The organism is Magnetospira sp. QH-2 (assembly GCF_000968135.1).
Lineage (GTDB): Bacteria > Pseudomonadota > Alphaproteobacteria > Rhodospirillales > Magnetospiraceae > Magnetospira.
Map to the genome: position 1 here is coordinate 2,164,561 of NZ_FO538765.1, position 57,201 is coordinate 2,221,761.

At 59.7% G+C, this 57,201-nt stretch carries 51 protein-coding genes, 2 tRNA genes, 1 pseudogene and 1 CRISPR repeat array (2 of these 55 cut by a window edge); of the genes and pseudogenes, 29 read left to right on the forward strand and 25 right to left on the reverse strand.

The genetic code is table 11. The annotated features are described in order from the left end of the window. From MGMAQ_RS10250 to bktB, 3 genes are all read right to left on the reverse strand, one after another. Positions 1-2,344 carry the 5' portion of a S8 family serine peptidase gene (locus MGMAQ_RS10250; RefSeq protein ID WP_158498830.1) on the reverse strand. 1,148 nt of this gene lie to the left of the window's left edge, so 2,344 of the gene's 3,492 nt are visible here — the first part of the coding sequence; it begins with the start codon at positions 2,342-2,344; the stop codon falls past the left edge of the window. A 636-nt stretch (positions 2,345-2,980) separates the two neighbouring features. Further along, positions 2,981-3,697: an acetoacetyl-CoA reductase gene (gene phbB, locus MGMAQ_RS10255; RefSeq protein ID WP_046021473.1), complete on the reverse strand. Its 717-nt coding sequence runs from the start codon at positions 3,695-3,697 to the stop codon at positions 2,981-2,983. Positions 3,698-3,743: 46 nt separating this feature from the next. Then, the gene (gene bktB, locus MGMAQ_RS10260; protein ID WP_046021474.1) at positions 3,744-4,925 is read right to left on the reverse strand and encodes a beta-ketothiolase BktB; all 1,182 of its coding nucleotides are present in this window, start codon (positions 4,923-4,925) and stop codon (positions 3,744-3,746) included. A 490-nt stretch (positions 4,926-5,415) separates the two neighbouring features. Here bktB and MGMAQ_RS10265 point away from each other — a divergent pair, with 490 nt between their 5' ends. The 11 genes from MGMAQ_RS10265 to cas2 all read left to right on the forward strand — a co-directional run bounded on the left by MGMAQ_RS10265 (position 5,416) and on the right by cas2 (position 17,094). After that, positions 5,416-6,969 (forward strand): acyl-CoA carboxylase subunit beta, encoded by a 1,554-nt coding sequence (locus MGMAQ_RS10265; RefSeq protein ID WP_046021475.1) that lies wholly within the window; start codon positions 5,416-5,418, stop codon positions 6,967-6,969. An 11-nt stretch (positions 6,970-6,980) separates the two neighbouring features. Next, positions 6,981-7,325 carry a hypothetical protein gene (locus MGMAQ_RS10270; RefSeq protein WP_046021476.1) on the forward strand — a complete coding sequence of 115 codons (345 nt, stop codon included), beginning with the start codon at positions 6,981-6,983 and terminating at the stop codon, positions 7,323-7,325. 17 nt (positions 7,326-7,342) lie between these two features. Continuing rightward, positions 7,343-7,738 carry a biotin/lipoyl-containing protein gene (locus MGMAQ_RS10275; protein WP_046021477.1) on the forward strand — a complete coding sequence of 132 codons (396 nt, stop codon included), beginning with the start codon at positions 7,343-7,345 and terminating at the stop codon, positions 7,736-7,738. Between the two features lie 13 nt (positions 7,739-7,751). After that, the gene (locus MGMAQ_RS10280; protein WP_046021478.1) at positions 7,752-8,954 is read left to right on the forward strand and encodes a sodium ion-translocating decarboxylase subunit beta; all 1,203 of its coding nucleotides are present in this window, start codon (positions 7,752-7,754) and stop codon (positions 8,952-8,954) included. A gap of 666 nt (positions 8,955-9,620) precedes the next feature. Beyond that, the gene (locus MGMAQ_RS10285) at positions 9,621-11,795 is read left to right on the forward strand and encodes a CRISPR-associated endonuclease Cas3'' (protein WP_046021479.1); all 2,175 of its coding nucleotides are present in this window, start codon (positions 9,621-9,623) and stop codon (positions 11,793-11,795) included. Between the two features lie 13 nt (positions 11,796-11,808). After that, complete coding sequence (gene cas5c / locus MGMAQ_RS10290) at positions 11,809-12,486, forward strand: type I-C CRISPR-associated protein Cas5c (RefSeq protein ID WP_046021480.1); 678 nt, start codon at positions 11,809-11,811, stop codon at positions 12,484-12,486. After that, positions 12,483-14,213 carry a type I-C CRISPR-associated protein Cas8c/Csd1 gene (gene cas8c / locus MGMAQ_RS10295; RefSeq protein ID WP_046021481.1) on the forward strand — a complete coding sequence of 577 codons (1,731 nt, stop codon included), beginning with the start codon at positions 12,483-12,485 and terminating at the stop codon, positions 14,211-14,213. Before cas5c ends, cas8c begins: the two co-directional genes overlap by 4 nt. Before the next feature lie 3 nt (positions 14,214-14,216). Beyond that, entirely contained in the window at positions 14,217-15,074 is an 858-nt protein-coding gene (gene cas7c, locus MGMAQ_RS10300) for a type I-C CRISPR-associated protein Cas7/Csd2 (RefSeq protein WP_046021482.1), read from the forward strand. 4 nt (positions 15,075-15,078) lie between these two features. Beyond that, positions 15,079-15,711: a CRISPR-associated protein Cas4 gene (cas4, locus tag MGMAQ_RS10305; RefSeq protein WP_046021483.1), complete on the forward strand. Its 633-nt coding sequence runs from the start codon at positions 15,079-15,081 to the stop codon at positions 15,709-15,711. Then, positions 15,708-16,724 (forward strand): type I-C CRISPR-associated endonuclease Cas1c, encoded by a 1,017-nt coding sequence (gene cas1c, locus MGMAQ_RS10310; protein ID WP_046021484.1) that lies wholly within the window; start codon positions 15,708-15,710, stop codon positions 16,722-16,724. Before cas4 ends, cas1c begins: the two co-directional genes overlap by 4 nt. A gap of 79 nt (positions 16,725-16,803) precedes the next feature. Next, the gene (gene cas2 / locus MGMAQ_RS10315) at positions 16,804-17,094 is read left to right on the forward strand and encodes a CRISPR-associated endonuclease Cas2 (RefSeq protein ID WP_046021485.1); all 291 of its coding nucleotides are present in this window, start codon (positions 16,804-16,806) and stop codon (positions 17,092-17,094) included. A 183-nt stretch (positions 17,095-17,277) separates the two neighbouring features. Beyond that, positions 17,278-19,730: direct repeats of the CRISPR family, unit length 31 nt; unit sequence GTCGCCCCCACACGGGGGCGCGGATTGAAAC. 224 nt (positions 19,731-19,954) lie between these two features. Here the strand turns inward: cas2 and MGMAQ_RS10320 are convergent. After that, positions 19,955-20,031: transfer RNA gene (locus tag MGMAQ_RS10320), tRNA-Arg, on the reverse strand. A 131-nt stretch (positions 20,032-20,162) separates the two neighbouring features. On the opposite strand from MGMAQ_RS10320, the gene MGMAQ_RS10325 reads away from it, so the two are divergent. Continuing rightward, complete coding sequence (locus MGMAQ_RS10325; protein ID WP_046021486.1) at positions 20,163-21,272, forward strand: NAD(P)/FAD-dependent oxidoreductase; 1,110 nt, start codon at positions 20,163-20,165, stop codon at positions 21,270-21,272. A gap of 44 nt (positions 21,273-21,316) precedes the next feature. Continuing rightward, positions 21,317-22,426 carry a hypothetical protein gene (locus MGMAQ_RS10330; RefSeq protein ID WP_046021487.1) on the forward strand — a complete coding sequence of 370 codons (1,110 nt, stop codon included), beginning with the start codon at positions 21,317-21,319 and terminating at the stop codon, positions 22,424-22,426. Here the strand turns inward: MGMAQ_RS10330 and MGMAQ_RS10335 are convergent, their stop codons facing one another. From MGMAQ_RS10335 to MGMAQ_RS10370, 8 genes are all read right to left on the reverse strand, one after another. Then, on the reverse strand, positions 22,427-22,663 hold the full coding sequence (locus tag MGMAQ_RS10335; RefSeq protein ID WP_046021488.1) for a hypothetical protein: 237 nt from the start codon (positions 22,661-22,663) through the stop codon (positions 22,427-22,429). A gap of 470 nt (positions 22,664-23,133) precedes the next feature. After that, a complete protein-coding gene (locus tag MGMAQ_RS10340) occupies positions 23,134-23,628 on the reverse strand; it encodes an Hpt domain-containing protein (RefSeq protein WP_046021489.1) in 495 nt (164 codons plus the stop codon). Positions 23,629-23,731: 103 nt separating this feature from the next. Further along, on the reverse strand, positions 23,732-24,244 hold the full coding sequence (locus MGMAQ_RS10345; protein WP_052716303.1) for a response regulator: 513 nt from the start codon (positions 24,242-24,244) through the stop codon (positions 23,732-23,734). 129 nt (positions 24,245-24,373) lie between these two features. Continuing rightward, positions 24,374-25,057, reverse strand: a complete 684-nt coding sequence (locus MGMAQ_RS10350; RefSeq protein ID WP_046021490.1) for an SDR family oxidoreductase — start codon at positions 25,055-25,057, stop codon at positions 24,374-24,376. Between the two features lie 72 nt (positions 25,058-25,129). Continuing rightward, complete coding sequence (locus tag MGMAQ_RS10355; protein ID WP_158498831.1) at positions 25,130-26,926, reverse strand: hybrid sensor histidine kinase/response regulator; 1,797 nt, start codon at positions 26,924-26,926, stop codon at positions 25,130-25,132. A gap of 52 nt (positions 26,927-26,978) precedes the next feature. Further along, a complete protein-coding gene (gene mgtE / locus MGMAQ_RS10360; protein ID WP_046021491.1) occupies positions 26,979-28,376 on the reverse strand; it encodes a magnesium transporter in 1,398 nt (465 codons plus the stop codon). Then, positions 28,373-30,646 (reverse strand): NADP-dependent malic enzyme, encoded by a 2,274-nt coding sequence (locus MGMAQ_RS10365; protein ID WP_046021492.1) that lies wholly within the window; start codon positions 30,644-30,646, stop codon positions 28,373-28,375. Before MGMAQ_RS10365 ends, mgtE begins: the two co-directional genes overlap by 4 nt. A gap of 148 nt (positions 30,647-30,794) precedes the next feature. Further along, positions 30,795-30,881 (reverse strand) — tRNA-Leu (locus tag MGMAQ_RS10370). Positions 30,882-31,006: 125 nt separating this feature from the next. On the opposite strand from MGMAQ_RS10370, the gene MGMAQ_RS10375 reads away from it, so the two are divergent. The 4 genes from MGMAQ_RS10375 to MGMAQ_RS10390 are packed head-to-tail and all read left to right on the forward strand — an operon-like array spanning position 31,007 to position 34,273. Next, positions 31,007-31,795: a hypothetical protein gene (locus MGMAQ_RS10375; protein ID WP_148560920.1), complete on the forward strand. Its 789-nt coding sequence runs from the start codon at positions 31,007-31,009 to the stop codon at positions 31,793-31,795. A gap of 58 nt (positions 31,796-31,853) precedes the next feature. Continuing rightward, positions 31,854-32,711, forward strand: coding sequence for a hypothetical protein (locus MGMAQ_RS10380; protein ID WP_158498832.1), 858 nt, complete (start codon positions 31,854-31,856; stop codon positions 32,709-32,711). Between the two features lie 9 nt (positions 32,712-32,720). After that, positions 32,721-33,380: a lipoyl(octanoyl) transferase LipB gene (lipB, locus tag MGMAQ_RS10385; RefSeq protein WP_256379955.1), complete on the forward strand. Its 660-nt coding sequence runs from the start codon at positions 32,721-32,723 to the stop codon at positions 33,378-33,380. Beyond that, positions 33,377-34,273: a diguanylate cyclase gene (locus tag MGMAQ_RS10390; RefSeq protein WP_046021495.1), complete on the forward strand. Its 897-nt coding sequence runs from the start codon at positions 33,377-33,379 to the stop codon at positions 34,271-34,273. Before lipB ends, MGMAQ_RS10390 begins: the two co-directional genes overlap by 4 nt. A gap of 263 nt (positions 34,274-34,536) precedes the next feature. On the opposite strand, the gene MGMAQ_RS10400 is transcribed toward MGMAQ_RS10390, so the two are convergent. The 3 genes from MGMAQ_RS10400 to fliI all read right to left on the reverse strand — a co-directional run bounded on the left by MGMAQ_RS10400 (position 34,537) and on the right by fliI (position 37,693). Beyond that, positions 34,537-35,568 carry an IS110 family transposase gene (locus tag MGMAQ_RS10400; RefSeq protein ID WP_046020119.1) on the reverse strand — a complete coding sequence of 344 codons (1,032 nt, stop codon included), beginning with the start codon at positions 35,566-35,568 and terminating at the stop codon, positions 34,537-34,539. 278 nt (positions 35,569-35,846) lie between these two features. Further along, the gene (locus tag MGMAQ_RS10405; protein ID WP_046021497.1) at positions 35,847-36,278 is read right to left on the reverse strand and encodes a flagellar FliJ family protein; all 432 of its coding nucleotides are present in this window, start codon (positions 36,276-36,278) and stop codon (positions 35,847-35,849) included. An 11-nt stretch (positions 36,279-36,289) separates the two neighbouring features. Continuing rightward, positions 36,290-37,693 (reverse strand): flagellar protein export ATPase FliI, encoded by a 1,404-nt coding sequence (gene fliI / locus MGMAQ_RS10410; RefSeq protein WP_046021498.1) that lies wholly within the window; start codon positions 37,691-37,693, stop codon positions 36,290-36,292. Between the two features lie 129 nt (positions 37,694-37,822). Between fliI and ctrA the strand changes: the two genes are divergently transcribed. Next, the gene (gene ctrA / locus MGMAQ_RS10415; RefSeq protein WP_046021499.1) at positions 37,823-38,560 is read left to right on the forward strand and encodes a response regulator transcription factor CtrA; all 738 of its coding nucleotides are present in this window, start codon (positions 37,823-37,825) and stop codon (positions 38,558-38,560) included. 204 nt (positions 38,561-38,764) lie between these two features. Here ctrA and MGMAQ_RS10420 read toward each other — a convergent pair. The 5 genes and pseudogenes from MGMAQ_RS10420 to MGMAQ_RS10440 form a co-directional block, all read right to left on the reverse strand. Then, a pseudogene (locus MGMAQ_RS10420) lies at positions 38,765-39,568 on the reverse strand (protein-glutamate O-methyltransferase CheR); the annotation flags it as partial. Then, complete coding sequence (locus MGMAQ_RS10425; RefSeq protein WP_046021500.1) at positions 39,565-40,707, reverse strand: chemotaxis response regulator protein-glutamate methylesterase; 1,143 nt, start codon at positions 40,705-40,707, stop codon at positions 39,565-39,567. The gene MGMAQ_RS10425 and the pseudogene MGMAQ_RS10420, both read right to left, overlap by 4 nt. 94 nt (positions 40,708-40,801) lie before the next feature. Further along, positions 40,802-41,167, reverse strand: a complete 366-nt coding sequence (locus MGMAQ_RS10430; protein WP_046021501.1) for a PleD family two-component system response regulator — start codon at positions 41,165-41,167, stop codon at positions 40,802-40,804. A 123-nt stretch (positions 41,168-41,290) separates the two neighbouring features. Then, positions 41,291-44,068 carry a chemotaxis protein CheW gene (locus MGMAQ_RS10435; RefSeq protein WP_046021502.1) on the reverse strand — a complete coding sequence of 926 codons (2,778 nt, stop codon included), beginning with the start codon at positions 44,066-44,068 and terminating at the stop codon, positions 41,291-41,293. Positions 44,069-44,200: 132 nt separating this feature from the next. Further along, the gene (locus MGMAQ_RS10440) at positions 44,201-45,157 is read right to left on the reverse strand and encodes a sulfotransferase (RefSeq protein ID WP_046021503.1); all 957 of its coding nucleotides are present in this window, start codon (positions 45,155-45,157) and stop codon (positions 44,201-44,203) included. Positions 45,158-45,428: 271 nt separating this feature from the next. Here MGMAQ_RS10440 and MGMAQ_RS10445 point away from each other — a divergent pair, with 271 nt between their 5' ends. Then, complete coding sequence (locus tag MGMAQ_RS10445; RefSeq protein ID WP_256379956.1) at positions 45,429-46,661, forward strand: MFS transporter; 1,233 nt, start codon at positions 45,429-45,431, stop codon at positions 46,659-46,661. A gap of 163 nt (positions 46,662-46,824) precedes the next feature. On the opposite strand, the gene cyaY is transcribed toward MGMAQ_RS10445, so the two are convergent. After that, positions 46,825-47,142 (reverse strand): iron donor protein CyaY, encoded by a 318-nt coding sequence (gene cyaY, locus MGMAQ_RS10450; RefSeq protein WP_046021505.1) that lies wholly within the window; start codon positions 47,140-47,142, stop codon positions 46,825-46,827. A 117-nt stretch (positions 47,143-47,259) separates the two neighbouring features. Here cyaY and rpmE point away from each other — a divergent pair, with 117 nt between their 5' ends. The 4 genes from rpmE (at position 47,260) to MGMAQ_RS10470 (ending at position 49,144) form a co-directional block, all read left to right on the forward strand. After that, positions 47,260-47,484, forward strand: coding sequence for a 50S ribosomal protein L31 (gene rpmE, locus MGMAQ_RS10455; protein ID WP_046021506.1), 225 nt, complete (start codon positions 47,260-47,262; stop codon positions 47,482-47,484). A 249-nt stretch (positions 47,485-47,733) separates the two neighbouring features. Beyond that, complete coding sequence (locus MGMAQ_RS10460; protein WP_046021507.1) at positions 47,734-48,183, forward strand: TerB family tellurite resistance protein; 450 nt, start codon at positions 47,734-47,736, stop codon at positions 48,181-48,183. A gap of 163 nt (positions 48,184-48,346) precedes the next feature. Beyond that, the gene (locus tag MGMAQ_RS10465) at positions 48,347-48,802 is read left to right on the forward strand and encodes an Hsp20 family protein (protein ID WP_046023203.1); all 456 of its coding nucleotides are present in this window, start codon (positions 48,347-48,349) and stop codon (positions 48,800-48,802) included. A gap of 129 nt (positions 48,803-48,931) precedes the next feature. Further along, positions 48,932-49,144 carry a DUF2892 domain-containing protein gene (locus MGMAQ_RS10470; protein ID WP_046021508.1) on the forward strand — a complete coding sequence of 71 codons (213 nt, stop codon included), beginning with the start codon at positions 48,932-48,934 and terminating at the stop codon, positions 49,142-49,144. Positions 49,145-49,267: 123 nt separating this feature from the next. Here MGMAQ_RS10470 and MGMAQ_RS10475 read toward each other — a convergent pair whose 3' ends face one another. After that, the gene (locus MGMAQ_RS10475) at positions 49,268-49,453 is read right to left on the reverse strand and encodes a DUF1192 domain-containing protein (RefSeq protein ID WP_148560922.1); all 186 of its coding nucleotides are present in this window, start codon (positions 49,451-49,453) and stop codon (positions 49,268-49,270) included. A 98-nt stretch (positions 49,454-49,551) separates the two neighbouring features. On the opposite strand from MGMAQ_RS10475, the gene radA reads away from it, so the two are divergent. Genes radA through MGMAQ_RS10495 form a run of 4 tightly spaced genes read left to right on the forward strand, consistent with a single transcriptional unit; the run spans position 49,552 to position 53,881 of the window. Further along, complete coding sequence (gene radA / locus MGMAQ_RS10480; RefSeq protein WP_046021510.1) at positions 49,552-50,916, forward strand: DNA repair protein RadA; 1,365 nt, start codon at positions 49,552-49,554, stop codon at positions 50,914-50,916. 46 nt (positions 50,917-50,962) lie between these two features. Further along, positions 50,963-51,634 carry a CvpA family protein gene (locus tag MGMAQ_RS10485; protein ID WP_046021511.1) on the forward strand — a complete coding sequence of 224 codons (672 nt, stop codon included), beginning with the start codon at positions 50,963-50,965 and terminating at the stop codon, positions 51,632-51,634. A gap of 26 nt (positions 51,635-51,660) precedes the next feature. Beyond that, positions 51,661-53,127, forward strand: coding sequence for an amidophosphoribosyltransferase (purF, locus tag MGMAQ_RS10490; RefSeq protein ID WP_046021512.1), 1,467 nt, complete (start codon positions 51,661-51,663; stop codon positions 53,125-53,127). Between the two features lies 1 nt (position 53,128). Beyond that, entirely contained in the window at positions 53,129-53,881 is a 753-nt protein-coding gene (locus MGMAQ_RS10495; RefSeq protein WP_046021513.1) for an SDR family NAD(P)-dependent oxidoreductase, read from the forward strand. On the opposite strand, the gene MGMAQ_RS19585 is transcribed toward MGMAQ_RS10495, so the two are convergent. Further along, positions 53,864-54,436 (reverse strand): 3'-5' exonuclease, encoded by a 573-nt coding sequence (locus MGMAQ_RS19585; RefSeq protein ID WP_052716305.1) that lies wholly within the window; start codon positions 54,434-54,436, stop codon positions 53,864-53,866. The genes MGMAQ_RS10495 and MGMAQ_RS19585 overlap by 18 nt on opposite strands. Positions 54,437-54,582: 146 nt before the next feature. Between MGMAQ_RS19585 and cobD the strand changes: the two genes are divergently transcribed. Then, the gene (cobD, locus tag MGMAQ_RS10505; RefSeq protein WP_252508619.1) at positions 54,583-55,581 is read left to right on the forward strand and encodes a threonine-phosphate decarboxylase CobD; all 999 of its coding nucleotides are present in this window, start codon (positions 54,583-54,585) and stop codon (positions 55,579-55,581) included. Positions 55,582-55,590: 9 nt separating this feature from the next. Here the strand turns inward: cobD and MGMAQ_RS10510 are convergent, their stop codons facing one another. Together MGMAQ_RS10510 and MGMAQ_RS10515 are read right to left on the reverse strand one after the other, a co-directional pair. Next, on the reverse strand, positions 55,591-56,325 hold the full coding sequence (locus tag MGMAQ_RS10510) for a tetratricopeptide repeat protein (protein ID WP_052716307.1): 735 nt from the start codon (positions 56,323-56,325) through the stop codon (positions 55,591-55,593). Between the two features lie 15 nt (positions 56,326-56,340). Then, the gene (locus MGMAQ_RS10515) at positions 56,341-56,670 is read right to left on the reverse strand and encodes a hypothetical protein (RefSeq protein ID WP_148560923.1); all 330 of its coding nucleotides are present in this window, start codon (positions 56,668-56,670) and stop codon (positions 56,341-56,343) included. Between the two features lie 128 nt (positions 56,671-56,798). Here MGMAQ_RS10515 and MGMAQ_RS10520 point away from each other — a divergent pair, with 128 nt between their 5' ends. Then, on the forward strand, positions 56,799-57,201 hold the 5' portion of the coding sequence (locus MGMAQ_RS10520) for a thioredoxin family protein (protein WP_046021514.1). 155 nt of this gene lie beyond the right edge of the window; only the first 403 of its 558 coding nucleotides appear in the window; the start codon lies at positions 56,799-56,801; the stop codon falls past the right edge of the window.

Here is a 57,201-nt window from a genome sequence, read left to right on the forward strand (position 1 = left end):
GGGAATCCGCACCGGCGTCACCTCGAATATAGTCGCTACCGGAACCGCCAATCAAAACGTCGTCACCACCGTTGCCGTACAGAACGGTTTTTGAAGTCAGTCCACTGCCATCGAAGATATCCGCCCCATCATCACCCTTGGCTCTTTCGATGCTCGAGGCCGCCATGTCGAGGGTAACCCCGGCTCCCACGGCAATAGCCCAATCGGTACCGGCACCGCCATCCACCAAAAGATCGTCCGCGTCGATATACAGCCGGTCGAAACCGTCACCCCCGAGCAGCGTATCGGCACCCGCGTCGCCTTTGAGCACGTCATTGCCGTCCCCGCCGGTTATCGTATCGTCGCCAGCCTTGCCGTACAATTTGTCAACGCCGCTACCGCCGATCAACTGATCACCGCCATCTTTACCGATCAATAGATCATTGCCGGCCAAGCCCTCAATGACATATCCATCAGGATCATCTCCGGCCACCAATCGGTCATTTCCCGCCGTCCCGGTAATGGTCGGTTGAGGATCCTCCGGCGGCGGCGGGGGCGTCAGCACTTCGGTGGCGGAAAAGATTTGCAGATCCTCGCCTTCACCGAAATGGAACCACTCAACACCAGTGACCTGATCCGTTCCGTCGAGACCAACAACCGTGTACAGGCCATCGGTTTCGCTGATGGCATAGTCCCAAATGGTACCGGAGAACACGGCCGCGTCGTCGCTGCCTTGGCCGCCGTCGATCCAATCGTCGCCCGCGCCCCCCACAAGAACGTCGTTGCCACGCATACCGACCAGATCGTTGGCTGAATCATTGCCTAAGAATATATCGTTGCCGTCACCGCCAAACACATTCTCAAATACAGAGCCGCCGTCGATCTGGAAGCTTTGACCCAGCAGGGAATTCACGCTCCCCGCCGCCATATCGATGGTCAAATCGCTGGTGATCGTGGCGAAATTCAGCGTGTCGGTGCCAAGCGTATCGGTCAACAGGCTGCGCGCGCCATCAGCCCCAAAGCCTGCCCACTCGTCGGTGAAGAAATAGGTATCGTCGTTGTCAATCACATCGCCGTGCAGGATGATTTCCCAAGATTGCAGGATACCGTCGTCACCGGCCGCCAAATCATTGACCGACAAGGTCCAATCACCGATGCCGTCCTCGCCCCAGTACTGAACCGAGCCGAAGGTGAACAAAACATCGTCTTGGCTTGCGCTGCCATAACCAGGTTGGTCAACCAGCAGACTTGTGGTCCCATCCGGCGAGGTCAGGGAAACGGAAAGATCACCAATCCAGGTATGATCGATATCCAGGCGAACCTGCACATGATCGAGTTCCAATCCCTGAGCAAAGGTAATGGTATCGGTGACGCCGCTGCCAAGTGTAAATGCCGCGCCGGGCGCCGAACTCATGCTCAGGGTCTGCATATTGGAGACGGTGGACTGCGCGGTCCAAGTTTCCGCAAGGCGCACGGCCGCATGGGCATCCACCATGCCAAAACCGGCACCATCATTCACGGTCAATCCGCCGCCATTCCAGTTGTCGGCGCCGTTGGTCTGATAGGTCGTGGTCCCGCTTTCCCAGGAAGAATAAGCAAGGATTTCCTGAACGTCGCGATACCCCAAATCCGGATTGGCTTCGAGCATCAAAGCAACCACACCGGAAACGGCGGGAGCCGCGAAAGAAGTCCCACTGACAATGGAAAACAAGTTGGGGTCATCGTTGACCAACGCGACGTCCTGGCCAGGCGCCGAGACCAAAACCGATGCGCCGGGCGTGCTGAAATAAGTGACATCGCCATGGGAATCCAGAGCGCCCACGGTGATCGCATAAGGCGAATTCAGATAGCTATGATAGTTGGTATTCTGACCCTCGTCCCCGGCATTGCCGGCGGCGAACACGGTGACCGTACCCAAGCCGTCTCGGCCCAGGGTCGCCGCATCTTCGACGGCCTGGCCATGAGCGTTAAAATAGCTGGATTCGAAATTGTCCCAGAAATAGCCGTTGTAGCCCCAGGAATTGTTGGCGACGTCGACGTTGACCATCTGCTCCAGAACGGTCTGCTCCTGCGCCAAACTGCCATCGGAGCCATAGCCCATGCGGAAACCCGTGATCTGTGCATCGGGAGCCACCCCGACCATGCCAGAACCATCATCATCGGCGGCCACCATACTGGCGACCCAGGTCCCATGGCCATCGTCGGCCTCGGCAATGGCGTCCAAATCCCCACCGCGGGCATCCAAGTCCAAATCCGTACGATAATTGGCTGACAGGTCCGGATGGGTATAAAGAACCCCGTCATCGACGATGCCGACAACGATGCCCTCGCCACTATAGTCTTCCCAGACAGGCGTCACGTTCATATCAACGGAGGCCGAAAAACTTTCAAAACCGGAGATCGTGTTCAGTGCCCCATTAGCCTGGTCCAAATGCCACTGGTAGCCATATCCCGGATCGGTCGGCGGGAGCGCCATTGCCTGAGCCTGAGGCGTAACATCGCCTCCGCCCAAATCCACTTTCCCGTCTGGCTCAACGGAACGCGACGTTTCTACCGAGGGGCGTGCCATCGGAGCCAAAGCGGCATGCGAAGAGTAGTGCGGAGAGTCACTGGATCCAGGGGTGTCCTTCGAACTTTGCGATTCGGACTCGAATTTGCGGAGCACATCCCAAGGCCCCCATTCGCTGTCCAAACTGCGAAACCACATGGAATCAGAAGAAGAAAGGGTGCCGACCAGGCGCACGAGATCTTTAGCCATAATTGCCTCTTCGCATTGTCTTCGTCCTCGCTCCCCAGCACCTATACAGTATCATAGGTAACCGGAAACTTCGAATGGTTCGCCACCCCTATCACAAATTGTTCGGATAGGCGATATTCTCCATTTAGGATTCATAGGGAGCCTGCAGAAGCTCTTTTTTCATGGTCGGGCACCATTTCACAAAAAAAATCGGCGACCGTCCCATAAAGACAGCCGCCGATCCGGTGTGGATATCAGTCCTTATTACATATACTGGCCACCATTGACCGAGACGATCTGCCCGGTGATGAAATGGGCTTCCTCGCTGGCCAGATAGAGCACGGCACTGGCGATGTCTTCCGGATTGCCCAGATGCCCCACCGGGATCTTCTTTGCTTCGCTTTCGAGGATTTCCGCGGGCATGGCCTTGGTCATGTCGGTGAGGATGAAACCCGGGGTGACGCAATTGACGGTCACACCCTTGCGGGCCATTTCCTGGGCCACCGACTTGGTGAAGCCGAACATCCCGGACTTGGCGGCGGCATAATTAGCCTGCCCCATCTGGCCGCGCTCGCCGTTCATGGACGAGATATTGATGATCCGGCCCCAGCCGCGCTCGCGGAGCCCGGCGGCCAGACAGCGGACAGTATTGAACACCGATCCCAAGTTAACGTTGATGACCGCCTGCCAATTGGCCGGATCCATCTTGTGCAGCATGGAATCACGGGTGATCCCGGCGTTATTGACCAGAATATCGATGGGACCGTGAGCGGCTTCGACTTCGGCCATGCAACGGGCCACATCATCATAGTCCGACACATCCATCTTAAAGGTGGGAATGCCGGTACGCTCCGTGAAAGCGGCGTTCTTATCTTCGGCGATATCAACGCCGATCACGGTATAGCCTTTGGCCTTGAATGCTTCAGCGATTGATGCGCCGATCCCCGCGGCGGCTCCGGTAACCAATACGTTTCGTGACATGTGGTTCTCCATCTGTATTTTGTTGTCTTTGAGTATTTCCGTGCCCTTACAGGCGTTCGATGATCATGGCGATGCCTTGGCCGCCGCCGATGCACATGGTGGCGAGCCCATAGCGACCGCCGGTGCGCTGCAATTCATAGATCAGCTTGACGGTAATGATGGCGCCGGTGGCACCGATGGGGTGACCCAAGGCAACAGCGCCGCCGTTTGGATTGGTTTTGGCCGCATCGAAGCCCAGCTTGTTGCCCACGGCACAGGCCTGGGCGGCAAAGGCCTCGTTGGATTCGACCACGTCCATGTCGTCAAGCTTCATGCCGGTCTTGGCCAGGGCTTGCTGAACCGCAGTCACCGGACCAATGCCCATTTCATCGGGCTGCACACCCGAAAAGCCATATCCCACCAGTCGGGCGATCGGTGTTGCGCCGGCCTTGGATGCCGCTTCCTCGCTGGCCACCACCACGGCGGCGGCACCATCGTTGAGGCTCGAGGCATTCCCCGCCGTGACGCTGCCTTCGCGATCAAAAGCGGCGCGCAAGCCAGACAGGGATTCGGCGGTCACATCGCCTCGCGGATGTTCGTCCTTATTGACGATCACCACCTTCTTGCGTTGCTTGACCTCCACATCGACGATTTGGCTATCGAAATGGCCGGCGGCCTGGGCGGCGATGGCCCGGCGATGGCTTTCGGCGGCGAAAGCGTCTTGCTCTTCGCGGCTGACCCCATAGCGGTTGGCGACGTTTTCCGCCGTGATGCCCATATGTCCCGCACCGAACGGATCCGAAAGGGCACCGACCATCATGTCGATCATTTTGCTATCGCCCATTTTGGCGCCCCAGCGATTGGTCTGCAGGGTATAACCCGAGCGGGACATGTTCTCGGCGCCACCGGCCACGGCCATGGTGGCATCCCCCAACATGATCATCTGCGAGGCTGATACGATGGCCTGCATGCCGCTGCCACACAGGCGATTGAGCGTGAGCGCCGGACAGCTTTGCGGCAGACCGCCGTCAATGCAGGCCACGCGGGAGATATACATGTCACGGGGTTCGCTATGGATGACGTTGCCGATCACGCAATGATCGACCAGATCCGCCGACACTCCGGCCCGTTTCACCGACTCGGCAACCACCGTCGAGGCCAGTTTGGTCGCTTCCACATCACGCAATCCACCGCCGAAATCGCCGATGGCCGTTCGCACGCCACTCAAAAAAACTACTGATTGTGTCATAGCCTCTCTCTCCCGATTGATCCTGGGCCGCAGCCCCTTGCCGACAAGCGTCGGCACCGCGCCAACGGTCGTTATTGCAAATGATGGAAATCCCCAAGAATTGCCAGCCGCCGCGATCGCACCGGCTTGCGGTCGATCAAGTGAAAACGCCGCCCCAATGGCGATCATTCAGTCAAAAATATACGAGGTGATGCCCACCGAGTCGTCCAGTCAACAGCCCCCTGGATGTTTCCGAGGAAGATTTTAGGTCAAGTAAACCGCCCACGCAACGGCAGAAGGAGGCAAATACAGGCTGTCATAAGGCCATTCTCGCAGCACATAACAGGCAATTCTCTCCCCGCTGCAATATTCATATATTAGAATATTTTAAAGTAGCAGCAATTTAAGGCTTGTAGATGTCATTTTTATAGATGTGCGTTTGACTGGAATTTATCCTATACTTTCACAGCTGGAGAAAAATATTTGTTTCGGTTCGAGGGGGAATGCACCAATGCCGATCGCCAAAAGGCTGCTTGACGACTTGGAGGCCCACCGCAAGGCATCCAGTCGAGGCGGGGGCCCGGACAAGATCGCCAAGCGACATGACAAGGGGCTGATGACGGCCCGGGAGCGCCTGGACCGCTTGTTTTCCGAAAACACCTTTCAGGAAGTGGGCCTGCATGCTCGCCATCAAGCGGTCAATTTCGGTCTTGCCGACAAGGAGATTCCCGCCGACGGCGTGGTGGTCGGCACCGGCTATGTGGACGGACGCCAAGTCGCCGGGGTGAGCCAGGATTTCACCGCCATGGCGGGCACCCTGGGCATGGCTCATGCCATGAAAATCGTCGAGATCATGAAGTTCGCCCGCAAAAACGGCATCCCCATCGTGGCCTTCAAGGACTCCGGCGGCGCGCGAATCCAGGAAGGCGTCGATTCCCTGTCCGGCTATGGTCATGTATTCTATCAAAATGTGCTGTTGTCCGGCGTGGTGCCGCAGATCGCCGTGATCGCCGGTCCCTGCGCGGGCGGCGCTTCGTATTCCCCGGCATTGATGGACTTCATCATCATGACCCGGGAAAACGCTCATATGTTCATCACCGGGCCGCAGGTCATCAAGGCCGTCACGGGGCGCGAAGTCTCCATGGCCGACGTGGGCGCCGCCGCCGTCCATGCCACGGTCAGCGGCAATGTACATTTCGTGGCCGAAAGCGACGCCCATGCGGTGGATATCACCAAACGTCTGTTGAGCTATCTGCCATCCAATAATACCGAGGATCCGCCCCATCAACCCTACTGCGATCTAGAGCTGGGCGAAGATCTTCTGATCAACGAGTTGATTCCCGAGTCTTCCTCTGAACCAACGGATATTTACGCCATCATCGACCGGCTGGTGGATCAGGACAGCTTCTTGGAGGTCCATGCCGGATGGGCGCGCAATCTGGTGGTCGGCTTTGCCCGGATCAGCGGCATCGTCACCGGTATCGTCGCCAACAATCCCATGGAAAAGGCCGGCGCATTGGACATCGATGCTTCGGACAAGGGCGGACGGTTCATCCGTACCTGCAATATCTTCAATATTCCGCTGGTTACATTGGTCGATGTGCCCGGCTTCCTGCCCGGCATCGAACAGGAACGCGGCGGCATCATCCGTCATGGGGCCAAGTTGCTGTTCGCCTATGCCTCAGGGACCATGCCCAAGATCACCATCATCCTACGCAAGGCCTATGGGGGCTCCTATCTGGCCATGTGCTCGCAAGAGATGGGCGCCGATTTCGTTTACGCTTGGCCGACGGCGGAGATTGCCGTTATGGGCGCCGAGGGCGCGGTCAATCTGTTGTATCGCAACGAACTGAAAGAGGCCGAGAACCCCAGGGCCATGAAAGCCGAACTGGCCTCGGAATACCGGGAGAAATTTGCCTCGCCTTATCTGTCGGCGGCCCGTGGATACATCACCGATGTCATCAATCCGGCGGAGACCCGAGGTGTATTGGCCCTGTCGCTGCGGAAACTGATCAACAAGCGGGAACTGCGACCGCCAAAGAAACACGGCAACATGCCGGTTTAAGGGGAATTGCGTTGGGAGATCTGATTTTTCAGTCCCTGTGGATGTACGGCCTAGCCATCGTCATCTCGATGATCGTGGCGGTGTTGGTCAAGGGCATCGTGGTTTTGCTGTCATCCACCAGCCGGGCTCCGGTTGTTGTATCGGCACCCAAGCCGAAACCGGTGGTCGCCGCCGGCATTCCAGCGGAGCATGTGGCCGCCATTGCCGCCACGGTTTATTCAATGATGGGCAGTCACCGGATCGTCCATATCGGTGATAGTCCCCTCGGCGCCACTTGGTCCGCCGAAGGCAAGATCATGCATCAGACATCGCACAATCTGAACCGGCCCCATCGCAACCACAACACGCCACGTTAAAAGGGAAAGGCCCCGCCATGCTCAAACACTTTCGAATTTCCGTGGACGGTCATCCCTATGACGTCACCGTCGAAGAGGTCAACGACGCCGGTAATCTCTACCCCTCCCCTTCCCTGACTTCCGCAGCGGTAACGGCTCCGCCGCCCGCACCCGAAGCCCCGTCGGCGCCATCGTCTCCTGCGCCGGCGGCGGACGCGGGTCCGGATGACAAGCTCAGCCCGTTGGCCGGCATGATCACGGGGTTGCATGTCAAAGCTGGGGATGCGGTGTCGGAGGGCGACAAGATTTGCACCATTGAGGCCATGAAAATGAATACCGCCGTGACCGCTCACAAGAGCGGTACCATCGCGGCAATTCTGGTCGCCGAAGGTGACGCGGTTGACGCGGGCCAGCCCATCATGACCATTACTTAAGGCTGCCCCCCTCATGGATATTGACCTTCTTTCCGTTTTTCAGGGCCTGGACACACTGCTGTCTTCCGAGCCAACGATCCTGTTCGGGCGGCTGTTTCTCATCGCCTTGGGTCTGACCCTGGTCTATCTGGGACGCAAGGGGGTGTTGGAAGCCCTGCTGATGATTCCCATGGGGCTGGGCATGGCGGTGGTCAATGCTTCGGTCCTTTTCCTGGCCGACGGATCTCAGGGCACCTTGTTTTTGGACCCCTTGGTCGATGATCCCCAGAAATTGATGACGATCTTGCAGATCAACTGGTTGCAGCCGGTCTATACCTTCACCTTTGCCAATGGCCTGATCGCCTGTCTGGTGTTCATGGGCATTGGCGTGCTGTTGGACGTGGGGTTTGTCATGGCCCGGCCCTTCACCTCCATGTTCCTGGCCCTTTGCGCCGAGCTTGGCACGGTGGTGGTCTTGCCGTTGGCGGTCTGGTGGGGACTATCCTTGCCTGACGCCGCGGCCACGGCGACCATCGGCGGTGCTGACGGGCCCATGATCCTGTTTACCGCCCTGATCCTGTCCGAAGATCTTTTCGTCCCCATCACCGTGGTGGCCTATCTGTATCTGGGTCTGACCTATGGGGGCTATCCGCTGCTCATCAAATTGATGGTGCCGCGCCATATTCGCGGGCTGAAAATGCCAGAGGAAAAAGTGCGCGAGATCAAATCTTCGGAAAAGCTGGTCTTTGCCGTGGTCACCTGCGTCCTTCTTTGCTTCTTGTTCCCGGTTGCCGCTCCGCTGTTTTTCTCGCTATTCATTGGCGTGGTGATCCGCGAAAGCGGCCTGACTCATTTTGCCGAGACTTTTGCCGGTCCGATCCTTTATGGCTCGACGTTCTTCCTGGGGCTGTTATTGGGAGTCCTATGCGAGGCCAGTACCATCCTCAATCCGCAAGTGCTGATCCTGCTGGTCCTGGGAATCATCGCGCTGACCGTATCGGGCATTGGCGGCATTCTGGGCGGCTATGTCCTTTACTTCGCCACCGGCAAGAAATTCAATCCGGTGATCGGGATCGCCGGGGTGAGCTGTGTGCCGACCACCGCCAAGGTGGCGCAAAAGACCGTCGCAGCCGTCACCCCCGACGCGGTGGTTCTGCCCCATGCCCTGGGCGCCAGCATTTCCGGCGTCATCACCTCGGCTATTTTCGCCGGGATCCTGATCTCAGTGGTTCGGTAGCCGTGGATGTAAAGCAGTTTTGGCGCAGCTGACTGATTTCGAACCTGTGACCTCTGCCTTCTACCAGGCTGCTGAAAAAGTGTTGTCCGACGGCCCGCCTCGCCCTTCGACAAGCTCAGGGTGAGGCTAACACGTTGAAAATACAAAAGCCCTCATGCTGAGCTTGTCGAAGCATGTGTCGCCACACGCTCAAAATCAGACTTTTTAAGCAGCCTGCTGAAGCCATTCGCGTTTCATAGGACCCATTGTGATGGTCTCCGGTGAGTCGAGCCACCAGGCCGATGGCGGACCTTGCCGCCGACCGTCAGCGTCCAGCGGGCCACCCTGTCCTTTCGCGCCGCATTTTTCCGTTCATCTGGCCTGATCTCAGCCCCACTCTTGCCGATCTTGACGATTTCCCCGGGTCCGTTTTGCAAGGAATTTGGGGACGATAGGACTGTCGAAGCCAATCCTGCCGTTAAAATCGTGTTTATTCTCGCCATAATAAACCCATGTTTGTGCAACGGATTATCTTATTGGCACCATCGTGTCTGGATTCAGGGCTCATCTGGGGAATATCGGTATAAATAACAAATAATGGTCTAATTTCAGAGGGCTAATAATTTAATAATTGCATTTTTAAATGATTACTGGCGATTATGGTTGTTGTAGGGGGGAGTCACTCGCATGACCGATTTTATTGCGCACCGGAACCCGTTGTCCCGAGACACCCACGGCCTATGGGAACACTCGACGGAGACGGGGCGCCTCGCCCAATGCTTCGCCGCCGCATGGGGGGCGGGCGACATCGCCTATCTGGCCGGTCTGTGGCACGACCTGGGGAAATACGCCGCCGAGTTCCAGGAAATGATCGGTGGCGACCCCGACGCCCATCTCGAAGGCCAACCGGCCCCCAGGAAACGGGTCAACCATTCCTCTGCCGGAGCGCTGTGGGCCATGCAACGGGCCTTGGAAGCCAAACAGAGGGGCCTCGGCATGATCCTCGGCTACGTCATCGCCGGACATCATGCTGGCCTTCCAGACTGGGACCCAACAGAGGGCGGCGGCGGGCTGAAAGATCGATTGACCCAAACCTCCCATCTGGAACGGGCGCTGGCGGCAAAGCCGCCGCGAGATCTGCTTGATTTCCCTTTCCCCGAGTTGACCTTGGGCGCGGGGAAAGACCTTAGCCTGTGGATCCGCCTGCTGGCATCGGCCCTGTTCGACGCGGATTTTCTGGATACGGAAGCCTTTTTCAACCGGCAGAAATCGAAAGATCGCCGGGGCTGGGCCGATCTTGCCACCTTGTCGCAGAAACTCGACGACCATCTGGCGACCTTCGAAGGGGTCACGGGCGATGTCAACAAGGTGCGTGGCGAGGTGCAGGCCGCCTGCCGTAAGGCCGCCGACCTACCGCCCGGCCTGTTCAGTCTGACCGTGCCGACCGGCGGCGGCAAGACCCTGTCATCCCTCGCCTTCGCCCTCGATCACGCCCAGCGCCACGGCTTGCGCCGGGTCATCTATGCGGTGCCCTTCACCAGCATTATCGAGCAGACAGCCGATGTGTTTCGCGCGGCGCTGGGCGGCGACGCGGTTCTCGAACATCACAGCGCCCTCGACCCGGATGGCAACACGAGCCGCTCGCGTTTGGCCTCGGAAAACTGGGATGCGCCGCTGATCGTCACCACCACGGTGCAGCTATTCGACTCCCTATTTGCCGCCCGGACATCGAAGGTACGCAAGCTGCACAACATCGCCGGGAGCGTGCTGATTCTCGACGAGGCCCAGGCGCTGCCGCCCGCCGTGCTCCGCCCGGTAACCATCGTTTTAGATCAATTGGTCAAGTTCTATGGGGTAACCGTCGTTCTCTGCACCGCCACCCAGCCCGCCTTGCGTTCGGTCTTCAAGGAGCTGGGAGAGGCGCGGGAGATCGCCCCCGACCCGCCCCGCCTGTTCGAAGCCCTCAAGCGGGTCACCGTCACATGGCTGTCGGACCGGACGCCGTGGGACCAACTGGCCGCCCGCATGGCCACCGAGCCCCGCGCCCTGGCTATCGTCAATACCCGCCGCGAGGCGCGCGCTTTGGTCGATCTGTTACCCGATGGCGCTGTGCATTTGTCCACCTGGCAATGTCCGGCCCATCGGCAGACGTTGCTGGAAACTGTCCGGACGCCCGATGCGCCGGTGCGGGTGGTCTCCACCAGCCTGATTGAGGCCGGAGTGGATATTGATTTTCCGGTGGTGTTCCGTGCCTGGACCGGGCTCGACTCCCTGGCCCAGGCGGCGGGACGCTGCAACCGGGAAGGCAAGCTCGACAAGGGACAGTTCGTGGTCTTCCGGCCCGAGGGTGCCCCGCCACGCGGCCATATTCTGCAAGCCGTCACCGCGCTCGAAACCGTGCGGGGAACATACGGGGAGAATTGCTTCACCCCGCAGGCCTTCCGCGACTATTTCGAGGCCTTGTATTGGGCCAAGGGCGACACTCTCGATAAATATGGAATGGGACGTTTGCTGAATTTGGGCGGAGCCAAACTCCAACCCCACCTCGCCTTCCGCACCGCCGCCCAAGCCTTCCAGATGATCGAGGATGGGCAACAGGCGGTGATCGTGCCGTTCGATGAATGCGCCGAACGGCTGATCGACGAACTGCGCCGCGTCGGCCCGTCACGCGACCTACTGCGCAAACTGCAACGCTACACCGTGCCGCTGACTCGCTGGGATTTCGATGCCCTGTCGAAGTTGGGAGTTACCGAGACCCTGGACGGCCTCCCGGTGCTCACAGACCAATCTCTTTACCACCCCGACCTCGGCCTCGATGTGCCGGGGCTTTCGGAACCGCGATTGAACATCCTCAACATCTAAAGGAGGTATCCCCATGACTGACGGAACGCTCTCCCCGCCCCTGCGCCTCAAGGTATGGGGTGACCGGGCCTGTTTTTCCCGGCCCGAAATGAAGGTTGAACGGGTCTCTTACGACGTGATGACGCCCTCTGCGGCGCGCGGCGTTCTGGAGGCCATTCTCTGGAAGCCGCAGATGCGTTGGGTGGTCGAGCGCATCGACGTGCTCAATCCGATCCGCAAGGACCGGGTGCGACGCAACGAAGTGAGCGGAGTCGCCTCCTACTCCAACGCCAAGTCGGCAGCCAACGGCAGCGGCGTTTCCCTGGGCTTCGATATCGAGAACAACCGCCAACAACGGGCCGCTCTGATTCTGCGCGACGTGGCCTATGTGATCCACGCCCGCCTCGGCCTGACGCCCAAGGCCGGGCCGGACGACAGCCTGACCAAATACGTGGAGATGTTCCGCCGTCGTGCTGCCGCCGGCCAGTGCTTCCACCGGCCCTACCTGGGCAACCGGGAGTTCGCCTGCGAGTTCGATCTGCTAAACGACAGGGCGGAAATCGCACCGATCTCGAAGACCGAATCCCTTGGATGGATGCTGCATGACATCGACTTCACGGGCAAGGAACCGACGCCGACCTTCTTCGAGGCACGGCTGGACAACGGCTCGCTGAACATTCCCGCGCCCGGCGCGGCGGAGGTGTTGCGATGATCCTGCAAAGTCTCGCTCGATACTATGACCGGCTGCTTGCTACCGGTGAGGTCGAACCGCCGGGGTTTCAGAAGAAGGTGATCCCCTGGGTAATCGAGCTTGCCCCCGACGGCGCGCCGGTCGCCCTGCACCATACGGAGCGGACCTTCACCCTCCCGGCGGAGGTCAAGCGGACCGTGGGCATTGCCGCCAACCTCTTGTGGGACAACGCCGAATACGTGCTCGGGCTGACCCGGGCCGGGGCGACGGACAAACAGGCGGCGAAAGTGCCGGAACGCCGGGCCGCCTTCGTCGAGAAGGTCGCCGCCCTGCCGACGGAAGCCTTGGCCGATGCGGGCGTGCGGGCGGTGACGGCCTTTCTCGCCAGGCGGGATAACGCGGTTCTTGAAGCCCTGGCCGGTTGGGAGACCCTGGCAGCGGAAGGGGGCAACGTGTCGTTCCGTCTCCAGGGCGACGACGGCTTGGTCTGCGAACGGCCCATGGTCGCCGCTGCCATCGCTGGGGTTGCCTCGTCAGGTGATTCCGTGCGCTGTCTGGTCACGGGCATGCAGGGTCCTGTCGCGGTGCTGCATCCCTCCATCAAGGGAGTGCGGGGCGCCCAGAGCGTCGGCGCGGCCCTGGTCTCGTTCAACCTGGAAGCTTTCACTTCGCATGGTTGGAAACAGGGAGCCAACGCCCAAGTCTCCGAACAAGCCGCCTTCGCCTATACCGCCGCGCTCAACAAGCTGTTGGCCCGCGACAATAAGGAACGGCACATGGTGGAGGGCGACACCACCTTCGTCTTCTGGGCCCAGGACGACACTGCGATGGAGGAGTCCTTCGGCAGCTTTTTCTCCGGCTACGAGGTGGCCACGGATGACCAGGAGAAGCCGGTCAAGAAGACTCTCGGTGCGGTACGCCGAGGCCTGAACGATGCGAAGGACGACGGGACTCCATTCTATGTGCTGGGCCTCGCCCCCAATGCCGCCCGACTGGCCGTGCGCTATTGGTACGAAGGAACGGTTGGCGAATTGTCCAACCAGATGAAAAAGCACTTCGACGACCTGGCTATTATCGGACTCAAGCAAGGTGAAGAAGACCCGTTGCCCAGCCTGTGGCGCCTCCTCGGTACCATCGCCATTGGAGGTGACCCGAAAAGCCTACCTGACGGCCTGCGCGGCAACCTCGCCGCAGACATCGTCCGCGCCGCTCTCGAAAACACGGCCTATCCCGCCACTTTGCTCGCCCGCGCCGTGGAACGCTGCCGGGCCGAGCAGTCCGTCCCCACCATGCGCGCCGCCCTGATCAAGGCGGTGCTCAATCGCCGCATCCGTCAGTCCGACATCCCAGCAAAGGAGATCACCGTGACTCTCGACCCTGAAAATACGACCACCGGCTACCTCCTTGGACGGCTGTTTGCCGTGTACGAGGGCATTCAACAGGCCGCTAATCCCGGCATCAACACGACCATTCGTGACCGTTTCTTCGGTGCCGCTGGATCGACGCCACGCGCGGCCTTTGTCGAACTGTCCCGCTTGAAAAACGCCCACCTGAAGAAAGTGCGGCGAGCCAACGAAAGGTACTCCCGACGCTATGAAAACCTGATCAACGAAATTATGGGCAAGCTCGACGGAACCGAAGGGTTTCCCGCTCACCTGGAAATCGACGATCAGGGCCGGTTCGTCATCGGCTACCACCACCAGAACCGCGACCTTTACACCAAACATGACACCCACGAGGAGAACTGAGCCATGACCGCCATTGCCAATCGCTACGATTTCGTCTTGCTGTTCGACGTCAAGGACGGCAATCCCAACGGCGACCCGGACGCCGGCAACATGCCGCGCATCGACCCGGAAACCGGCCACGGTCTGGTCACCGATGTGGCCCTCAAGCGCAAGGTGCGCAACTACGTCGGGCTCAAGCACGACAACGCCGCGCCGAACGAGATTTACGTCCGCGAGGGTTCGGTGCTGCAAGAACAGAGGGGCGTGCCCTATGAAGGAAAGAAGCCCGATTCCACCGACAAGGGCGACCACGATGTGGCCCGTGCCTTCATGTGCCAGAATTTCTACGACGTGCGGACCTTCGGGGCCGTCATGTCAACCAAGAAGTTCAACGCCGGACAGGTGCGCGGCCCGGTGCAGATCACCTTTGCCCGCTCGGAAAACCGTATCCTGCCCATGGACCATACCATCACCCGCGTCGCCCGCGAGACCGAGGCTCGCGCCGCCGAAGGGGGAACCACTGAAATGGGCGGCAAGAATACCGTCGCCTATGGTCTATACCAGGCGCATGGTTTCGTCTCGCCGCACCTGGCCGAAGGCGACCGTGGCACTGGCTTTTCCGAGGCCGATCTCACGTTGCTGTGGGAAGCCCTGGAACGCATGTTCGAAGTCGATCGTTCGGCGGCGCGTGGCATGATGGCGACCCAAAAGCTGATCGTGTTTAAGCATGACAGCAAGCTTGGCAACGCCCGCGCCCAGGATCTGTTCGGCCGAGTTTCGGTGCGGCAGAAAGCCGACACGCCGCGCGATATCTCCGACTTCGACATTTCGGTGTCCCAAACCAGCCTACCCTCGGGCGTGGAGGTGATGATCCTCGTGTAGCGCCATGTACGAAGAGGATGACCTGATCCCCCTGTCGGCCCTGCAACATTTCGTGGTCTGCCCGAGGCAGTGCGCCTTGATCCACCTGGAACAGCTCTGGATCGAAAACAGCCGCACCGCCGAGGGCCGGGCGGCTCACGAACGGGTCGACCGGGGCGGAGCGGAGCAGCGCGACGGACAGCACCGGGCATTCGGCATGTCCCTGCGCAGCCTCGCCCTCGGCCTCGTGGGCAAAGCCGACGCGGTGGAGTTCCATCCCGCAGCCAACGGCGAGGCCGTCCCGTTTCCGGTCGAGCATAAGCGCGGTCGCCCGAAAAAAGGCGACGAGGACCGGGTGCAACTCTGTGCCCAAGCTCTGTGCCTGGAAGAGGTGCTCGGGATTCCGGTACCCGCCGGGGCGCTATTCTATGGCGAGAAGCGGCGGCGGCTGGAGGTCTCCTTCGATGCCGCCCTGCGCGCCCGCACGGCAGCGGTCGCAGCATCGGTGCGGGCGATGTTCGAGGCGAACACCACTCCACCGCCTCCGGACGCTGCCCCCTGTCGCAATTGCTCACTCGAACCGGCCTGCCGCCCGGACACGCGCGGTCGGTCTGTCGCCCGCTGGCTGGCCCGCCGTCTGGCCGAGGAGGACACATGAAACATCACCTGAACACACTTTACGTCACCACTGAGGGTACCTATCTGGCCAAGGACGGCGAATGCATCGTCGCCAAGGTTGATAGCGCGGTGCGGGCGCGAATCCCTATTGGCGGCTTGGAAAGTGTCGTCTGTTTGGGCCGGGTTTCACACAGTCCGCAGCTCCTGGAGCATTGCGCGGCGAACGGCGTGGCTCTCACCCATCTCTCCCAAAGCGGGCGTTTCATGGCCCGCCTGGAAGGGCCGACCTCGGGCAACGTGTTGATCCGCCGCGCCCAATACCGTTGGGCCGACGATCCAACTCGAAGCGCCGGACTGGCACGGGCCTTCCTCACCGGCAAGCTCGCCAATGCCCGTCAGGTGCTGCAACGGGGGGCCAGGGAGAAGGACGATCCAGACCTCAACGCCGCTGCCGACCGCCTCGGGAGACTGCTCCGCCGCCTGCCCGGCGAGGCCACGGTGGACGGCCTGCGTGGTCTGGAGGGAGAGGCCGGACGGACCTATTGGGCGGCCTTCCCGAAACTGATCGGCGGCGATCCGGTTTTCGTCTTCACCGCACGCAGCCGCCGCCCGCCGCTGGACCCGATGAACGCCCTGCTGTCGTTCCTCTACACCCTGCTCGCCCATGACGTGCGCGGTGCCCTGGAAACGGCGGGGCTCGACCCGCAGGTCGGTTTTCTGCACCGCGACCGCCCAGGGCGACCAGGGCTGGCGCTCGATCTGATGGAGGAGTTTCGCGCCGTGATCGCCGACCGTCTGGCCCTGTCGCTGGTCAATCGGGGGCAGGTGCGGGGCAAGGGTTTCAAGGTGCTGGACGGCGGTGGGGTGGTGATGGACGACGCCACCCGGCGCACTGTCATCGAAGCCTGGCAGGAACGCAAGAAAGACGAACGACGGCACCCGTTCCTCGACGAACCGGCGACGCTGGGTCTGTTCTGGCATTGGCAGGCCCTTTTGCTAAAGCGCCATCTGCGCGGCGACCTGGACGGCTATCCGCCGTGTTTGTGGCGCTAGCGCGTGTCGGGTCCAATCGGCCCCGCTAGACACGCGCGACCTTATTGGAATCGATCACGACGTGATCTAGGAGGCAGCGATGTTAGTCTTGATCAGCTACGACGTGGAAACCACCGACCGGGCCGGACGCCGTCGTTTGCGTCGGATCGCCAAGGCCTGCCAGGACCATGGGCAGCGAGTGCAGTTCTCGGTGTTTGAATGCGAGGTGACGCCCGCCGCCTGGACAGCCCTGCGCGCCCGACTGCTCGACGAAATGGACCCCAAGAAGGATAGCCTGCGGTTCTATTTTCTAGGCGCGGAGGGGAAACGCCGCATTGAGCATCAAGGCAACCGGGTGCCCCTAGACCTGGAAGGACCATTATTGCTGTAGGCTCTGCGCGAACCCCTAGCAGGGGCGGATTCCCCGGGAGGTTCGCGCAGGGCATAACTTATTGATGTTGTTTGACATTGTTTGGCAGAATGAACGACGCAAGACGGTTGTCGCCGGATTTTGCGAAGACTCCGCGCGAATCACGTCTTTTCCCTTTGCGTCGCAGGAGGTTATCCTGACGGCGTCGCCCCCACACGGGGGCGCGGATTGAAACCCAAATCCCCGCCGACGGCCGCCCGCACGGCTTGTCGCCCCCACACGGGGGCGCGGATTGAAACTGCAACGTGGCAGTGGACAGTGCGCTTGCACTGTGGGTCGCCCCCACACGGGGGCGCGGATTGAAACGAGACGGTGCGCCCGGTGGTGGTGGTGGCGGTGTCGGTCGCCCCCACACGGGGGCGCGGATTGAAACACGTCGGCAGGCCCGGCCCCTGGGGCAACCCCTTCGGTCGCCCCCACACGGGGGCGCGGATTGAAACGTTTTGATGCGCAGGAACAGCACCAGCAAAGCGGCGTCGCCCCCACACGGGGGCGCGGATTGAAACGGTTGATACGGTCATATCCTCGGCCCTGGTTAAGTCGCCCCCACACGGGGGCGCGGATTGAAACATTGCGGGATACAAGGCCATAGCGCCTTGCACAAGTCGCCCCCACACGGGGGCGCGGATTGAAACATGGCCCGCAGGGGTGGGGTAAAGCCCTCAGTCGGGGCGTCGCCCCCACACGGGGGCGCGGATTGAAACTCCGTCGCGGGATGCCGAAAGCGGCATGGTCCGCGTCGCCCCCACACGGGGGCGCGGATTGAAACAGATCCACCGTTGTCCGTCGTCCGACAATGTCGTGTCGCCCCCACACGGGGGCGCGGATTGAAACCGTCCACTGCGGACAAGGTCGCTCAGGCCGCTGCCGTCGCCCCCACACGGGGGCGCGGATTGAAACATCGTCGCCTCCTCGGCGTGCCAGGCGCTCCACCTGTCGCCCCCACACGGGGGCGCGGATTGAAACTCGATCTGGGCCTGCCAGTCAGCCATGCGACCGGGTCGCCCCCACACGGGGGCGCGGATTGAAACAGCATAGGCACGCGACCGAAGGCAATCCCTGAAGTCGCCCCCACACGGGGGCGCGGATTGAAACTGTAGCCACCGCAAACCCCGACCGCCGTGGCGGTGTCGCCCCCACACGGGGGCGCGGATTGAAACGAGGCCGCCAATGGTCGGGAGGTCTCTTGATGGAGTCGCCCCCACACGGGGGCGCGGATTGAAACCCGCCCCAGGTGCCGCTCCAGGGCATCGACCGAAGTCGCCCCCACACGGGGGCGCGGATTGAAACACGGTGTTTGGGCAGGCGGTGACCTGGGGGAAGATGTCGCCCCCACACGGGGGCGCGGATTGAAACCGTGGAGCGCCACGGGGGAGGGGCCGGACTCGTGTCGCCCCCACACGGGGGCGCGGATTGAAACAAACTTGTTGCCGTGTTGAGAGAAATTGTCCCGCGTCGCCCCCACACGGGGGCGCGGATTGAAACTTCCGCGCGGCCTCTATTACGCCAACAGCTCGGGCGTCGCCCCCACACGGGGGCGCGGATTGAAACGCGCCTCCATGGCCGACCTGTTCGACCCGGAGGGTCGCCCCCACACGGGGGCGCGGATTGAAACTGGAGTTCCACAAGCGTCTGAGAGCGTGCTGTATGTCGCCCCCACACGGGGGCGCGGATTGAAACGATTTCTCCCCGCTTTGTCCACAGAAAGTAGCCAGTCGCCCCCACACGGGGGCGCGGATTGAAACCAACTGGTAACGGGCCATGTCGGTACGGACGCTAAGTCGCCCCCACACGGGGGCGCGGATTGAAACTGTTGCGCCGCCCATCTCACCCTCCTTTACGCGGCAGGTCGCCCCCACACGGGGGCGCGGATTGAAACCCAGCATAGATGATAGCCCAGGCCCAAGGCTGTCGTCGCCCCCACACGGGGGCGCGGATTGAAACGGTCCAGGTGCGTAAGGTCTGCTGCGGATCTGTGTCGCCCCCACACGGGGGCGCGGATTGAAACATCCAGATCAAGGACGGGAGGGGGGCGAAAATTTGCGTCGCCCCCACACGGGGGCGCGGATTGAAACACAACGGTCTCGCCGTTCTTGCGGACGTGGATGGGTCGCCCCCACACGGGGGCGCGGATTGAAACTTTTTGGGGTGAACGTTGCTGAGCGTTCGCGAGATGTCGCCCCCACACGGGGGCGCGGATTGAAACTCAAGTGCCCGCGCCTGGTCGAGAAGGTGACGGGTCGCCCCCACACGGGGGCGCGGATTGAAACCATCGCGCCCATCTCGCCATTGAGCACCAGCGTTTGTCGCCCCCACACGGGGGCGCGGATTGAAACTCCGTACCGCCGACGGCCTGTGCGGCCCTCTTTACGTCGCCCCCACACGGGGGCGCGGATTGAAACCTCCAGGGCCAGTCGCTGGGAGGTCTGGTCATGGGTCGCCCCCACACGGGGGCGCGGATTGAAACTGAATACCGTCGATGCCAACGTGGTTGGCCCCAAGTCGCCCCCACACGGGGGCGCGGATTGAAACGGCAACGGGGCGGGCAAAAAGGGCCTGCTCGCCGGTCGCCCCCACACGGGGGCGCGGATTGAAACCTGAAAAGCGTCAAGGCGTGCCGGGCCATGTTCCGTCGCCCCCCACACGGGGGCAAGGATACTTTTAAATCCGCCTCTTAGAGATTAAGTAGCCCGAACAGCAAGATTGGGGGCTCGCCGCAATCCGCTTCGCAGCGATGTTCTAATGTCGCATGGATGATTGCCATATGATTGCCGGGCGCCGTTCTTTTCAAACGAATAACAGTATAAGTCGTTGAAAAAAATGGCGCACCCGACAGGATTCGAACCTGTGACCTCTGCCTTCGGAGGGCAGCACTCTATCCAGCTGAGCTACGGGTGCTCGGACCTTGGGCCCACCGGGACAAGGTCGTAGGCGGTGATACACCGGATTGCCCATACCAATCAAGTCGTGATCCCCTCCCGCCCCGCTTTTCCTTGACCACCGCTTGTGCCCTTCTCACAATGCGAGCCATGACAGAACCATTGGATTGTGCGGTCATTGGAGCCGGAGTGGTGGGCTTGGCGGTGGCCCGGGCGCTGGCGCTGGCCGGGCGCGAAGTCGTGGTGCTCGAGCGCGCCGACGCCATAGGCACGCAAACCAGTGCCCGCAACAGCGAAGTGATTCACGCAGGGATTTACTATCCCGAAGGCAGCCTGAAAGGCAGCCTTTGCCTGCGGGGCAAGGCCCTGCTCTACGACTACCTGGAACGCCATGGCCTGGATCATCGGCGCTGCGGCAAACTGGTTGTGGCAACAACAGCCGAAGAAGAGCCTATACTGGATCAGGTTCTTTCCAAGGCTGCGGCCAACGGCTGTACCGACCTTCAATGGCTGTCTCAGAAAGAAGCCCTCGCCCGCGAGCCCAACCTGCGCTGCCTGGCCGCCCTTTGGTCACCGAGCACCGGTATTTTCGATACCCACGGATATATGCTGGCCCTGCACGGAGACCTGGAATCCGCGGGCGGCGCCATCGCCTTGGGAAGCCCGGTGGACTCTGGCCGGATTACCGAAGACGGGATCCTGCTTCGGGTCGGCGGCCGCGATCCCATGGAATTGCTCTGCCGGTCCGTGGTCAATGCCGCAGGCCTTTGGGCGCAACCCACCGCCGCGGCCTTGGAAGGCATGCCGCCCGAACACATTCCGCCGCGCTATTTTTGCAAGGGCAATTACTTCTCCCTCGCTGGCAAGGCCCCATTCGAGAGCTTGGTCTATCCGGTTCCCGGCGCCGCGTCGTTGGGCTGTCACTATACCCGGGACCTGGGGGGTCAAGGACGCTTTGGGCCGGATGTGGAATGGGTCGAGGACCTGGACTATCAAGTCGATCCCAACCGGGCCGATTCGTTTTACGATGCGATCCGCCGATATTGGCCGGATTTGCCCGATGGCGCCCTCCAGCCGGGCTATTGCGGCATCCGTCCGAAAATTCAGGCGCCTGGCGAGGCGGCCCAGGATTTCCTGATCAGCGGCCCGGAAACCCACGGCATCGCAGGCCTTGTTCATTTGTTCGGTATCGAGTCTCCCGGCCTGACCGCCTCCCTGGCCATTGGCGAGCGGGTTGCCGCTCACCTGGCATCGAACTAACCTGCGGCATAAGTCACTTACTCCAAGACGCAACGGCAAAGGACATGTTCGGCATGCGCGGCATCAAGACCCTGACCATCCTGGCGACCCTTATGGCGGGAAGCCTGATTCTGACTCCCGAGGCCCCGGCTCAAACCGAGGAAGGGCAAGTGCGCGCCCAAGGCAAGGTCATCAACAGGGGCAAGGGCGATGAAGGCCCCCAACGACGTCTGCTGAAGGGCCCGAAAGATCCGCGCGAGGCCATGCGCAGCCTGGTCCAGAACATCAGCAAATTCACCCGCCGCTATAACCGAAACTTTCTAGTCGTGGCACAGAACCCCTTGGGGCTGGTGGTCAAGACCGATCTCGACGATCCCACCGCCCAACTGCCCGCCCGGACCTTCAACCAGGCCATTGACGGCATCTTGCAAGAGGGCGTGTGGTACGGCGTGCCGGAAATTGGCAAGCCGGTAACAAAAGCGCGCAACACCAAAGCTCTGGAACTGCTGAACCTGGCCAAGCAATCCGCCCTTCCGGTTTTTGTCGTCGATTATGTGGGCACCGCCAAACAGGCCTATGAGGTGCTGGACAAGGCCAACAAGAAAGGCTTTGTCGCCGCCCCCGCCTTTGCCCGAGGTCAAGCCTTGAACAGCCTGCCAAAAGTCCCGCGCCGCCCCTATCGGGAAAACGCCAAGTCCGTCATCGGCCTGAAGGATGTCCGCAACTTTTTCATGCTGCCCGATTCAACCGCCTTTGGGCGTCAGGACGAGTTCGCCTTGAAGGTACATGAAACCAACTATGATGCGGTGATCGTCGATGTGCAGCACGGGCGGTCCCCGTTAAGCAAACGCGCGGTGGAAACCCTGAAATATAAGAAAAGCGGTGCCAAGCGGTTGGTACTGGCTTCCATGAATGTCGGCGTTACGGGCAGCTATCGCTATTACTGGAAGGACGGCTGGGGCGAAGGCTCCCCGGCCTGGGTGGATTCCCCCTACCCCGGCCAGCCGGATTCCTATTACGCCCAGTACTGGAATCCCGAATGGCAGCAGATCCTGACCGGGAACACCAATTCCTACGTCTATGGGATCATCGCCCAGGGGTTCGACGGCGTGGTCTTGGAAGGCCTCGACGTCTACCACTTCTTCGAGGGCGACATCGAGGCCGATCCGTTGTGATCAGTTGGCGGCTTCTTGCACCGCTTCGACCACGAAACCCTGCTCCGCCGGATAACGTCGGGTGATTTTGGCCCGCGCTTCGTCGGCGCTGTCGGCGTTGATCCGCAACACCTGAGTCTCACCCCACCGGTCTTCGTAAAGGCTGTGGGATTCGTGGTTTGCGAGCTTCTCACGCACCGTTGTGTTGACGAATCGAACATCAAAAGCGCGAAGCTCTCCATTCGGCGGCTGGTACATCCTTGGTTTCCTTCCAACTTCCCTGAACACGCGACCCTATTTCAGCCTTGATACGCGGCACACACCACGCAGCATTAATGCTGATCGACTTTAGTTAAGGAATTATTACGACGTTTTCCAGGGTTGCAAGGAAATTTTTGCAAATTTTTTAATGCCGCGGCGCAATAAAATGCCTCAACGACGGTCGAATTCAGTTGAAGCCGACCCAGCCGAGGTCCGGCAAATCTGCGTGACTCTATTGATACCGATCGTGTTTTTCGTGTTGGATCGGTTCTGATCCCATGCGACGGGCCCCAAGGCGACGTCAACGACCCTCCCACGAAGAGAGCGAAAAAATTGTATCGTTCTTGTGAGTTTGCGGTGTGGATCACGTTCTGTTTGATCGAATCCGATCTAAAACGACGCGACCGATTCCAATAGGGTCGTGCAGGTCCAACGGGTCCGATTGGACCCGACACGCGCGAAAGGCTTTAGGCGCCGACCTTCTGCAATACCAATTCGAGGCCACGCACCAGACTCTCGCCTGATTTTCCGCCATCGCCGGTCATCTGATTCAGAATGATCAACTGGACCGCATTGATATGGAGTTGAATGACCTCCATCTCCTTCTCATTGGGAGTTTCCAGATGTTCAAGGAACCGGCAAAGCTGGTAGCAGACCTGGGTGATCAGCGGGTAATTGAAACTGCCGCCTTGGCCCTTCATATCGTGGGCCACCCCAAAAATGCTCTTCAGCGCGTTGGTTTTTTCTTCGTCATTGCCGTTGGCCAGCAGGTCATAAGCCCCCTGAAGGGCATCCAAATCAGCCTGAACCCAGTCCAGATAGTCTTCGGCCATATCGGCGATTACCATCTCCGCCTTGGCAAGAGTCGCGGCATCGACCCCACCCCCGGCGCCGGGAGGGCCAACCTTGTTTTTCAGCAAATTCGGGGGCTGAATGATTTCGCCTTTGGCTTCTTCGGACATGCCTTCGATCCATTTGGTTGTGACCAGCGGCCTTCGTGAACCCACATTAACGGTGGAGACCCGGCTGCCGCAAGTATCCAGCCGGTCGAATTGACACTTTCCCTTACACGGACAGGCTTTCCGTCCGCTTCTCCATGCCCCCGAAGTCCTGTTGAATCCGACGGCGGTCCGGTCCCACATAGGCGGAACTATCGATAAAGGCTGTCGGACGCTCCAGCACTTCGATGAGCGCGCCAATCAGGGTTCTCGGGGAAATGGGTTTCGGCAGCAAGTCATTGACACCCGCGTCCCGGGCCATGGCCGGCAGGGTCCCCCCTGCCTTGCTGGAGACCATCAACACCGGGATCTTGCGCCACTCCGCCTCAAGGGGGGTATCGCGGCGGATGCGGCGAACGCATTCCAGGCCGTCCATGCCCTCCATCTTCCAATCGACAATGGCCAGGTCGGCATTGAACCCCTGCAACACTTCCAAAGCATCGTCGCCGTTATCCACTTCACGGATTTCGCTGACGCCCCCATGCTTCAAAATGGTGGTCAACAAGGTGCGAAAGTGGATGTTGTCCTCCACGATCAGAATGTTTAGTCCCTGCAGATTTCCGTCAACCATAAATCCCATGCCCCTCCCGTGCATTGCTCCCCTCCCATGCGGCCCCCCAGCCGATGATGAGAGAGGTTCTCAGCTCCAGTCTATACTTTTGAGAAGGGGTCCGACAAGCCCCTGATCACGGGATGGATACTTTCCCCGTCACCAAGGAATGGGCTGGCCGTCGTAATTATAGAAACGACCGTTCAATTCTCCGGCGGGCTTGGACAGGACCTTGCGCAATCCCGAAACGCTTTCGTCCACGTCGATCAAGGCATTGGGTCCGCCCATGTCGGTCCGCACCCAGCCGGGATGCAACATGGTCACACAGACGTCCCGTTTGAGCAAATCCACCGAAAGACTTTTCATGGCCGCGTTGAGGGCAGCCTTGGACGTGCGATAGATATACGAGCCGCCGGAGGAATTATCGCTCATGCTGCCCATCTTGCTTGAAAGGGCCGCGATCTGCCTGCCCTCGGATCGGGCCACATGGTCCAGAAACGCCTCGGCCACCTTCACCGGGGCCATAAGGTTGGTCCAAAGCACCTCTTCCCAGGCCTTGTAATCCAGCCCCCCCAAAGTGCAGGGTCTTGGGCCATAGACCCCGGCATTGAGCAACAGCAGGTCAATGGATTCTTTCTTCCACAATTTGGCCAGGCCATGCACCCGGTCGAAATCGAGCACATCCATATCGCGGATCACCACATCACCCTCGATGGCTTTCAAGGCTTTGGCTTTTTTTGGCTGACGACAGGTGGCCAGAACGCGCCAGCCATCCGCAGCACATTGTCGCGCGAATTCAAGGCCGATCCCGTTTCCGGCGCCGGTAATGAGGACTGTCGGCATAAAAGAGCTTCCTTCGCACTGATTCGGGATGCGCCCATTAGGCGGCAATCAATTGTTCACCGCAAGACCGGATTAACGGCGCGCGGCGTCCGCCAACCGATTCAGGAAATCGCTCAATTCGGGGCTAGGCTCACTATCATCCCGACCCGGCTGTTTGGACGGCTCGGGACAGGACGCCGCTGCAGGAACATCTCGCAGATGGACCTGTTCTCCCATTACCTCGTTGATGGTTTCGAGCATGGCGCTGAAATCGATGGGCTTGACCACGCTGGCATCCATGCCCGCATCGAGAAAATCATTCAGATGAGACGGTGTCACGTCGGCGGTAACCGCCACCACCGGGACGTCGCACCGAGGGGCACCAAGGCGGCGGATGGCCCGTGTGGCATCAAGCCCGTCCATTTCAGGCATATGCACATCCATTAACACGAGATCAAACGCCCATTCTTCGGCCAGCTTCAAGGCTTCGACACCGTTGGAGGCCAAATTGACCTCATGGCCCAGCGGCCACAGCATATTGGCGATCAATTGCTGATTGATCCGATTGTCTTCGGCGACCAAAACTCGCAACGAGCGTTGTGCCCGGTACTTGAGGATCTGATCGGAAGGTTCTTCCCCGGTTGGCGAGTGCCCCAAGGAGCAGGGAATAGTAAACCAAAAACGGCTGCCTGATTCTGATTCGCTGCTGAATCCGATGTCACCGCCCATCAGTTCCACCAGATGCCGACAAATGGCCAGCCCCAATCCCGAGCCACCGAAACGACGGGCCGTGGTGGCGTCTGCCTGAGAAAAGCGTTCGAACAGCTTGGGGTGGAGTGCCTCGGGAATGCCAATCCCGGTATCGACGACCTCGAACTTTAGCAGCGTGCCGTTTCCGTGATCAGGAGTGTGGCTGACATGAATCGAGACCCCACCCGTTTGGGTGAACTTCAAGGCGTTGCCGGTCAAATTGAACAAGATTTGTCGAATGCGCACGGCGTCGGCGTTGAGACCTTCGGGTAACCCTTCCTCAAAGGAAAGATCGAAATGAAGGCCTTTTTCCTGGGCTTTGGGAAGCATCAGTTTTTGCAGATCGCGGACCAGCTGTTCCAAATTGAAATCGATCAGGTCCAATTCCAGGCGCCCAGCCTCCAGCCGCGACATATCCAGGATATCATTGAGAATTCGCAGCAACATCTCGCCCGACTCATGGATCATGCCGACGTATTCGCTGGCCTTGGGATCCAGGTCCATTTCCTTGAGTAAGTCGGCCATGCCCAGCACACCGGTCAATGGTGTGCGGATCTCATGACTCATGGTGGCCAAAAACTCGCTCTTGCTGCGATCGGCCGCCTCGGCTTTTTCTTTTTCCCGGAAATACTCGGTGGTCAGTTTTTCCAGCCGTTCGGCCTGTTCTTGCAGGCTGTGCCGGGAGATTTCCAATTCCGAGATATACTGGGTCAGGGTGCGTTCGGTGCGGGCCCGTTCGATGGCATAGCGGATGGTCCGATCAAGGATCGGTGGCGCCACCTCATCCTTGACCAGGTAGTCCTGCGCTCCCTCGCGCAATACCAGGAGCGCCGTTTCCTCGTTATCCATGCCGGTCAGCACCACCAGCGGCACATTGGGCAGATGAGCGCGCGCGCGTGCCACGGTTTTTGCGCCAAAGGAATCCGGCAGGGACAGATCCAACAGCACCACGTCGAATTCTTCCCGATCAGCCCGGGCCAATCCGGCTTCCAGGGACGTTTCCGCCGCCGTTTCATAGCGGATACGGTAGATCTCCCGCAGGTGTTCGCGTACGAGCACCGCGTCCCCAGGATTATCCTCGACGATTAAAACCCGAATGACGGGCGGTGGCCCTTCGTCGTGCAAAGCGGGACTCCCCAATTGCTCCACCTAAGTATAACCAAATTGTTATGTTTGCCGAGTCCTCCGATCATCACCCCAGAGCGAGAGCGGCCAACCCGAGAAACGAGAAAAAGCCCACCACATCGGTCACCGTCGTCAAAAACACCGTGGAAGCAATCGCCGGATCGATCCCCATCCGGTCAAGGACCAGCGGGATGGTCGCCCCGGCCACGGCGGCGACAATCATATTGAACACCATGGCCCCGGCGATAATGCCACCAACCAATGGCTCGCCAAACCAGCCCCAGGCCACCAAGCCGGTGAGAATGGCGAAAACAACACCATTGCCAATGCCCACCAAGGTTTCCTTGCCCAGCACTCGCATGGCGCTGTCCGGCGTTACATCGCGGGTTGCCAGGGCGCGGACCATGACAGTCAGGGTCTGAGTCCCGGCGTTGCCGCCCATGGAGGCAACAATGGGCATGAGCACCGCCAAGGCGACCATCTGTTCAATGGTGGCATCGAATAGACCAATCACCAACGAGGCCAGCACCGCCGTACCCAGGTTAACCAGCAACCAGGTGAATCGTGACCGGGCGGTTTGCCATACGCCACTGAACAGGTCGTCCTCGGCCACACCGGCCAGACGCAATACATCCTCTTCCTGTTCCTCTTGAATAACATCCACCACGTCATCGATAGTGATGGTACCCACCAGCCGGCCGTTGTCATCGACCACCGGTGCCGAGACCAGATCGCGCTGACTGAACAGATAGGCCACTTCTTCTTGATCCGTTGCCGCCGGGACGGGGTCCGTGTCCTGTTGTAGGATATCCGATAGCGCGACGGCGCGACGGGACCGGAGCAACCGATTGAGAGCCACGGTGCCCACCGGATGGTGACGGGGGTCGACCACGTATATGTCGTAAAAATCCTCGGGCAGTGTCTCCCCTTTTCCCTCCCCTTCTTCCTGGTCGGCAACGGCTCTCAGGTGATCAATGCATTCTCCGACGGACCAAAACTCCGGTACCGCCACCAGTTCATGGCTCATCAATCGTCCAGCGGAGAATTCCGGATAAGTCAGGCTTTCCTCGATCAGCGCCCGGTCGCCTTCCGGCAAAGCTTCCAGAACTTCCTGGCGCTCGCCTTCGTCCAGATCCTCGATCAGATCAACGGCATCATCGGAGGCCATCTCATGAACCACCGCCGCCAGGGCTTCAGGCTCCAAGTGATCGATGACCTCTTCGCGCACCCGCTCGTCCAGGGCGGATAAGGCCTCCGGCTCCAAAGGTTCGCCCGGCAGATCAATCAGGTCTAGGCGCAGATCAGACGGAAGCTGTTCGATCAGATCGGCGGTATCGGCATAGTGCAGCGGCCTGATCAGGTCACTGGCCTTTTCCTGGTCTCCCTGTTCAAGGGCCGAAGCAACCTCGCCGATCAAACCCTCCGGCAGATTGACCAAATCGTCGTTTTTATTCGGCGGCGTCATTCGGCCTCCTGGGCGCCGACCACGGCCAAGGCACTGATATTGACCACGCCGCGCACGGTGGCGGAAGGCGTCAGGATATGGGCCGGACGGTCAACGCCGATCAGGATCGGCCCCACCGGTAAACCATCGGCCAACATCTTGACCAGGTTATAGGCGATGTTGGCCGCATCCAGGGTCGGCATGACCAACAGGTTGGCGCGCCCCTTCAGTCGCGAATTGGGGAAAATCCGTTCGCGGATGGTTTGCGACAGGGCGGAATCCGAATGCATCTCGCCTTCCACTTCCAAATCCGGGGCCATCTCATGCAGCAAACGCAGGGCCTCGCGCATTTTCTCCGCCGAGGGCGTCCGGCCCGATCCGAAGTTGGAATGGGAAAGAAGCGCCGCCTTGGGCTCGACACCAAAATGCCGCACCGCGTTGGCGGCCAGCAGAGTCATCTCGGCCACCTGCTCGGCGGTTGGATCCGGCGTGACATTGGTATCGCAAATGAACAGATTGCCCTTGGGCGTGATCAACAAGTTGATGGCCGAGGCCTCGTTGACCCCGGGGGCCAGACCGATCACGTCCATCACATGGTTCAGATGCCGCTGATAGCGTCCGGTGGTGCCGCAGACCATGGCATCGGCCTCCCCGCTCTTGACCATCAGCGCCGCCACCAAGCTGGGACGGCCACGCACCATGGAGGCCGCCAGATCCGGCGACACGCCCTCGCGCTGCATAAGATCATGGTAGAGCTGCGCCAGGGACTCCAGACGCGGATCACGGGGCAATTCGAGGATATCCACGTCATCTTCCAGGCTGTAGCGCAGGCCCAGGTCCTGGACCTTGTCGGCGATGATCTCGCGACGACCGATCAGGATCGGCTTGGCCAACCCGTCATCGATCAACACCTGAACGGCGCGCAGCACCCGGTCTTCCTCGCCCTCGCCATAGATGACGCTGCGCGGGTCCTGGCGGGCCTTGTCGAACACCGGCTTCATGACCATGCCGGTGCGGAACACGAAGCGTTCCAAACGCTCCTCGTAAGCTTTGAAGTCCTTGATGGGCCGCCGGGCAACGCCTGTCTCCATGGCCGCCCGGGCCACCGCCGGGGCCACATGGGAGATCAATCGCGGATCAAAGGGCTTGGGGATAAGGAATTCGGGCCCGAATTTCAGTTCCTGGCCCGGATAGGCAATGGAGACCCGTTCGTCGGCCTCGGCCATGGCCAGATCGGCCAGGGCATTCACACAGGCCTTTTTCATTTCCTCGTTGATGGTCGTCGCCCCCACATCCAGGGCACCACGGAAAATGAACGGGAAGCAGAGCACATTGTTGACCTGATTGGGATAGTCCGACCGCCCGGTGGCAATGATGGCGTCCGGGCGGGCCGCGCGGGCCAGCTCGGGCAGAATTTCCGGCTCCGGGTTGGCCAGGGCCAAGATCAGCGGCCTATCGGCCATCTTCTTGACCATTTCGGGTTTCAGCACCCGAGGCGCCGACAGACCCAGGAAGATGTCCGCGCCATCAATCGCATCGTTCAGGCTCCGCGCCGCGGTCTTCACCGCGTAGCGGGCCTTGTAGGGGTCCATCTGCTCGGTGCGGCCCTCATAGACCACCCCGGCAATGTCGGTAACGATGATGTTTTCCTTCTTCAGACCCAAGGTAACCAGCATGTCGAGACAGGCCAAAGCCGCGGCCCCGGCACCGGAAGCCACCAGTTTGACCTGATCGAAGGACTTGCCGACCACTCGCAGACCATTGGTCACGGCGGCCCCGGCGATGATCGCCGTGCCATGCTGGTCGTCGTGGAACACCGGAATCCCCATGCGCTCGCGCAGCTTGCTCTCGACGATGAAGCATTCGGGCGCCTTGATATCTTCCAGATTGATACCGCCGAAGGTGGGCTCCAAGGCCGCGACGATATCCACCAGTTTGTCCGGGTCCAATTCATCCAGTTCGATGTCGAACACGTCGATCCCGGCGAATTTCTTGAACAATACCCCCTTGCCTTCCATCACCGGCTTGGATGCCAGCGGCCCGATGGGTCCCAAGCCGAGCACCGCCGTGCCATTCGTGACCACCCCGACCAGATTGCCCCGGGCGGTCATCTGCGCCGCTTCGTCCGGATCGTCGACGATCAGTTCGCAAGCGGCAGCCACGCCTGGGGAATAGGCCAATGCCAGATCCCGTTGATTGGACAGGGGCTTGGTGGCGGTAACGGATATTTTTCCGGGAACCGGGGAGCGGTGATATTCGAGGGCGCCCTCGCGAAACTTATCGTCGTCCATGAAGCATTCTCCCGCAGGGGTAAGAAAGAAGGGCTTTCTCACTTATACCCCATCGGATTCATCCGAAGGTCGCTTTTTCATGGGTAAAACAGAATCTTGGGCTAAACGGTGAAGGCCCGCGCCATTTCGGCAGCGGGCCTTCGAATTTTGGTGCGGTCGAGAAGACTCGAACTTCCACCCTATTGCTAGGACAGCGACCTCAACGCTGCGCGTCTACCAGTTCCGCCACGACCGCATCATGGACGCCTTGCGACGCCACAGAGCGCGGGGATAGCACCTTCAATGGATCGGATCAAGACTTCCTGGAGAAAACCGGTTACGATTACGCATGACAGCCTATTCAAAGCCCCTTTGACGCCCATGGGTGCGTCGGACCGGACCCTCGAATTGGATCGTGGCGCCTATGCGCGGGCGTTGAACAAATTGGACGGCGAGGACGGCGCGGCGGCATTTCACGAACAGTGTCAGGCCACCTACGCTAGCGACCACCCCATCCGATCCAGCGACCTCGGACAAACGTTTTTCACGACCTTACCCCTGCTGAAACCGGTCCATGCCGCCGAACTCCGTGATCTCATGGATCGAGACCCGGCGCACCTGCGGACCCAGGATTTCCTGGCCGACCTGTTAACAAGGGTGTTCACGCCCGCATTGGATCAGGCCTTAACCGGATGGTTTGCAAGCTACTATCGGCCGCAATGGTACAGCTTTCAGAAATTCCATGTTGGCGATGGGCGCGCCTATTCCTTCGGCTGGCACTTCGATGCCTGGAGCAGCCATTGCCTGAAGCTGCTTTGCTATCTCAACGGCACCGGCGACCACGGCGGACCGACGATGGTTCTGGACGTGGCGCAGAGCGAAGCTTTTGCCCGGGCGGGCTACGCATTTCCTCCAAAACAACAACGGTTGGACGATCTGAGCGAATTGGCGAGTATCCTCAATCTCTCCTATCACCCCCAAACCTTGGCCATGGCCGCCGGAGAGGCGCTGCTATTCAATCCGGTACGGCTATTGCACCGGGGCGTGGTCCCGACCCGGGCCGAGCGGTATATGCTGCAAATCTGCATCGGTCCGGCCATGCGCCCCTGGCAGGACGAATGTCAGTCGGGGAACTGGCCCTATTGGGACCCCGGAAGCAATCCCGTGTAACCGGGTGATGCAAATGCCCGACCTAGGCAAAAAGGATTTGTGGTTTTACTATTCACACATGCAGAAAATGGATTCGGTAACGGGTTTCAAACTCGACCCCACAAGTTACGCTCGGACGATCCATCAGTTCGATGTGACCCAAGGGCGGGTGGACTATCACAGGCGCTGCCGGGGACAATTCCAACGCGCCCCGATTGATCAAACCCACTCAATCCGCAACCACCACATGGCGACCTTTTCCCTGTTGGATTCTGCCACCTGCGCGGCCTATCGCGCAGTCATCGACCAAGACTCGAACCGGGTCCTAGAGCAGGGCTTTATCGCAGAGCTGCTGAGTCAGGTGTTTACCGATGAAACGGATTCCGCCCTCACGGCCTATTTCGGCAGCGAATATCATGCGGATTGGTATAGCTTGCAAATGAGCGATCCCGGCGCACCGGGCAACTATTCCAATGACTGGCACTTTGATGTCGGATCCACGCGGCAGCTTAAAATTCTATGCTTCCTCAACGATGTAGAAGAGCATCAGGCGCCGACCCTGTATTTGCCCATCGATCAAAGCAAATTATTCGCGCGCCTTGGCTATGGTTATCCCGCGGTGGAGGATCGTCTGAACGATTTGAGCCCCTTGGCCCAGGCCCATGGCCTGTCGTACACGCCCGAGGCGGTGCCCTTGAAGGCGGGCGAGGCATTGATGTTCAATCCACAGGTGCTTCTACACCGGGGCCAAGTGCCCCTGAATTCTCGGTATCTTATCCAGATTGCGGTCATTCCCTCATCCGTCCATTGGAAACAGACCCTTGCCTCTGGGCGTCATTGGCCCCGCTTCGAACCCGGGGCGCAGGGATGGCCGATAAAAAGAGGCGGACCGACGCCAACAAAATCATCCATTGCCAGCGGTCGGGTCGAATTATAAGACACTGTCATGCACAACAGCGATCAGATGGAATGGCGCGCCCCGGAGAACTTCGTCGACTATGGGGCCGCTCAGGCGGAAATGGACCAACGCGTGGCGGCCATCCACAACGGATCGGCCCCGGAGTGCATCTGGTTTCTAGAACACCCTCCCCTATATACCGCGGGCACCAGCGCCAAACCGACGGACTTATTGGATCCTAACCGCTTCCCCGTCCATGCGACCGGGCGTGGCGGCCAATACACTTATCACGGTCCGGGGCAACGCATCGCCTACGTCATGCTCGATCTGCGCAAGCGGGGGCGCGACCTGGGCGCCTTCGTGCATGGGCTGGAGGATTGGATCATTGCCGCCCTGGCCCGGTTTGATGTTCGAGGCGAGCGCCGCAAGGACCGTGTCGGTATCTGGGTGGTCCGTGATGACGGCCGGGAAGACAAAGTGGCCGCCATCGGCGTGCGGGTGCGACGCTGGGTAACCTTCCATGGCCTGGCCATCAACGTGAACCCGGAATTGAGCCACTTCGAAGGAATCATCCCCTGCGGTATTGCCGCGCACGGGGTTACGTCGTTGCATGATTTGGGACAACCGGTCACCATGGCGCAAGTGGACGAAGCCCTCCGCGAAACCTTCTCCAGCGTGTTCCCCGAGATGCCCAAGGAGCTCCCGTGACCCCCGCCGAAATACTTGACGAACTGGACCGGGCCATCGGGAATCACCTGATCTGGCTAAAAGAATGGCACCGGGAAATAGCCTGTGGGTCGCCCCCCTTCGCCCACGAACTGAGTTACGATCCCCACCATCTGTGCCGCTTCGGCACCTGGTATGTGCGCCACCAGCATCGGGGACTGATGGACCAACCGGCCCTGCATACCCTGTCGCGCCTGCACCGGGACATGCATGATCGGGCCCATGCGCTGATGGGCCGTGCCCGCTCTGGCGAAATTCTGGACCGGGCCGACTATGATGCCTTTGCCGATTCTTTCAATGCCTTCTTGGCCCAAGCCCGACGGCTGGAAAAAGCCTTCTCGCAAGCTCACCAGGATCTGGACCCGCTGACCGGCGTTCACAACAGACAAGCCATGACACGGGAACTGGAACGGGAACGCGAGCGCCATTTGCGCACCGGCGAGCCTTGCTGCATCGCTCTTGCCGACCTGGACCATTTTAAAGCCGTCAATGACACCTACGGTCACCAGACAGGTGACAAGGTCTTGGCTTTGGCAGCGGAATCGTTCCTGACCAGCCTGCGACCCTTTGACTACGTGTTTCGATATGGCGGCGAAGAGTTTTTGTTATTCTTGCCCAACACCACCCTGGATACCGGCAAGCAGGCGGTGGAACGCCTGCGCGAGACCTTGGCCGTTACCCCCATCCCCTTGAACAACAATGAAAAGCTTCCGGTCACGGCTTCGTTCGGCCTTGCAGAATTGATCGACACGGCAACCGTGGAGGCAACCATCGAGCGCGCCGATCAGGCTCTGTATTGGGCCAAGGACCAAGGCCGAAACCGGGTGGTGGCCTGGGATGGTGCGGCTCAGATCGACGCCCTGTCGGCGAATTAAACGCGAAAGGCAGGCTGCTTCTGTAATCGAGTCATTTGAGTCAAGCTGATTTCCAAGCCGTCGGTTTGAACCTGGGTTATGTGGCGCCCTTTGCTTCTGTCCGCGGTCGACGTCGTCGCCGCATGATGGGGATCAAGGGGGATCGGGTGCAGCAATCTGAAAAGCGTGGTCTTACGCCACTGCAGCCTGCGCGCTGTCATCCGAGCCCCGCGCGTCGCCACGCGTCCTGGCCGCCCTTCAGGCGATCTCGGTTTTCGTTGTGTTTAGATGGCGGTCTCCTCCTTGCGGTACTGGAAGTCCGTGCCGTCGATCCACATGCGATGCATGATTACGGCGAGACGCCGGGCAACGGCTACCTTGGCGCGTTTCATCCCGCGCCTTTTGGCGACCGCGAGCCCCCAGTGTTTGAGCCAGGACCAACGGCGGGTTCGAGTGAGAAGTGCATTGGCGGCCTCGAACAAAAGCCAACGAACCATGGCATCTCCGCACTTGCTGATGGGGCCGCTTCGGTCCTGCTCTCCCGAGGCGTATCTGCGTGGGACAAGCCCGAAGTGGGCGCCGACCATGACCGACTTTTGAAACCGTTCCGGCACGTCGAGTCCTGTCCTGAAAGCGAGGGCGGTAACCGGGCCGACGCCGGGAACGGTCATCAGGCGCCGGCAAACGCTATCATCGCGCGCAGCGGCATGAACCTGCCGGTCGAGCTTGTCGAGTTGTTCGAGCAAGGCTTGGCGCGCAAGCAAGAGCGGCTCGGCGGCTGCGCTGAGGTGCGGGTTATCAGCCGTCAATTCCCGAACCCGCGCCGCGAAAAGGCGTCCGCGCGCCATACCGACCTTGAGGCCGAAAGCTTTCAATGTTCCTCGTACCGTATTGGACAACTGACGGACCTGATGAACCAGGGTCTCCCGATGGGTCAGCACCATCCGGAGCTCCTGACTGCGCGCGGTCTTGACGTGGGTCGCGCGGTACAAACCGGTCCGCATCGCCTGGCTGATCAAGCGGGCGTCGCGACGGTCCGTCTTGACTGGGCTGGCGCTGGCAAAGGCCTTCATTTGCCGGGTCTCGATACAAATCACAGGGAGGCCCCGACTGGACAGTCCTGCGTACAGCCAAGGCGCCAGAGGGCCAGCTTCCAACCCAATTCGCGCAAAGCCACGCCCGCTTTCCTCGAGCCAAGTGGCGACCGCCTCGGGTGTGCTTGACACCTTGCCTTCGCGAATGACGGTTCCCTTTGCATCAATCTCACAGATCGAAATGCTTGCCATCGATACGTCCATTCCAACAAAATACTCCATAGCTGGTCTCCTCTGTTCCATGTCCAGGAATTGACCCGGATCCTTGATCAAGACCGAGTGTGGAGACCAGCTGACTGTCTAGGCAATCCCTGACTGCTCGATTACCGCCATCTGAAAAAGTCCGATTTCGAGCGTATCGCGACACATGCTTCGACAAGCTCAGCATGAGGGCCTTTTATTTCTCAACATGTTAGCTTCACCCTGAGCTTCCTCATCCCGAGCTTGTCGAGGGACGAAGGGCGCGGCGGGCCGTAGGACAACACTATTTCAGCAGCCTGTTAACGGTTCTCTTCCACCTTCAACAGGTGTGAGCGCATGCCGATCTCATCCAGTTGCGCCTGTTCCCGCCGGTCTTCCTCTTGCTTGGTACGGGCATCGCGCAGTTTCTGGCTTTGCTCGTAGGCCTTCAGGTCGATGTAAGCCTCACCGAGGTGTTCCTGAGCCTGCTCAACCAATGCCTCCACGTCGGCGGTTGCCTTGGCCAGCAGTTCCCGCTTGGCATTGACCCCGTCCGCGAAAGCCCCATAGGTTAGCGCGAATTGCGGCAAACGGGCGGCAATCTCTTGTTCTTCGACCACCTGCTCTTCCAGCCTTCGGCTCTGCTCCTCCAATTGGTAGAGCGCATTCAGCCGCTCGCCCAGTGCCCGTCGCCGTTCATCGACGGTGAACTGTGCCAACCGGATCAGCGTATGGAGATCTTTTTCAGCCATGATCTAGGCGGTCATGATTGAGGAGCGGCAGGGGCTGCTGCCGGCGCCACTTCTACCGCTTCTTCAGAGTCTGGCAAGACATCGCCATAGGCTTCTCCCAGGATCACCGCCAACTGCTGATAGCCCTGCTCCAATGTGATTTTTTCCACCATGTCCTGACTGAGAAATCCTTCGAGGAATTCGTAGTACTGAATGGCCTCGTCCACCGCCGCATCGGTGCCGCGTCGATAGGCACCCAGGCGGATCAATTCGGCCATGTCTTCATAGGTGGCCAACAGCTTGCGGGCACGGCTGACCAGATGGTTCTGCTCCGGCGTGTTGCAGTCGGGCAGCGTTCGCGACACGCTACGCAGAATATTGATGGACGGGTAACGGCCTCGCTCGGCGATGGTCCGGTCCAACACCACGTGCCCATCGAGAATCCCGCGCACGGCATCTGAGATTGGCTCGTTGTGGTCATCCCCTTCCACGAGTACCGTAAACAGGCCACTGATGGATCCTTGGCCCGCGCTTCCCGGTCCGGCCCGCTCGAGTAGTTGCGGCAGTTCCGCGAAAACGGTGGGGGTATAGCCCTTGCTGGCCGGAGGCTCTCCCGCCGATAGACTGATTTCCCGTTGCGCCATGGCGAATCGGGTCACGCTATCCATCAAGCAGAGCACATCGTGACCCTGGTCGCGGAAATACTCGGCCACGGCCAAAGTCATATAGGCGGCTTGGCGCCGAATCAGGGCCGGTTCGTCGGAGGTGGCGACCACCACCACGCTGCGTGCCATGCCCTCCTCGCCCAGGTCGTCCTCGATAAACTCCCTTGCCTCGCGTCCGCGCTCGCCAATCAGCCCGATCACACTGATATCGGCTTCGGTATGTTTGGCCATCATGGAAAGCAGGCTGGACTTACCCACGCCGGATCCCGAGAAGATACCCATTCGTTGACCGCGGCAGCAGGTCAAAAACGTATTCATCGCCCGAACGCCCAGATCGATCTTGTCGCCCACCCGCTGTCGACCATGGGCCGGCGGTGGCCGGTTGCGTACCGGATAGGCGCGATGGCCCGAGGACAAGGGGCCCTTGCCATCCACCGGCTCGCCGAATGCATCCACCACCCGGCCCAGCCAATTGTCATCGGGATAGATGACCGGCTCGGTCACCCCCAGTTCGGCGCGACACCCCAGTGCCACACCGTCCAACTGACCGAACGGCAACAACAGAGCCTTGCCATGACGGAAACCGACCACCTCGCAAATAATCTGCCGGTCGTTGCGCCCGATGATTCGGCAATGGTCGCCGATGGAAAGGGCGCCATGCATGCCACCCAATTCCACCAACATGCCCTGAACTCCGGATACCTTGCCGTAGACCTGGTGATCCGGCAGGCGTTCAATCTCGCGAATCAGGCTTTTCACATGCAATGGCATGACGCACCTCCAACGATCCCCGCTATTTTCGAGGAAATATCCAGCTATTGAAAGTAATGGATGACGATTCCCCAACATATGGTTACCATGAGCCATATTCATTAACGGTGACACGAACCGGATATACCCATGCGCGTACTCCTCGTCGAAGACGATCCGAACATGGCCAAGAGCATCGAACTGATGCTCAAGTCCGCTGGTATGGTCATAGATTCCACCGATTTGGGCGAAGATGGCCTGGAAATAGGCAAACTCTATGACTACGACCTGATCGTGCTTGATCTAATGCTGCCGGATATCGACGGCTACGAAGTTCTGCAACGATTACGTGATGCCCGGGTGGAAACGCCGGTGTTGATCCTGTCGGGGCTCACCGAGCCGGACAACAAGGTTAAAGGGCTCGGCTTCGGCGCCGATGACTATTTGACCAAGCCGTTTGACAAGGCCGAATTGATTGCCCGTATCCAGGCCATTGTCCGTCGCTCCAAGGGCCATGCCCAGCCGGTGATCAAGACCGGCAAGTTGTCGGTCAATTTGGAAGCCCGCACGGTCGATGTGGAAGGCACGCCTATCCATCTCACCGGCAAGGAATATGGCATTCTTGAACTGTTATCCCTGCGCAAGGGCACGACTCTGACCAAGGAGATGTTCCTGAACCATCTTTATGGCGGCATGGATGAACCGGAACTGAAAATTATCGATGTATTCGTGTGCAAACTGCGTAAGAAGCTGACCACCGCCACGGGTGGCGCCAACTACATCGAAACCGTCTGGGGCCGGGGCTACGTGCTGCGCGATCCCCATGAGGGAACGCCGGTCACCGAGGGTGCAGGCGATGCACCCGCCGAGCAGACACCAGCAAGCTGACAAGCTCGGACTTCCAACAAAGTCGTATTATGAGCGAGGCCCCTTGGTTGGCCGTATGCCGCTGCCCGCATCTGGGCGGCTAGCCGACCCTGGGCGCTTGGCGAAAGCGGGTTTGGCCCCCGCGGTCCGTGCCGCGCCCCAAGTCCGTTTGGGCCGATCTCCCCCCGCCGCCGGTTCCGTAGGCGTGGCTTTTCCGCCGACACCGGTCAATCTATAGAGTCCACGATGACCGGGAAGCGGTTCGAATCGATCGGTCAAGCCCAACACTGTTTCCGCGCCACCAAGGTACAGAGAGCCATCTTCGGGCAGGACCCCGGCCAATCCATCCAAGACCTGGGTTTTTGTTGGCTGATCAAAATAGATCAGCACATTGCGGCAAAACACCACATCGAATGAGCCGAGCACCCGCAGGTCATCAAGCAGGTTGAATTCGCGGAACTGGACCATTTTCCGCAGCTCGGGCGATATGAACCAGTTTTCGTCCTCTTTCTTGAAGTATTTGACCAGCATTTGGATCGGCAGACCACGCTGTACCTCGAACTGGGAGTACTTGCCTGCCTTGGCCTTGGTCAGCATTTGGGTGGAAATGTCGGTGCCGACAATATCGACCTTCCATCCGGCCAGCTTCGCGGCCTGTTCCTTGAGGATCATGGCCAGCGAATAGGGTTCTTGACCGCTGGAAGCCGCAGCGCACCATATGCGCAGGCTCTTGCGGCTTGCCCGTGATTCGAGCAGGGCCGGCAGAGTGACATCGCGGAACATATCGAAGGGCTTGATATCTCGGAAGAAGAAGGACTCATTGGTGGTCATGGCCTCGATGACTTCCTTGATCAAGGCCGTGTCCCGGCGCCGCATTTGCGCCACCAGCGCATCCAGGTCCTTCATGCCTCGTTCTCGGGCCACAGGCATCAACCGGCTTTCCAGCAAGTATCCCTTGTCCGGATTAAGCACCAATCCTGATTGCTTTTTCAGCAAGTCGGCGATGAACTGGAAATCGTCCGGAGTCATCGCCCTCTCCTTGTCAGCAGCCGAACCACTTTCGAGGCCATATCACCGACGGGCAGAACATCACTACATATTCCGGCCCCCGCCGCCGCGCCGGGCATGCCCCAGACCACGCTGGTCGCCTCGTTCTGAGCCAGAATGGTGCCTCCGGCCTCGACCATCTTTGTTGCGCCTCTCAATCCATCCGTCCCCATGCCGGTCAATATGATTCCCAGCGCATGGCCGCCATAGACCGCGGCAATACTGTCAAACAACGGATCGACAGCCGGGCGACAAAAATTTACTTCCGGGCCATCATCCAATCGAATGACATTTTGCGACCCTTGCCTTTCCACCACCATATGATATCCGCCGGGCGCCACCAAGACCCGACCGCCGGTGATCGGCATGCCCGTTTCACCCTCAACGCAGTCCCATCCGGTCATCCGGTTGATATGCTGGGCCAAGATCGTGGTAAAAGTTGCGGGCATATGCTGCGTAATCAAGATTGGTTGGCGGCATCCTCCCCGAAGCCCCTTGAGAACCTCAAAAAGGGCCTGTGGGCCCCCGGTGGAACTGCCGATCGCAACAACCTCCACCGGCTCCCGCCCCGCTTCCCGCAAGGTGAAACCCGTACCGGGCAATCGCCGAGCGTTCGCTTCTGCGGTCTCATGAGTTCGCGGCATTCCAGTCGAAGTCGGCTTGCTGAACGCACCGGGCCGCGTCTTGGGCGCCGAGCCCGCGGTCGCGCCTGCCCTGGCAATCCTGCGGCGGCGTGCGAGGCCCAGGTTCCGCACTTTCTCAAGCAACTCCCGCCGAAACCCGCCCTCTGCGCCAATCTCTTTCGTCGATGCCGGCTTGGGCAGGTAGTCCGCCGCCCCATCGGCCAGCGCTTTCATGGAAATCTCGGCGTTCCGCAATGTGAGGGTAGAGGCCATCAAGATTGGAACATCCGGTTTCAGTGCCAGCATTTTAGGCAGCGCTTCCATGCCATCCATCACCGGCATCTCAATATCGAGCACGACCACATCGATTTCTTGGTGGTTGAGGCTGTTGACCGCCATTTTACCATTGGCCACCGACGTGATCACCTTGATGCCTGGATCGCTTTCCAACAACCGGGAAAACAACCCTCTGACCACGGCGGAGTCGTCAACCAGCATCACGCGGATGGGGGCATCCGTTGTTTCTGCTGGAGCGTGCGATTGTTCCGCTTTGAAAGCCACTTGCACCTTGCTTAACCGAATGAATCGGTGTTCACAGCAAACCCACCTGCGCAAATTTCGCCTGAATGATTTCGCTGTCGAATGGTTTCATGATGTATTCATTGGCGCCAGCCTCAATGGCTTCCTGAATATGCTCGATGTCGTTTTCCGTCGTGCAGAATACAACCACCGGCTTGTCGCCACCGGGAAGCTTGCGCATCTCGCGGAGGAACTCAATGCCGCTCATGACCGGCATATTCCAGTCGAGCAGAATTGATTCAGGCATATTCTTCTGGCAGGCATCCAAGGCCTCCTTGCCATCAGCAGCCTCGACAGGCTCGAATCCGAGCTCATCCACTATTTTTCGGGCAACCATTCGGATCACCCTGGAATCATCAACGATCAGACAGGATTTCATCGTTCTCCACCAATTCGCCGGGACAGGGAGTTCCGCCCCCGTTTGTGCTAGATTTTTGTCTTCAAGACCTACGGAACCCTAGCAAACCGTCCGAGCCCTGTACAGTCGTATAGTATGGTCAATTCATCCTCTTGAACTGTCGCCACCGGCCAACACGGAAAGGGTTTCATTCAGGGTCCGGACCAAGGCATCCCGGTCGAATTTCGCCACATAATCCGTAAATCCCGCCTCTCGGCCATGATCAAAATCCTGATCCGTGGCATGGGAAGACAAGGCAATGACGGGGACCTCCGCCCATCGGGGGTTCGCGCGCAGGGTACGGGTGAATTCGAACCCATCCATACCCGGCATCTCGATATCGCTGACAATGGCATCGAATTCATGGTCTCCACCGAGCAACTTCAAAGCATTGTCGGCATTCTCCGAGGAAACCACGCTGTAGCCCGCCATGGTCAACAAAGGGGTCAGCAAATTGCGGAAAAATGGGCTGTCGTCCACCAGCAAGACCCGGTGCCCGGATTGATCATCCGAGCTCTTGTAGGCTTCTTGATCGGCGGAGCCGAACCAATCACTAAAGGCCTGAGTCAGGTAATACCCAACATCGATCACATCCGTGGCCCGCCCGGCAATCACCGCCGTTCCAATCAGTTCCGGCATTGGCGACGGGAGTTCGATATCCAGTTGGTCCTCGACGATATCGACAATTTCGTCAACCATCAGTCCCATGGACCGGTCTTGCTCGGTAAAGACCAGAATAGGCTGCTGTCCGGTGCGTCCCTGGTCGTGGGAACCGGCGCATGGAACCAAGGGCATCAACCGCCCTCGATATTGAATCATCGGCAGTCCATGGCTGAATTCCACATCGGCCAGATCAATCTCTTCCAACCGCGCCACCAGAGCCAAGGGGACGGCCTTTGGCTCTTCTGAACCGGCCTTAAAGACCAACAGGCTGGTGATCTGTTCGGCCGATAGCCTTTCTTTTTCCTCTTCGGCGGCGCGTTCCTCTTCCGCGGCCAGGTCCACATCTCCCGACGCCGAGGCAATACCATTGGGATCAAGGATCATGATGACCCCCCCGTCGCCGAGGATCGTATTGCCAGAATAAAACGGTATATCCCTTAGAATGGGGGCAACCGGCTTGACCACGATTTCCTCGGTATCAAAAATCTTGTCGACGATGATGCCGAATGTATAGGCCCCCACCTGGGTCACGATGATAAAGGCATCCTCATCCACGTTGATCTCTTGATCATTCAGATGCAGAAGCTGGCCCAACGACACCAAGGGCAGCAACCGGTTGCGCAGCCGCAACACCGGCGTTTCGCTGATCATCTCGATGGCATGTTCGGATTTCGACGAAGCCCGCACCAATTCCAACACACTGATTTGTGGAATGGCGAACCGCTCCCCGTCGCAGGCCACGATCAACGCCGATACGATGGCCAGGGTCAAAGGGATTTTGATGGTAAACAGGGATCCCTTGCCGGTGGTGGATTTCAGTTCGATCGTCCCACCAATCTTTTCGATATTGGTGCGCACCACATCCATGCCCACGCCCCGACCCGAAACCGACGTCACCTTTTTCGCCGTCGAAAAACCGGCGCGGAAGATAAACTGGTGAATTTGATGCTCGGTCATGGCGAGCACGTCATTTTCGGTTGCGAGGCCGTTGTGCAGAATCTTCTCGCGCACACGATCGGTATTGATCCCTTTGCCGTCGTCACCGATTTCAATGATGATATGGCCGCCTTCGTGATAGGCGTTCAGGCTGATGGTTCCGGTCTCCGGCTTGCCCAGGGCGACTCGTTCGGCCGTGGGCTCCAAACCATGGTCGCCTGAATTGCGAACCATATGAGTCAATGGGTCCTTGATCAGTTCAAGGATCTGTCGGTCCAGTTCGGTTTCAGCGCCGCGCATTTCCAAATGGATTTTCTTGTCCATCTCCAAAGCCAGATCGCGGACAATGCGGGGCAACTTCGCCCAGGCATTGCCAATGGGCTGCATGCGGGTTTTCATCACCCCTTCTTGCAGGTCCGTTGTGATGTGGCTGAGCCTTTGCAGCGGAACCGAAAACTCCGAATCATCCTGGCCGCGCACCATTTGCGACAACTGATTGCGGGTCAGCACCAATTCACTGACCAAGGTCATCAGGTTCTCGAGAAGGTTTACATTGACCCGAATGGTCTGCGCCGCCAAAGACATATCCTTGGCGCCCGGATCCTTGGCCACGACCTCTTTTGGATTGTGTTTGGGCTTTGAAGAGTCGGTGATAGCCGGGACCGAAGGCGTTGAGACATCCTCGGACGCTTTTTCACCGACAGGGGACTCGGGTGGCGCGGCGGCCTCGGCCGCCGTAATCTCGGCCAGCAATTCCGCAGCCACCGGAAATCCATCGGCTTCAACGATCGGCTCGGGAGTCGTTTCGGGTTCAAAGACCGGTTCAGGCTTGATTTCCGGCTCTGGCTTGACGGGTTCAACCGATTTGGCCGCGGCCTTTTCCTTGGTCGCCTTGATAATGGCCGCCTGCCCTTCGGCAAGCGTATTCAGGCGAGCGATCAGATCACTATCGTCCCCATCGGGCTCCTCTTCGGTTCGTTCAAGAACGTCAAGCATGCCACGGATGGTATCGATGCATTCAAGGATCAAGGTCACCGCGTCGGGGGTGACTCTCAGAGTCCCATCTCTGAACTTGCCCAGAACATTTTCACCGGCGTGGGCGACCTTTTCCAATCGTGGCAGCCCAAGAAAGCCACAGGTTCCCTTGATGGTATGAACGAGCCGGAAAATATTGCCAAGAATATCGGCGTCGTTGGGGTCTTGCTCGAACTTCACGAGCTCCACGTCCAATACGGCCAGATTTTCTCCTGTCTCTGTCAGAAATTCACTGAGCAGATCGTCCATCGCCAATCCTCGCAAGGCGCGGATCGTAGTGTCCGCTTTGTCGTTTCGCCGAGAGGATAACACCCAGATAGCCAGAAAGTCTTGCCAAATCGTTGTGATTCCGAAACCAGAGCCCCCCCCAGGGCCACACCGTCACTGGAAGAATTTGGCGAGCGGGCTGGCCTCCAAAAGAGTCTGAATTTTGTCGATGGCTTCCGGGCTCAATTCCTCGCGCCATTTGTTGGCGGACTTCTTTGGGTCCTTGAAGACGCTGTAGTAGCGCGTGTTTGCCTTGGAATGATTGATCGACTGATCCAAGAACCCTTCGGTTTGCTCATCCCAGGTGAGGCCATAGGACTCAAAGAGCTCTTTGGATTTGGCGATGGGATCGTCGCACAGCCGATCATAGACGATGTACCGATAGTTGGGATTGCCATCCATTTGCCGAACCACCCGCTCATTGTAGACCAGCCACCCGATAGCCATTTGCTCTTCCAGACTCAGACCCTGCAAGTATTCCAAAGTCCAACCACGATTTTTGATTTCATCCTGTTCGGAAAAGAAGGCCAAAAACGGATCCGCCTTCATGGCCTTGATTTTATCGCCCCGCATGCGCGAAGCCACGTAGCCGCAGGGGTGGCGGATGATATGCAGCAGTTTGAGATCCGGATCGGCGGCGGCGAACAACGGCGCCCGCCCCAAGCAAGAAACAGTCTTGAGCACCAGAAAGCTGTCGCCAACGGGCTTTTGCTTAAACTCAGGAACGCTGTACCGCGGCTCGCGAAAGTAGCTCAAGGGGATATAAGACAGCGCGCGGTTTGCGATGACCGCCGCTTCGAACAAAGCTTGGTTGATCGGCCCGCGATAGTTCTTTTTGAAAAACGGCAATTGGCCCACACAGCGAAGAGCCTTCACCCCCGCCAACTCCATGAGGTATTGCTTGGCAGGCCCCTCATACTGGGGAATCTCATCCTTGCTCACGAGATTCGGGATATCACGGTTGCGCTGAACAATATCCGGTTCGTGCCGGTAGATCACTTCCTTGTGGCTGTCGAAAATCTTTCCCAGCCATGATGTCCCAGAGCGCGGGCTCCCGACAATGAACAACATTCAAACGACTCCGTTTATTCACCAAATTCCCGTGACCGCGCCTGGCGCTCTTGCCTTGCTGGGCCCCATTCGATCCGCGAATGCCCGGCCCGGTCTCACCATCGGGCCAAGCTCCAATCCACAACACGTATCGACGGTGACCCCCATCGAACCCGTCGCGGAGCATAACGGATGAAGAGAGACAGGTGAAAACAAAAATCCAAAGCCGACAGGGCGCTATCTGAGTTTTTTCATTCAAATCAAGGACCCGCGAATTCGAGGCATTTTAGACTTGCCTCCGTCGCCGGAGCGTCTTACCCATGAGCCCATGCTGATACTCTTTATTATCGTCTTTATCGATCTGGTGGGCTTTGGGATCATCATCCCGCTGCTGCCCTTTTACGGTGAGCATTTCCATGCCACGCCGGACGTGGTTGGCCTATTGATGGCCACCTACTCCCTGACCCAGTTCATCGCCGCGCCCTATTGGGGCCGCCTGAGTGATCGACACGGGCGCAGGCCGATTTTGCTGCTGACCCTGGGTGGATTGGCGCTCTCTTATGTGTTGCTGGCCTATGCCGATACCCTGCTGCTGCTCTTCGTCGCGCGGGCCTTGGGCGGCTTCATGGCGGGCAACATCTCCACCGCCTTTGCCTATGTGGCCGATATCACCACCCCGGCCAACCGGGCCAAGGGCATGGGCGTTGTCGGAGCGGCTTTCGGCCTGGGATTCATCTTCGGTCCGGCCATCGGCGGTCTGTTGGCCGGAGATGATGTGGCCACCGCCGACTTCTATACCCCCTCCATGGCCGCTGCCGGGATGTCTGCTCTGGCCTTGCTGTTGGCCTTGTTCAAGCTCAAGGAATCCCTGTCGCCAGAGATCCGCGAAAGGCTCAAAAACCGGCCCAAGCGCAATCGGATCTCGCAGATCCGCGAGGCCTTCCTGCGCCCCGTCCAAGGCCGTCTGCTGTTGCTGACCTTTCTCGCCACCTTTGTATTCGCGGGCATGGAAACCACCTTTGCCATGTGGTCGGAGCGGCAATACGGCTGGGGTCCGTTCCAAAACGGAATCCTGTTTGCCTGCGTTGGTTTGCTCGCCGCCGCCATGCAAGGCGGTTTGGTCGGGCGGCTGGCCAAAATATTCGGTGAATCCAAGCTGGTGGTCGGCGGATCGGCGATCATGGCCATGGGCCTGGGCCTGTTGCCCTTGGCCACGGAACTGCCGATGTTGGCCGTTTCCATGTCCTTGATGGCTGGAGGGTTCAGCCTGCTGCAACCTTCCCTGAACAGCCTTTTGTCCCTGGCGGCCAGCGAAGAAGACCAAGGCGGCGCCATGGGAATCATGCGCTCCATCTCGACCCTGGCCCGGGTGATCGGCCCGGCCTGGGCCGGTTTTGTCTTCGCCAGCTTCGGCAAGGACTGGCCCTATTTCGGTGGCGCGATGATCGCCGCGGTTGTCGCCTTGATCGCGCTGGGAACCTTGCGGCGCCCGGTTGAACCGGCCGAAGCCTCGAGCGATGCCTAGCGCCTGTCCAACAGGCTGCTGAGAAAGTCCGATTTCGAGCCTGTGGCGACACATGCTTCGACAAGCTCAGCATGAGGGCCTTTGAATTTTCAACATGTTAGCCTCACCCTGAGCTTGTCGAAGGGCGCGGCGGGCCGTCGGACAACACTTGTTCAGCAGCCTGCTAAAGCGCCACGGTTACCCCGGTCTTATCGGTCAGTTCCTTGGACAGCATCTCGGCCAAGACATCGTCGCTGCGGGTGGCGCGCCAGACGCCGTCTTCGTAAGTGAAATGGCTGGCGCCGCTAACGGGCGAGGAAACCCAGACCTGCCGGGTTGGCGCCTGTTTGTTGATCACGTACTGGCCGCCGCTGTCGAGCTCGATGGTCAAGATGCCGCTTTGGAAGTCCACGTCCGCCACATCGCCGATGGCCTCGTCGATGATCTCGGCATAACTCCCGAGGGTGGTGTCGGCAATGGTCTCGAAAGCGCTTAGTTCCATGGGTCCGCTCCTCTGTGGATCTGAGGATTAGATAAAGCGCCCAAGGGGTCAGAACAACCCTTGCGCCGATGCCAAGGCTTCTGTATACAAGCGCCTTCGAATTTCGGAGCACAAGACATGAAGAACGACATTCATCCAGAGTACCATGAGATCACGGTCCAGATGACCGATGGCTCCACCTTCACCACCAAGTCCACTTGGGGCAAGGAAGGCGACGTGCTGAAACTGGACATCGACGCCAAGTCGCACCCGGCCTGGACCGGTGTGCACCGTCTGCTGGATTCCGGCGGTCAGTTGGCCAAGTTCAACAAGAAGTTCTCGACCTTCGGGATCAAGAACTAAGCTTCCGCCTGCACGGGCGAGAGCACAACGGATATCCCAAGGCCCCGGAGCATCGGCTCCGGGGCTTTTGTGTTGCCTGTCCGATATCTGCCCGCGTGCCCGTCACAATTCCCTCTGCCCCTTGGGATATCCTTTGAGACCCCTCTCCCATTGGCTATACTTTTCAGTATTCGCTGGATCTGGTTCCGCCGTAGCTTCCTGTGGGCGCGGCCTTGTTGCGGATCCCCATCCGGCATCGGAGGAAATCAGATGCTCAGATCTCTCACACAAGCCCTCATCGACTTCGAGCGGTTTGATGTTGGAAACGAGCAGCTTGACGAAGTTCAGGCGGCGATCTGCATCATGCTCGGTCGCGTGGCCCATGCCGATGACGACTATCATGACAAGGAGCACGCCTGTATCCGCGATCTGCTGCACAACAAATTGGGCATCACCTATGGCGGTGTCGATCAGCTGATGCGGGCGGTGCGATCCGTCAGTTCGGACAGCCAGACCAGCGATTTCGGATGCTGGCATATTATTACCGGACAACTGGATGACGATGAATACCCGGAGATTATCCGGTTTCTCTGGGAAGTCGCCTATGCCGACGGCACGGTCAAAAGCGCCGAATCCCGATATATCACCCGTTTCGCCGACTATCTGGATATCACCGCGGAGCAATGCGAGGACATTCGCAAAACCGCCGAACCGTCCTAAGAGGCGGATTTAAAAGATACGATTGAAGACTTGCAGCGGGGAAAAACCCGACTAAATGAAGACTAAGGACGGAATGCCACGATCGGGTTCCGGGCCTTTTGAACCCCGGGCGCGCTTCGGCGGCCCGCCACAGAAACCCATGTTGCTCAAAGGAGAACATGCCATGACTCGCTACGATTTTTCCCCCCTTTTTCGTTCCACCGTCGGCTTTGATCGCATGCAGCGCATGATGGACAGCGCCCTGCGTCTGGATGAGTCCAACGCCGCCTATCCGCCCTACAACATCGAGAAATTGGGCGAGGACGACTACCGCATCACCATGGCGGTGGCCGGGTTCGCCGAATCCGATATCGATGTGGTGGTGGAGAACGATACCCTGACCGTTTCCGGCCAGATTGAAAGCGAAGGCGACGAGGCCACCTACCTGCATCGCGGCATCGCCACCCGCGCCTTCCAGCGCCGCTTCCAGCTCGCCGACCATATCAAGGTCTCCGGCGGCTCCATGGTTGACGGCCTGTTGCATATCGACCTGGTGCACGAGGTCCCCGAGGCCATGAAACCGCGCAAGATCGAGATCGGCGCCGGTTCCGCGCCGAAGATCGAGAAGAAGGCAGCGTAAGCCCCCCCCTATCGATCATTGCGGGAGGCGCTCCGTCGTGGGGCGCCTCCCTTTTCGTTCCCCCTTGATCCCGTCGATGAATGTGGTCATGTTCACCACCAGCCAGTTCACCCATCGGGAGGTTGCCCCATGAACCGCAATGTCGGCCGCATCGACCGGGCCCTGCGTATCGTCGCCGGAATCGTTATCTTTTTCCTGTTTTTCGCCCTGGAGCCGCCGATGCACTATATCGGGCTCATCGGCCTGGTGCCCCTGGCCACGGGCTTTCTGGGCTGGTGCCCGCCCTATAGCCTGTTCGGCATCAACACCTGCTCGGTGGACGAGACGGAACCTCAAGCCTAAAACAGAAAATCGCCGTCTCGCGAAGTGGGCGGTGCGAGACGGCGACAGTCAGGGAGGTATCCAAGTCAGATCGGGGGGATTGCCGATCACTTTCGAGGATACCGGCGTTCCGTTAAAGAGCGGTTAAAATTTGAATACCGAATCCGCGCCTTCCCGGGCCGCCTCCTTGCGGGTGATGGCGGCACGGCAGCGCTCGATCTCCGCGTTCAAGTCGCCGATATATTCCTCCAGCGCCTCCACCGACATCTCCGAAAGATCCGGCGCCGCCGCCAGGGTAGGCCGTTTGGGTTCCAGGTCGTCCGTGTCCATGGGGTCCGTCCCTTCTGATTGCCGCATACCTTGCTTGTCTTAACGCAACCGGTCGCCTAAACCAATCCCATAGCCTTACCTGAACCGGAGTTCCCCCCTTGCCCAAGTCCACCACCCGCTATGTCTGTCAGCAATGCGGCGCTTCCTATCCCAAGTGGGCGGGCAAGTGCGAAGCCTGCGGTGCCTGGAACTCCCTGGCCGAGGAACAGGCGCCGGAATCGGCGCCGAAGGGGCTCGGCAAGGGCAAGGGCCGCAAGATCGAGTTCGTCGATCTGGACGGCCCGGCGGGGCAGACCCCCCGCGCCGTCACCGGCATCGCCGAATTCGATCGGGTCTGCGGCGGCGGACTGGTGCCCGGCTCGGCCCTGCTGGTGGGCGGCGATCCGGGAATCGGCAAATCGACCTTGTTGTTGCAGGTTACCGCCGCCCTCTCCGCCCAGGCCCCCTGTGCCTATATCTCCGGCGAGGAAAGCGTTGATCAGGTGCGCCTGCGCGCCGCCCGCATGGGGCTGGCCGACGCGAAAGTCCAACTGGCGGCTGCCACAAGCGTGCGCGATATCGTCGCCACCCTGGAAGGCCCCGACGCGCCGAAGCTGGCGATCATCGATTCCATTCAGACCATGTATCTGGACAATCTGGATTCCGCGCCGGGCACGGTGGGTCAGGTGCGCGCCTCGTCCCACGAACTGATCCGGCTGGCCAAGCGGCGCGGTATCACCATCGTGCTGGTGGGCCATGTGACCAAGGAAGGTGCCATCGCCGGGCCCCGGGTGTTGGAGCATATGGTCGATACGGTGCTCTATTTCGAAGGCGACCGAGGCCACCATTTCCGCATCATGCGGGCGGTCAAAAACCGCTTTGGCGCCACCGACGAAATCGGTGTGTTCGAAATGACCGAAAAAGGCCTGGCCGAGGTCCCCAACCCCTCCGCCCTGTTCCTGGCCGATCATCAAGATGATGTCTCCGGCGCCTGTGTCTTTGCCGGGCTGGAAGGCTCGCGGCCGGTGCTGGTGGAACTGCAATCGCTGATCGCGCCCTCGACCATGTCCACGCCACGCCGGGCCGTGGTTGGCTGGGACAGCGGCCGTCTGGCCATGCTGCTGGCGGTGATGGATGCCCGCTGCGACCTGTCCCTGAGCGATCAGGAAGTCTATCTCAACGTGGCTGGGGGCCTGCGCATTACCGAGCCGGCGGCGGATCTGGCCGTGGCCGCGGCCCTGGCCTCGTCCGTGGGCGGCAAGCCGGTGCCCAAGGGCACGGTGGTGTTCGGCGAAGTGGGGCTGTCCGGCGAGGTCCGGGCCGTGGGACGGGCCGATGCGCGACTGAAGGAAGCCGCCAAGCTGGGCTTCACCCGGGCCATCATTCCCAAAAGGCGCCAAAAGGACGCTGACAAGAACCCCGAAGGCCTGACCGTCAACGAGATCTCGCACCTGGATGACCTGCTCAGACTGTTTGACAATTAGGTGAGCCTGTCGCAGGGTGCGCCCACGCGTTTGGGAAGGGGGAAAAGTGGAGAACCTGCCGGTCAATGCCATCGACATCGGCGTCGCGCTGGTCCTGTTGCTGTCGGGCATGCTCGCCTACAGCCGGGGATTCGTGCACGAGGTCCTTTCCATCGCCGGTTGGGTCGGTGCCATTTTCATTACCATCTATGGCCTTCCCCATGTGCGCCCCTATGCGCGCGAACTGATTCCGGTGGAATTGGCCGCCGATCTGGCTGCCGGCGCCATGCTGTTTATCGGCAGCCTCGTGGTTCTGTCCCTGGTCTCACGCGCCCTATCCAGAGGCATTCGCGATAGCGCCCTGAACGTGCTCGACCGCTCGCTGGGTTTTCTGTTTGGTCTATTGCGCGGCGGCGTCCTGGTGGCCCTGGCCTGGATCGCCTTGGACTGGGCGGTCCCGCCCGAGGAACGCCCCAACTGGCTGAATGATGCCCGCTCGCTGCCCTTGGTGGTGGCCGGAGCCGAGGCCCTGAAGCAACTGGTGCCCGAAGATCTGGCCGCCAAGGGCAAAGCCCAGGCCGATCAAACCCGCGACGATGTCAACCGCGCCATGGAAGCCGAGGAAGTGCTGCGTCAGGTGATCGACCCTCAGCCCCGTCAGGGCGATGCCACGGATGCCTCGGGATACGGCAACCGCGAACGCAAGGCCCTTGAGCGCCTCATTCAAACCAACCAGTAACCGACCGAAAAGAACAGGACCGCCCCATGTCCGACAGCCCCATGGACCAATTTCTCCCCGATGACCGCCCGCGCGAAGAATGCGGGGTCTTTGGAATTTATGGTCACAAGGATGCCGCCCAACTGACCGCCCTCGGCCTGCATGCTCTGCAACATCGCGGACAGGAAGCCGCGGGCGTGGTGACCTGTGATCAGGGACATTTCTATACCCATCGCGCCTTGGGATTGGTGGGCGACCATTTCAGCAGCCAGGCGGTGATGGATCCATTGGTCGGCCAAATGGCCATCGGCCATGTGCGCTATTCCACCACCGGCGACACCTTGCTGCGCAACGTTCAGCCCATTTTCGCCGATTTTGCCTTCGGCGGCATGGCCATCGCTCATAACGGCAACCTGACCAACGCCCGCGCCGTGCGCAAGACCCTCGTCGCCCGCGGTTGCCTTTTCCAGTCCACCATGGATACCGAAATCATCATCCATTTGGTGGCCATCAGCCTCTATACCACCGTTGTGGACCGCATGATCGATGCCCTGCGACAGTTGGAAGGCGCCTATTCCCTGGTCGCCCTGACCCGCAAGAAGCTGATCGGTGTGCGTGACCCGCTGGGCGTTCGGCCCCTGGTCATCGGCAAGCTGGGCGACTCCCTCATTTTGACTTCCGAGACCTGCGCCCTGGACATTATCGGCGCCGAGTTCATCCGCGACGTGGAACCGGGCGAGATCGTGGTTATCGACGAGAACGGCCTGCGCAGCATCAAACCTTTCGGCTCTTCCAAGCAGCGGTTCTGTATCTTCGAGTACGTCTATTTTGCCCGCCCAGACAGCGTCATGGAAGGCCACAACGTCTATGGCGTGCGCAAACAGATCGGCAAGGAACTGGCCCGCGAGAGCCATGTGGAGGCCGACATGATCGTCCCGGTACCCGACAGCGGCGTCCCGGCGGCACTGGGCTATGCGGAAGAATCAGGAATCCCCTTCGACCTGGGCATCATCCGCAATCATTATGTGGGGCGCACCTTCATCGAGCCGACCGACCGCATCCGGCACCTGGGCGTGAGACTGAAGCATAACGCCAATGCCGCCTATTTGGCGGGCAAGCGGGTGGTTTTGGTGGATGATTCCATCGTTCGGGGAACCACGTCGATCAAGATTGTCGAGATGGTCCGGTCCGCCGGGGCGGCGGAGGTGCATATGCGAATCTCCAGCCCACCAACCAACAATTCCTGTTTCTACGGCATCGATACGCCGAAAAAGGAACAGCTTTTGGCCTCGCAGATGGATCTGGAGGCCATGGCCAAGCATATCGGCGTCGATAGCTTGGCGTTCCTTTCCTTTGACGGCCTCTATCGCGCGGTCGGGGAATCCGGTCGTGATCCAGAGTCGCCTTGCTACTGCGATGCCTGTTTCACCGGCGAATATCCGACCAAGCTGACCGATCACTCGGATAGCAACGGCATGCCGGAACAACTGACACTGCTCACCGAAAGCCGCTGATATGACGGACACCTCTTCGCCCTCCACCGGCCGGTTGGCCGGGCGTATCGCCTTGATCACCGGTGCCTCGCGCGGTATCGGACTGGCTGTTGCCAAGCGCTTCGCCGCCGAAGGCGCGCATTTGGTGCTGATCGCCCGCACCCAAGGCGCTTTGGAGGAATTGGACGACGACCTGCGCGCCGCGGGCCATGAGGCGCCCACTTTGGTGCCCCTGGATTTGTTGGATTTTGACTCCATCGATCAAGTGGGAGCCGCCCTGTATCAGCGCTTTGGCAAGCTCGACATCTTGGTTGGCAACGCGGGCCTGTTGGAAAGCCTGACTCCCATGCACCAGATCGATCCCAAGGAATGGGACAAAGTCATGGGCGTCAATCTGACCGCCAACTTCCGACTGATCCGCGCCATGGACCCGCTGCTGCGCCAATCGGATGCCGGGCGGGCGATCTTCCTGTCCTCGGGCACCACCAAGGCCCCCCGAGTCTATTGGGCGACCTACGGCGTGTCCAAAATGGCCTTGGAATACATGGTCCGGTCCTACGCCCTGGAAGTGGAAAAAATCACCAACATCAAGGCCAACCTGATTGACCCGGGATCGACCCGCACACGCATGCGCGCCTCGGCTTATCCGGGAGAGGATCCGGACAGTCTTAAAACGCCGGAGATGATCGCCGGGACTTTTGTTGAAATGGCCTCACCCGAATGGGAATCCACGGGCGAAGTGGTGCGTCTCGATGCCTCAGGCAAACCCGAGTAGCTTGCGCAGGGCCGCAGCGATCATGCGCGCATCGGCCAGACCGTCATGGGCGGGTCCCTCTTTGGGCAGATCGAGGATACTGCCAAAGGTGTTGCTGTCCACATGGCCTGATCGGGAAACAGCCGCCGCCAGCCAATGGGAAACATCGTGAATGGGAAGATCCGGAACGGGCAATCCATGTAGCGTGCAGTTCTTCTTGATCACCTCGAAATCCCAGCCATTGGCGATCCAGGCCACCGCACCGGCCCCAAAGGTCAGAAAGGCATCAAGAGCCTCTTTGTATGAAAGACCTTCCGCGTCCAATTGAGCTTGGGTAATGCCGGTCAGATCAATAAAGTAGCCGCTCAACTGGGGATTCCTGATGGGATGGGAGTAAATTGACAGCTGATCCTTTTCGCGCAAACCGTCGCTCGGATCCACCCGGACAGCCCCGATCTGCACCACTTCCATATACTCACCCGGCCGGGTCCATTTAGATTCCGCCGACCCGGCCCAGGCCGTGAATTCCAGATCGTAGATCACGAGATCGCCGTGCGTGGGAAACGGTGCGTTCATGAGTATCCAGAATTGGTCAGGTTATCAGCGCCACGCCGCAGCCCCCCGATTGAACAAGGGCCAACAAAAACCATGTACACCGTTTCCACTCGTTCTGTATATGGGTTTCCCTTATGCTGCGCGTTCGTGACCATTGGAGCGTCCTTTTGAGCTTATCCGACTTTGCCGTGCCCCTGACTCATGGGGGGGCTCTTGACGACGCGGCCAACGCCACCGGCATTGCCGCTGAATTGTGGCTGGACCTGTCGACAGGCATCAATCCCACGCCCTATCCCGTGCCGGAAACACCTCCCGAGACGTGGCAACGCCTCCCAGACCAAGGGGCTATCTCTCGTTTCAAGGAGACTGCGGCCCACTATTACGGTGTCTCAGACAGCGCCTGCATCACGGCCACACCGGGAACCCAAGCAGCCATTCAATGGCTTCCGCGGCTCATGGCTCCGGGCTCTGTGGCCGTGCGGGTTCCCACCTACGAGGAACATGGTGCTGCCTGGGCATTGGCCGGACATTCGGTACAGCCAATTTCATCGTTGGGCGATATCAGCCCCGACTCCGCCGTGGCGGTGGTGGTCAATCCCAACAACCCGACCGGGGAAACCCTTGATCCTTCATCCCTGCTGGACATGGCCGACCGAAACCTGCTGCTGGTGGTGGATGAAGCTTTTGCGGATCCGCGGCCGGATCGGTCTCTGGCCGCCGTGGTCGGGCATCCGAATCTCGTCATCTTGCGGTCTTTCGGGAAGTTCTTCGGTTTGGCCGGTCTGCGCCTCGGCACAGTGCTCGCGGCGCCGGATCGGATCCAGGCGCTGGAGCGGGCCATGGGTCCTTGGCCTGTTTCCGGTCCCGCTTTGGTCATCGGTGCGCTGGCCATGAAGGACCGAAGCTGGATTGAAACCACGCGAAAGACGTTGGCGCACAATGCGGTAAGGCTACGAATGCTCCTGAGCGAATCCGGATTTCAGGTTGTCGGTGGCACGGATCTGTTTGTGTTGGCGTCGCATCCTCAAGCCCCGGCTTTGTATGACCGTCTGCGCCAGGCCGCCATCCTCACCCGGTCATTCCCCGACCATCCCGCCTGGTTGCGCTTTGGGCTTCCCGCTCAAGAAGAGGATTGGGACCGGTTGCGAAATTGCCTGTTTTCATAACGCGCCACGTCACGCCTTGGGACGCCAGGCTGCCAGACGGCGATCCCCCTGCTCTTTCTGAAAGCGGCTCATGCGCCCTTCCAGTCGCTGCAATACCTCGTCGATCTTATATCGATCCGATTCCGCTTTGAGCCGAGGCTTGTCGCGCGACGCCAGTCGGTAATAGACATAAGCCGTGATCAGATCTTCATCAATGCCCCAGCCTTCCTCGTACATGGCCCCCAATAAGAACTGCGCGACCGGGTGCCCGCGGTCAGCGGCCTTGCGGTACCATTGCCGAGCCTTGTTGAAATCGTGGGCCACGCCCTTGCCGTTGAAGTGCAACTGGCCCATCCGAAACTCCGCCTCCCGGTGACGTCCCAGTTGTGCCGCCAGCCGGTACCATTCGGCTGCCCGGTTGTAGTCCTGATTGACTCCGGATCCGGTCTCATAGAGATGACCTAACTGATACTGGGCGTCCAGATGCCCTTGGCGGGCCGCTTCTTCGTACCATTTGAGGGCCGCTTCCGGCTGTGCGGTGACCCCGTCTCCGGTCCGATAGACCTCGGCCAATCCATATTGATCGCGCGGATCGCCCTCCGCCGCGCCCCGGCGCAAGGCGCGGATTTCCAGCACCTTGGGGTCCTCGGCCATGATCATGGCATGAATTTCGGCGACCTTGGGCAACTTGGTGTTCCACCAAACCGCCAAGCCCACAAGTCCGACCGCGAACAAGGCGAGAATGATCAATGTTCGCTTGGTCATGGCGCCAATGCCGAATTATTTGGGAAGGTTATGTTCGTATTCGCCGACCTTTTGGTGGGCATTGTTGTGTGGATCAGGCCGGTCATAGCAGACCACGTCGCCCAGGGACTGATAGCAAAATACCGCCGGTTCCGGGCGCGGTTCATCTTCCTTGCAATAGGTCCGCCCCTGCTCCCAACGTACGGTGGAGCAATCCTTGCCCGCCGCCCAAGAAACGATATGGTCGCCAAAAGTCTTGTCCGTGACCATCACGGTTCCCGCCTCCAAGCCAGCGAACTGGTTGGAGCAACCGGCCATCAGAACCGTACAAATGGTCACGGCGATGGAGGCAAAGGACGCACGCATGATCATTCTCCCATCTTCTCTAGTGTACAGGATTCACCAAGTTTCTTTAAGGGGCGGTTAACAGCTTGATCATCGGCGCCCGGCGGGGATAATACGGCCAAACATCATATCAGGAAGGACAACGAACCATGGCGGTGGAAACCCCGATTTGTGATTTTGGCTGGAAAGCCCCGAACTTCAACCTCAAGGGCATCGATGGCAAGAGCTATAGCCTGTCCGACGTGCAGGGAGAAAAAGGCACGTTGGTGATGTTCATCTGTAATCACTGCCCTTACGTCAAGGCGATCATCGAGCGGTTGGTTCGTGATGTGAAGGAATTGCAGGCCCAAGGCATGGGCGCCATCGCCATCATGTCCAATGATACGCAAACCTATGCCGAGGACTCCTTTGACAACATGAAGCTGTTCGCCGAGCAACATGGCTTCACCTTTCCCTATGTGATTGACGAAACACAGGAAATTGCCAAGGCCTATGATGCGGTCTGCACACCGGACTTTTTCGGCTTCGACAAGGATATGGGCCTGCAATACC

Coding starts and splice junctions, on each gene's coding strand:
- MGMAQ_RS10430 (WP_046021501.1), bottom strand. CDS start 41,167: ATGAAATCCTGTCTGATCGTTGATGATTCCAGGGTGATCCGAATGGTT.
- MGMAQ_RS10435 (WP_046021502.1), bottom strand. CDS start 44,068: ATGGACGATCTGCTCAGTGAATTTCTGACAGAGACAGGAGAAAATCTG.
- MGMAQ_RS10275 (WP_046021477.1), top strand. CDS start 7,343: ATGCTCAAACACTTTCGAATTTCCGTGGACGGTCATCCCTATGACGTC.
- MGMAQ_RS10280 (WP_046021478.1), top strand. CDS start 7,752: ATGGATATTGACCTTCTTTCCGTTTTTCAGGGCCTGGACACACTGCTG.
- cas8c (WP_046021481.1), top strand. CDS start 12,483: ATGATCCTGCAAAGTCTCGCTCGATACTATGACCGGCTGCTTGCTACC.
- MGMAQ_RS10330 (WP_046021487.1), top strand. CDS start 21,317: ATGTTCGGCATGCGCGGCATCAAGACCCTGACCATCCTGGCGACCCTT.
- MGMAQ_RS10345 (WP_052716303.1), bottom strand. CDS start 24,244: ATGGGATTTATGGTTGACGGAAATCTGCAGGGACTAAACATTCTGATC.
- rpmE (WP_046021506.1), top strand. CDS start 47,260: ATGAAGAACGACATTCATCCAGAGTACCATGAGATCACGGTCCAGATG.
- MGMAQ_RS10510 (WP_052716307.1), bottom strand. CDS start 56,325: ATGACCAAGCGAACATTGATCATTCTCGCCTTGTTCGCGGTCGGACTT.
- MGMAQ_RS10335 (WP_046021488.1), bottom strand. CDS start 22,663: ATGTACCAGCCGCCGAATGGAGAGCTTCGCGCTTTTGATGTTCGATTC.
- cas5c (WP_046021480.1), top strand. CDS start 11,809: ATGACTGACGGAACGCTCTCCCCGCCCCTGCGCCTCAAGGTATGGGGT.
- MGMAQ_RS10475 (WP_148560922.1), bottom strand. CDS start 49,453: ATGGACACGGACGACCTGGAACCCAAACGGCCTACCCTGGCGGCGGCG.
- MGMAQ_RS10460 (WP_046021507.1), top strand. CDS start 47,734: ATGCTCAGATCTCTCACACAAGCCCTCATCGACTTCGAGCGGTTTGAT.
- lipB (WP_256379955.1), top strand. CDS start 32,721: ATGCACAACAGCGATCAGATGGAATGGCGCGCCCCGGAGAACTTCGTC.
- MGMAQ_RS10340 (WP_046021489.1), bottom strand. CDS start 23,628: ATGTCCGAAGAAGCCAAAGGCGAAATCATTCAGCCCCCGAATTTGCTG.
- fliI (WP_046021498.1), bottom strand. CDS start 37,693: ATGCCATTGCATGTGAAAAGCCTGATTCGCGAGATTGAACGCCTGCCG.
- MGMAQ_RS10400 (WP_046020119.1), bottom strand. CDS start 35,568: ATGGAGTATTTTGTTGGAATGGACGTATCGATGGCAAGCATTTCGATC.
- MGMAQ_RS10375 (WP_148560920.1), top strand. CDS start 31,007: ATGGGTGCGTCGGACCGGACCCTCGAATTGGATCGTGGCGCCTATGCG.
- MGMAQ_RS10440 (WP_046021503.1), bottom strand. CDS start 45,157: ATGTTGTTCATTGTCGGGAGCCCGCGCTCTGGGACATCATGGCTGGGA.
- cas4 (WP_046021483.1), top strand. CDS start 15,079: ATGTACGAAGAGGATGACCTGATCCCCCTGTCGGCCCTGCAACATTTC.
- MGMAQ_RS10380 (WP_158498832.1), top strand. CDS start 31,854: ATGCAGAAAATGGATTCGGTAACGGGTTTCAAACTCGACCCCACAAGT.
- MGMAQ_RS10515 (WP_148560923.1), bottom strand. CDS start 56,670: ATGCGTGCGTCCTTTGCCTCCATCGCCGTGACCATTTGTACGGTTCTG.
- ctrA (WP_046021499.1), top strand. CDS start 37,823: ATGCGCGTACTCCTCGTCGAAGACGATCCGAACATGGCCAAGAGCATC.
- MGMAQ_RS10350 (WP_046021490.1), bottom strand. CDS start 25,057: ATGCCGACAGTCCTCATTACCGGCGCCGGAAACGGGATCGGCCTTGAA.
- purF (WP_046021512.1), top strand. CDS start 51,661: ATGTCCGACAGCCCCATGGACCAATTTCTCCCCGATGACCGCCCGCGC.
- MGMAQ_RS10265 (WP_046021475.1), top strand. CDS start 5,416: ATGCCGATCGCCAAAAGGCTGCTTGACGACTTGGAGGCCCACCGCAAG.
- mgtE (WP_046021491.1), bottom strand. CDS start 28,376: ATGACGCCGCCGAATAAAAACGACGATTTGGTCAATCTGCCGGAGGGT.
- phbB (WP_046021473.1), bottom strand. CDS start 3,697: ATGTCACGAAACGTATTGGTTACCGGAGCCGCCGCGGGGATCGGCGCA.
- MGMAQ_RS10495 (WP_046021513.1), top strand. CDS start 53,129: ATGACGGACACCTCTTCGCCCTCCACCGGCCGGTTGGCCGGGCGTATC.
- MGMAQ_RS19585 (WP_052716305.1), bottom strand. CDS start 54,436: ATGAACGCACCGTTTCCCACGCACGGCGATCTCGTGATCTACGATCTG.
- MGMAQ_RS10285 (WP_046021479.1), top strand. CDS start 9,621: ATGACCGATTTTATTGCGCACCGGAACCCGTTGTCCCGAGACACCCAC.
- cas2 (WP_046021485.1), top strand. CDS start 16,804: ATGTTAGTCTTGATCAGCTACGACGTGGAAACCACCGACCGGGCCGGA.
- MGMAQ_RS10405 (WP_046021497.1), bottom strand. CDS start 36,278: ATGGCTGAAAAAGATCTCCATACGCTGATCCGGTTGGCACAGTTCACC.
- cas7c (WP_046021482.1), top strand. CDS start 14,217: ATGACCGCCATTGCCAATCGCTACGATTTCGTCTTGCTGTTCGACGTC.
- MGMAQ_RS10470 (WP_046021508.1), top strand. CDS start 48,932: ATGAACCGCAATGTCGGCCGCATCGACCGGGCCCTGCGTATCGTCGCC.
- MGMAQ_RS10325 (WP_046021486.1), top strand. CDS start 20,163: ATGACAGAACCATTGGATTGTGCGGTCATTGGAGCCGGAGTGGTGGGC.
- bktB (WP_046021474.1), bottom strand. CDS start 4,925: ATGACACAATCAGTAGTTTTTTTGAGTGGCGTGCGAACGGCCATCGGC.
- cas1c (WP_046021484.1), top strand. CDS start 15,708: ATGAAACATCACCTGAACACACTTTACGTCACCACTGAGGGTACCTAT.
- MGMAQ_RS10465 (WP_046023203.1), top strand. CDS start 48,347: ATGACTCGCTACGATTTTTCCCCCCTTTTTCGTTCCACCGTCGGCTTT.
- cyaY (WP_046021505.1), bottom strand. CDS start 47,142: ATGGAACTAAGCGCTTTCGAGACCATTGCCGACACCACCCTCGGGAGT.
- MGMAQ_RS10425 (WP_046021500.1), bottom strand. CDS start 40,707: ATGCTGGTTGACGACTCCGCCGTGGTCAGAGGGTTGTTTTCCCGGTTG.
- MGMAQ_RS10365 (WP_046021492.1), bottom strand. CDS start 30,646: ATGGACGACGATAAGTTTCGCGAGGGCGCCCTCGAATATCACCGCTCC.